Source organism: Microbispora sp. NPDC088329 (assembly GCF_040685655.1).
Taxonomy (GTDB): domain Bacteria; phylum Actinomycetota; class Actinomycetes; order Streptosporangiales; family Streptosporangiaceae; genus Microbispora.
Window position 1 is genome coordinate 57,092 of the sequence record NZ_JBFBIP010000028.1, and the last position, 55,627, is coordinate 112,718.

A 55,627-nucleotide genomic window follows, 5' to 3' on the forward strand; every position below is an offset into this window, starting at 1 on the left:
CAGCACGGCGACGCCCACGGTGACGGCGAACGTCGAGGTCTGGTCGACGTAGGTGGCGCGCAGCATGGCCCGGCAGCCGTGTCTGCGCAGCACGGACGCCACCGGCGCGTCGACCGCCGCCGCGCACGCCGCCTCGGGGGCGATGCCGACCCGGCGGGCGTACTGCTGCGCGCGGCCGAGCGCCGTGTACGGAAGCTCCTCGGGAAAGACCATCCCGGCGGGCCAGGCACGCCACCGTCTGGCGACGTCCTCGGCCACATAGCGGGCGCGCTCGGCGTCGGTGAGCGGCCTGGACCTGTTCTCCTTGATGAACCCGACCGACCCCAGCAGCACGTTGACCGCGGCGACGGCGAGGACGACGCCCATGATCGTCAGGTAGAGCGAGCGGAAGCGGATGCCGCGCTCGAGCTCGGCCCGTTCCCTGGCCGCCTCCGCGGCGGCGGTCCGCCCCTTCGACCCCGTCCAGGTCCGTGCCCGGGTCCGGCGGGCGGACGCGCCGAGTGGCAGTGCCCCCGGAGCCGTCCGGCCGTCTCCCCGCAGGCTGTCCCGCCTGAGCCCGGCCTGCCGGAGCCCGGCCTGCCGGAGCCCGGCCTGCCGGAGGCCGGACGGCGTCCGTGCCGTCGGCGGGATGCGGGGCTGCTCGGGCGGCATACTCCGATGCTACGTCGGCAGCCTCGTCGGCCAAGGAGCCGGCGGCAGCGCGTCGTTCTCCTCCTGCCGTCTGCGCGCCCGCCGCGCGAGCACGAGCAGGACGGCCAGGCCCGCGCCCGAGCCGGAGAAGGCGCCGAGCGCGATGCCGCCGTAGAGGAGGATCGTCCCCGTGTCGCGCCGTACGACCACGATGGGGTCGTGGTCGTTCGCGGACGAACGGACGGGACGCGAGGGGCTCTGCACGCCCGATCCCGACGCCGTCGTGCGATGGCGGGAGAGGGTGGCCGCCACGCTCAGCGCCCGGTACGCGTTGACCACCCCGAACCCGGTGCCGATGTTGTACGGCCCCCGGTGGTCCGGCGACGAGGTGAGCGCCTGCGCGACGAGGGCGGGCGACATGCGGGGGTGGCGCGACTTGATCAGCGCGGCGACGCCGGAGACGAGCGCGGTCGCCTGGGATGTCCCCCGGCCGACCCAGTACTCGTCGCCCGGCCCGGCCCCGAGGACGTCGACGCCAGGGGCGGCCACCATCACCGAGGAGTTGCGGTTGGAGAACGAGGCGCGCCGCAACGTGGACGTGACGGCGGCCACCGAGATCACCCCGGGGATCGCCGCCGGATAGGAGTACGGCGCGGTCCGCTTGCCCGCGCCCTCGTTGCCCGCCGCGGCGACGAGGACGACGCCCTTGGATATCGCGTACGCGATCGCCGAACGCTCGTCCTTCGTCGGCATGTCCTTCGACAGCGACATGTTGATGACCTCGGCGCCGTGGTCCACGGCGTACCGGATGCCCTTGGCGACCACGGCCTCGTAACGGGCGTCCGAGTTGAACGTGCGGAACCCGGGCTCCTCGTCCTCCAGGATCACGCGCACGGACAGCACCCTCGCCTCCGGCGCGACGCCGATGATGCCGTCGGCGCCGTCCGGGCCGTGCCCGTGCCCGGCGATGAGCGAGGCCATGTAGGTGCCGTGCAGGCGCACCGGCTGCACCCCCCGCGGGTTGGCGCCGGCGGTGAAGTCCCTCCCGGTGACGACCGACCCGGCGAGGTCGCGGTGATCGGGGTCGACCCCGGAGTCCAGGACCGCGACGGTGACGCCGGCGCCCTTCGTCAGCCGCCAGGCGTCGTCGACGTCGAGGGTGCGCAGCACGTCCTGCTGGCTGAGCCGTACGTCGTCGGCGCCGGCCGGGACCGGGACGAGAAACGTGCCGCCGGACAGGGCGAGCACCGCGGCGGCCGACGCGGCGAGGGCCCTGCGCCGGAGCGCGGTCAGCACTGCCACTCCTTGGCCGCGCAGTCGGGCGACGCCGGGGCGGTGAGGCTCGCGGCCACCTCCTCGGCCAGGTCCTCGGTGAACGAGAACATCGTCTCCCGTTGCTCCCCGAGCGCACGGGCCGGACGCCCGTCGATCTGCCCCGCCGTCGTCATCACGAGGTACGGCCCGACCGCACGCAGGACCAGCGACTGGCGTCCGCTCGCGGTGAAGCGGTCGGTCACGGTGCCGGGGAACGCGAGGGCGCGCAGCCCGGGGGCGGCCGACCCGTCGCCGGGAAAGATGGGGATGGCCGAGCGCGCCTTGAGCTCGTCGGGGAAGGCCGCCACGCCGATCGTCACCACGATGCCCTGGAGGGCGTCGAGGTAGGTGGCCCGCAGGATCGCCCGGCAGCCGGCGTCCTTCATCTGGCCGGCGATGGCCGAGTCGACCGCGCCGCGGCAGTCCGTACGCGGGGAGATGCCCACCCGCCGCGCCTGTTCACGCCCGCCCTGCTCACTCGTGTAGGGCAGGGTGGCGGGGAAGATCCGGCCGGCCGGCCAGCGCTCCCACCGCAGCGCCACTTCCGCCGCCCGGGCCTCGCGCAGCTCGGCGGCGCTCGGCCCTCGGGTCAGTTCGGCGACGGCGGCGCTGGCCGCGATACCGCCGGCGATCGCGCAGATGACGGTGATCGCGGTGGCCACGGCCACGGCCGGCCAGGTCCGCGTCTCGCCCACTGCGCCTCCGTTCCCGTCACGGCCTCCCTCCTCCAGTGACCTTAACGCGACCTACCACCCGTCATCCCCACAAATGCCTCCGGAAAGTACTTGACGCTACGGAAAGTAGAAAGTACTTTCCTAGATGGAAAGAGCGGCGAGAGGAGCCCCCCATGAACCCCGAGGAAGCGGCACAGAGCCTGGCGACGATCCGGCAGACCCAGGCGAAGGCGTTGCGGTCGGAGCCCTGGTTCCCCCACTGGTACACCACCGGCGTCGGCGTGTTCGTCACCGGCGGCCAGTTCGTCACCGAGCCGGGCACCCCGATCCCGGTCATGATCGGTGGCGGGCTCGTACTACTCGCCGGTCTGGCCATCCTGGCCTTCCTGATGGTGCGCAGGCGCAGGATGGCGGCGCACCGCAGCCTGATGACGGGGTCCGGTTCCGTCGCCTTCGCGGTGTGGCTCGTCGGCTCCATCGCGCTCGACATCGCGTTGACGTTCTGGCTCACCTTCGCGGAGGTGCCCTACGGGCGGACGTACGGCGCCCTCGCCATGACGGTGTTCATGGCCGCGACCGGGCCCTTCGTCGCGCGGTGGATCTCGGACCGGATGGCCCGCCGAGTGGAGAGCGGTCGCTGATGGAGCTCGACCCGGTCATCCACGCCCCCGCCCGCCTGCAGATCGTCTCGCTGCTCGCCGCCGCGCAGGAAGCCGAGTTCGGGTTCGTGCGCGACACCGTCGGCGTCAGCGACTCGGTCCTGTCCAAGCACGGCAGCGCGCTGGAGGCCGCCGGCTACGTCGCCGTGCGCAAGGGTTACGTGGGCAAGCGGCCCAAGACGTGGTTCAAGCTCACCGACAAGGGACGGGCGGCGTTCACCGCGTACGTCGAGAACCTGCAGCGCATCGTCGCACCCAGCGGTCTCAGCGTCACTCCGGACAAACGCGCATAAGGGCGCTCAACGCGGCGACGGCCGCCGCCTCGTGACGAGGCGGCGGCCGTCGCCGTGGTCGTGGTGAATCAGTAGGTCGGCAGGCTGGGGTCGACCGTCTTGATCCAGCTCAGCACGCCGCCGCCCACGTGGACGGCGTCGGAGAAGCCGGCGTTCTTCAGGACCGCGAGCACCTCGGCCGAGCGGGCGCCCGACTTGCAGTGCAGCACGATCTTCTTGTCCTGCGGCAGCCCCTCCAGGGCCGAGCCGTTGAGGAACTCGCCCTTGGGGATCAGCACCGCGCCGGGAATGTTGACGATCTCGTACTCGTTCGGCTCGCGGACATCGATGATCATGATGTCCTCGCCGCGCTCGCGCATCGCCTCGAGCTCGGCCGCGGTGATCGTGCTGCCCGCGGCGGCCTGCTGCGCCTCGTCGGAGATCACGCCGCAGAACGCCTCGTAGTCGATCAGCTCGGTGATCGAGGGGTTCTTGCCGCACAGCGGGCACTCGGGGTCCTTGCGGACCTTGACGTCTCGGTACTTCATCTCGAGGGCGTCGTAGATCATCAGGCGGCCGACGAGCGGCTCGCCGACGCCGGCGATCAGCTTGATGGCCTCGTTCACCTGGATCGAGCCGATCGACGCGCACAGCACGCCGAGCACGCCGCCCTCGGCGCAGCTCGGGACCATGCCCGGCGGCGGGGGCTCGGGGTAGAGGCAGCGGTAGCACGGCCCGTGCTCGGCCCAGAAGACGCTCGCCTGCCCGTCGAAGCGGTAGATGGACCCCCACACGTACGGCTTGCCCAGCAGCACGGCCGCGTCGTTGACCATGTAGCGGGTGGCGAAGTTGTCCGTGCCGTCGACGATGAGGTCGTAGCCGGAGAAGATGTCCATCACGTTGTCGGTCGTGAGCGCGACGTTGTGAATGACGACGTTGACCAGCGGGTTGATCTCGCGCACGCTCGCGGCGGCCGACTCGGCCTTCAGACGGCCCACGTCCGACTGCCCGTGGATCACCTGACGCTGCAGGTTCGACTCGTCCACGACGTCGAAGTCGATGATGCCGAGCGTCCCTACCCCGGCCGCGGCCAGGTACAGCAGCGCGGGAGAGCCCAGCCCGCCCGCGCCCACACACAGCACCTTGGCGTTCTTGAGGCGCTTCTGACCCGCCATGCCGACGTCGGGGATGATCAGGTGGCGCGAGTAGCGGCGCACCTCGTCAACCGTCAGCTCTGCTGCCGGCTCTACCAGCGGTGGCAACGACACAGTTCCACTCCCGTTTTCGTGCCAATGTCGCGCTCGGCTCCATGGGCCCATCACAAGCTCTTCTCACAACTTAACCGGGGTGGCCCCGCATTCCCCAATCACGCTGTTCGGCGCAGGGGCGTCCTCGTGTAGGCCAGCAGACGGCGCGCCTCGCGGGCAACGAGCTCGGGGTACTCCATCTGTGCCACGTGACCGGCGCGCGGAAGTGTGACCAGTCGCACGTCACGGAAGACCCGTCCGGCCCGATGCGCCATGCGGGCGTGGACAAGCCGGTCGCGCAGGCCGTACACGACGAGGGTGGGCGCGGTGACCCGCTCGGCATGGCGCCAGAGGTTGTCCGGGCCCAGGCGGAAGTACTCGCGCACGATCGCGCGGGCACATCCGACCATGGCCGCGCCCGCGTGCGGGAGCCCGTCGCGGCGGCGCAGCTCCTCCACCGCCTCACGCAGCCGCTCCGGGTGGACCCGCCCGGCGTCGGCGTAACACATGCTGAGCGTCGCCTGGACGCGCCGCTCGGGCGGCAGCGCGCTGAGCCAGCGCACGGCCAGCTCTCCCAGGCGCGGAGCGGCCGACATCGCGACCCGCGCCGGCCCATACCTCGGCAGCAGGTCGGGCAGCGCCGGCGAGACCAGCGTCAGCGACCTGACGAGATCGGGCCGCGTGGCCGCGACCCGGACCGAGACCGCGCCGCCCATGGAGTTGCCGAAGAGGTGGACCGGCCCCTCTCCCAGCGCCTCGACGAGCCCGGCCACCGCCCTGGCGTGGGCGGGGACCGAATAGTCGCCGTCCACGGGTTCCGGCGAGTAGCCGGCCCCGGGCAGGTCGACCGCGACCCCGCGCACCTCGTCGGCGAGCTCGCCCATCAGGTCGGTCCAGTTGGTCGCCGAGCCCGCCAGGCCGTGCACGTACACGGCGGTCTCGGGCGGCCCCTCCGGGGTCGTCCGCACATGGATGCGCGCTCCCCCCACGTCGATGAGCCGGCCGGGCCACGACGGAATCGGCTCGTCACCCACACGTCCTCCCCTGTTTCGCCTCGTTCGCCTCGTTCGCGTCGAGTTTCTCGACGATAACCCCGCTCGCACGTCACCTCGGCGGGCACTCCCGCTACCCGGAGGACGTGGGATCGATCATCCGGGTTCACCCCGTTCGACGAGAGCGACATAGAGCCAATATCACCCCTATTCGGACATTTCGAAATGCGGATATGAATGACAATCCGGACTAAAGCACTCCTATCGGTGTCAACGATGCCAATAAAGCGATAAGTGAATGGCAAAAGCCGCCGATCGCCGTTTGTCGCTCGGACGGCGAGGAAAACAAGACAATGCAGGGATGATCCACCAAGGGTCATCAGTAAGGGCATTTTCCGAACGACTTGGAAAACGCCGGAGTGTCGGGGCAACAATCCTTCAAGGAGGACATGAAATGCCCAAGTTCAACAACCTGGTCGGGATCCTCGCGATCAGCGCCGCGCTCACCGGTGGTGCCGTGACCCTGGGTACCGCTGTCGCCGCCACCAGCGCGAACGCCACGACCGTCATGGGCGGCTACGTGGGCGGTGGCGGTGGCTACTACCCCTACGTGAACTACAACCGCAACCGGAACGGGCAGCGGCAGAAGAACAAGGCGCTGAACGGCAACAAGAACAAGAACAAGAACAAGACGAAGCAGTGGCAGCACGAGCGGCAGAACCAGGCCCAGAACCAGTTCCTGCTGCGTGACTTCACGCTCGTCCTCACGCCGTTCCAGAAGACGGACACCGACGCGCGGGCGCTTCCGTACAACTGGCAGTACGGAAACACGCAGTCGTACCCGTACACGCGGACGAACAGCTACAGCGACCAGTTCAACAACCCGCGTCAGGACCAGGACTCCCTGGCCCAGCCGAAGACGAACACGGCCACCGAGGTCAACCCGCGCATCAAGAAGAAGGACATCGACGCGGACATCGACGTGGACGTGGAGAAGGAGAAGAAGATCGAGAAGGAGAAGAAGTACTACGACCCCGACTACCAGCCGGAGATCGTGCGCTGACGGGACCCGCACGAGCGGCTCGGTGAACGTCCCGGCCACGGCGGGCGACGCACCGGCCGATGGCCACCCGCGCTCGTGACCGGCGGCCTCACCTGAGCCGCAGCCGCGAGCGACGGGAGACACGCTCGATCGGCGGAGCGGCGGACACACCCGCCCGCGGAACGGGCGGCGACCGGATGACCGTGAGACACGGCACCGGCGCCACCCGCGTCCGCCGCTCCGTCCGCGGTCGAGCGAGCAGTTGAGAGAGCAGAGCACCGGCGGCGTGTTTCGAGGAGAGGGCCGCCGGTGTCAGGCGAACGCATCGCGCCGCGTCACACACGACGGCGCCGAATCCACTACCACCCGCCCCGATCCCTCAGGGGACCGGGCCGGGGTCGCGATATTCAGAGGAGAAACACCCAGATGTCCGTGTTGAAGAACATCGCCGGGGCTCTCGCCCTCGGCACCGCGCTGAGCGGCGCGGCCATCGTGCTCGGTGGCGTCGCCACCGTCGGCACGGCCGGCGCAGCGACCGTTATGGGCGGATACATTCCTGCTCCGTCCGGTGGTGTCCGTTACGTCCGGCCGAGCTACAACCGCAACTACAACACCAACCGGCAGGCCCAGGGGCAGAAGGGCCGTAACAAGAACAAGAACAAGAACAAGAACAAGAACCACGAGTGGCAGCACGCTCGTCAGTCGGAGAACCAGAGCCAGTTCCTGCTGCGTGACTTCACGCTCGTCCTCACGCCGTTCCAGAAGTCGTCGAACGGCTCCGCCGCGGTTCCGTGGAACTCCCAGTGGTCGCAGAACTCCACACTGCCGTACACCAACACCACCGACTGGAACCAGATGCACAACCAGCCCCGGCAGGACCAGGACTCGCAGGCCGACCCGCGCACGAACACGGCCACCCAGGTCAACCCGGAGGCCAAGACCAAGGATGTCGACATCGACGTCGACGCCGACATCAAGAAGAAGGAAGAGGAGAAGAAGAAGAAGTACGGCTACGAGCACGACGACTACACGCCGTCGTACGACGCCGTCCCCTGATTCGCAACGTCCGTCGCGGCCGCGCTGAACGGTCGCGCCGAGCCTCGGGCCGCCGGCCCGGGTGCCGGATGAATCGCGCCGGATGAATGTGCCCGTGCTCACCTGGGGTGGAGTTCCACGCCACTCGTGAGCACGGGCACTGTTCGTTTCCCCCATTTCGGTCGCTCTGCGCCGCGCCCGCTCCCAGGGCTCGTCATCGAGGCCCATTTCCCTCAGCCGCCGGCCTCCGGAGTCGTGCGACGCCACTTCGCCGCAAGCGGAGCCGCGGTCGCGTCTCCTAAATCCGCCCATGGGCCGCCAACGCCGGGGCCGGCCCGCCCCGCCACGGCGCGCTCCATGTCCCCTCGAAACGTCCCAAGGCCCTCTCACGAGGCCTCTCGCAAGGCCCCTCGAACGCGTCGCTCGAGACCGCGCGCCTCCCGGCTGCTCCCTCTCGCAGGCCTGCCACCGCGCTCGCGCCGTCGCTTCCGCGGATCCGGCACCCCACATTGAAATCGGACATTTTAGGACAAGTCGCCCTTTATTACTCTAAGTCGCACCATAAAGCTTTAATGGGCGATCAAAGGCTACAGGGGTGCGTTTGTCGGGTGATGTCGCCGGACATCAACGTATCGCAGGAACCCGGCCCACGGGGGGCCATAGAGATATTTCTCTCGAATCTCCACCGAGAAATATCGAAGGATGCGGGGACTTCCAATCCTTACCAAGGGGGACAGCAATGCCCAAGTTCAAGAAGGTTCTCGCCGGACTCGCACTCGGCGCCGCGATCGCGGGGGGCGCGATCGCCATGAGCGCCACAGCCGCGAGCGCCGGCTGCGGAGACGGCAGCTTCGGTATGGGCGGCATGCCCTGCAACAACAACAACTTCGTTCCCTTCAACTGTAACAACAACAACAACTGCGAGAACTGGAACAACAACAACTGGTGCAACAACAACCAGAACAACTGCTGGAACAACAACCAGAACTTCTGGAACCAGAGCAATTTCTGCGACAACCTGGACAGCGACTCCAACTTCGCCATCGTCGGCCCGTGCGCCACGATCGCCTTCAGCGACAAGACCAACCGCAACAGCAACTGGTTCAACAACGGCTGGTGGAACAACAACTGCTGGTGGAACAACAACCAGAACAACTGCTGGAACAACAACAACAACAACAACTTCTGCAACTGAGAAGGCGGGGCCGGCGACGGCCCGTGAGACGACCGCGCCGATCGGAATCCTGACAGGTGAAGGGATGACTGAAACGGTCGGCCACACCGTCCTCCACCGCCTTGACAGGAGAACGGCGCCCTGAGGCGCAGTCACGTTCCCGCGGCGTCGAAAGCTCCGTGAGCACTACGCGCTCCGGGAACGGCCGTTCGATCCAGCAGAGACAAGGGCTCCGGCGAGACTCTCGCCGGAGCCCTGACTTTTTTCCCGTACGGCGGGGCGGGGCCCAGGGCCGCCCTCAGGGTGCGCAGCCCCCAGGTGATCAGCCTCAAGACGCACACCGCAGACGCACAGCCGGAAGCGGCAGACTCGCGCACAGGTTCCGGACAGTGCACAGCCCTCCAGAACGCCTTTCCCGGCTTCGCCGGATGGGCCGCGGCCATGCGGCAGCGGAACGCGGGCGGGACGACGCTCACAATGCCCAGGCGCTCGGGCCGCCACCCCCCGTTTTCGTCTCACGGCCGAGCCCTGAACGCGATCACCCCCGCCAGAAATCGGTCAATCGAGACATTTCTCTTCTAATGCCTCTAAGTCAGTTCATAAGAGTCTAACTAGTGATCAAAAGGCTTAGATGACCGTTTGTCACGCCAGCCAGCTGGAAATCATGACAGCACAGGAAGTTGGGGCTCAATCAAGAGCCCGAAGGACATTTCTCTCAGAAATGCCCTAAACAAATTCAGGGATACTGAATCCTGTCAAGGGGGACACGCATGTCCAAGCTCCACAAGATCATCGCTGGTCTCGCGCTGAGCACCGCCGCTGTCGGCGGCACGCTCGCCCTGGGCGCCGGTGCCGCCAGTGCCGACGGCAGGCACAGCGACATCGACCGTCCCATCGTCAAGGACGGCCTGGCCAACGGCGTCGACGACAGCACGGGCGGCATCGCCCAGGACAACCGGGGCATCGGCGAGCGCGGTGATCGGGAGAACGTCTTCCCTGTCTCCTTCAGCCCGAACAACAACAACTTCGATAGGAACGACCGCAACCACAACTTCAACCAGAACGACGACAACTGCTGGTGGAACAACCAGAACTTCTGGAACCAGGGGGCGTTCTCCGACAAGCGGGACGACTTCTCCGGCTTCGGGCTTGTCGCCAAGGACGTCGCGATCGGCTTCCAGGACAAGACGAACAAGGACAACACCTGGTTCAATAACAACTGGTGGAACAACAACAACTGGTGGAACAACAACGACAACAACTGGTGGAACCGCAACGACAACGACCGAGTGAACTAAGAGGGCAGGTCCAGCGGCTCCTGCGAGACGATCGCGCCGTTCCGAGAAGGTGACGGATCCGGAAGACCTCCCATGAGGTCTCCGACTCCGGCTCACGGACTGGCGCCGTTGAGTGCAGAGACACGTTCCCCGACGGACCGGCCGCTCGCTCACCGAGCGACGGCAGCCTGAATGGGAACGGCCGTCAATCCTCCTACAGTCACAATCAAGGGCCCCGGCGGGAAGCTTCCGCCGGGGCCCTGCTCTTTCCCCTGACCGCGGTCATCGCCGCCACCGGCTTCTCTCCACGCCTCTCCCCGCCCGCGATCCCGGCCGCCCACAGATTCCCAGGCCAGCCCCGCCGCATCGTGATGCGGGTATGCCGACACCTCCGCTCGCCGAGCGTCGCGGCCACACCCAGAGGGGCAAATCGTACCTATCACTACATAAGGCGCATTATCCATCGAATCAAGCCTATACGCAGCTAATCATTAACTAAAAGCAGCAGACGTCAGTTTGTCGGGCCGCCTGGCAGGAAATCACAACTAGCGTCGGGAGCAAGGCTCAATGAGAGCCAGGAAGAAATCCCGCCCACAGTACGCGGACGGGAAATGCCGATAAACGCAGGGCAATTCGAAATCGAATCCTGTCAGGGAGGAACCATAATGCCCAACCTCAAGAAGTTTTTCGCCGGGCTCGCGCTCAGCACCGCGGTCGTCGGCGGGGCCGTCGCCATGGGCGCCACGGCCGCCAGCGCCGACGACAACCCCTTCAAGAAGAACGACTTCTTCTTCAACAAGAACGAGGACCGCCCCATCGTCAAGGACGGCGCGGCCAACGGCGTCGACGACAGCACGGGCGGCATCGCCCAGGACAACAAGAAGGAGAACTTCCCGCACGCGTTCTTCCCGAACAACGACCGGGAGCGCAACGACCGCGACCACAACATCAACGACCGCAACCAGAACAACTGGTGGGACACCAACAACTGGTGGGGCCAGAACCTCTACAAGGACGACAAGGCTGAGCACGACGCCTTCGGCCTCGTCGCCAAGGACGTCGCCTTCGGCTTCCAGGAGAAGGACGACAAGGACTTCAACTGGCTCAACAACAACTGGTGGGCCGACCAGAACTGGTGGGACCACAACAACAACGACTGGTGGAACCGCAACGACCGCGATCACCGCAACAAGGACAACAACAACCACAACAACGACGTCTGATCCGCGAGGCCTGACGCCTCGCGCGACACCGCGCCGTCCGGTCGGGTGACGGAAGCCGGTGGGCGGGACCGCTCACGCGTTCCTCTCCGCCAACGACCGGGGACGACGGCGCCGGTGAGTGCAGCCGGGTGTTTCCAGCGCATCCGCGCGCTGAGCGACAGGATGCCTGGAAACACCCTCCATCGGATGGCATGAGACAAGGGCTCCGGCGAGATCCTCGCCGGAGCCCTGACCGTTGCGCGCCCGATCCCGGCCCGCCACCTCACGGCCCACCACCTCACGACGCGGTGGACCTCGCGCCGTCTCCCCCTCCCACGGCCCGCCGCCGCTCTCCCCCGGACACTGCCCGGACACTGCCGAGAAAGGTACGAAGCGCACGAGAACCGGGGATTGGCAACACCGCGCCGCGGACCAGGAGCCCGCCCTACCCCGGATCCCGCCCGAACGCGTCAGGCATGAACGTCGATCAGGTCAGCCGTCGCCTAACGCGGGGCGCCACAGCACAACGCCGGCCCAAATCCCCTCCCGCCGAGTTTGCCGGCAGGCCGCATCGGCAATTAAGACGCCACGGGCGATAGTCGGACATACAGGACATCTCCCGGGCATTTCCGGCAGTCCCTGGAAATGTCGCACTCGGGCACTCCATCCTTCGAGGAGGACCTCAATGCCCAAATTCCGGAACGTCATCACCAGCCTGGCGGTCGGGACGGTAATGACGGGCGGCGCGCTCGCCCTGAGCACCACCGCCGCTCACGCGGCCACCCCTAGCACCCCGACCATCTCCAGCAACTCCGGCCACGGCTGGGGTCATCACTGCGGACGTCGCGGCCGCGGCTGCCGTAACACGGCCGTCAACCGCAACGACTTCCGCTTCTTCAAGTTCAAGAAGGAGAAGAAGGTCCACCGCAGCAACGCGGCCTTCGCATCCGGTGACGCCGTCGTCGAGATCGACGGCGACGACGACGACTGACACAGACGGGTGACGCCCACCCGTACGGGGCCGTCAGCGTGAAGCCGCGTGTCCGGGCCCGCCCTGATCACGCCTTCGCCGCCACCTCCGTGTCGATCGGGCGGGCGGGTGAATCGGGCGGCCGGGCGAACGGACGGCCGAGAGTTGCGGCCCTGTACGGATCGCCCACTTCCGTACCGTGAAGTAAGCCCCGGCGGAATCGCCCGCCGGGGCTCCTCAGAACAGACCCGCAGGGTGCTCGGGCAGGATTCAGGCCGAGCGGCGCGTCTTCCGCTTCTTGGGCGCCTTCTCCTCCTCGTCCGCGCCGTTCGACGCGGCCTTCTTTGCGGCGGTGCCGGAGGCGGCGGTCTTGGCCTTGGCGGCCCCGCCGGGCGACTTCGACTCGGCGGCGCCCTGACGCTCCCGCTTGGCCGCCTCGACGCTGGCCCGCAGCGCGGCCATGAGATCGACGGCCGGCCCGGCCTCGGCCGGGACCTCGGGGGCGACGACCTCCTTGCCGGCCACTTTCGCCTCGATGACCTCCTGCAGCGCCTCCCGGTAGGCGTCCTTGTACTCGGTGGGGTCGAAGTCCGCCACCATGGTCTCGATCAGGGACTCGGCCATCTTCAGCTCCTGGGGCCGTACGTCGACGTCCTCCTCGAGGAACCCGAAGTCGGCCTCGCGGATCTCGTCCGGCCAGAGCATGGTCTCCAGCACGAAGACGCCGTCCCGGACGCGGAGCGCGGCCAGCGACTCGCGCTGCCGTAGGGCGATCTTCACGACCGCCACCTGCCCCGAGCGCTCCAGCGCGTCCCTGAGCAGCACGTACGGCTTCGCGCCCTGCCCGTCCGGCTCCAGGTAGTACGACTTGGCGAAGTAGATGGGATCGATCTGTTCCGCGGGGGTGAACTGCAGCACGTCGATCCTGCGGGAGCTGGTCAGCGGCAGGTCGGCGAAGTCCTCGTCGGTCAGCACGACCATCTCGCCGGTGGCGAGCTCGTACCCCTTGGCGATGTCGGAGTACGGCACCTCTTCCCCGTCGATCGAGCAGACCCGCTTGTACTTGACCCGCCCGCCGTCCTCCCGATGCACCTGGTGGAACGCCACGTCCTTCTGTTCGGTCGCCGAATAGAGCTTCACCGGGATGGTGACCAGACCGAACGAGATCGCGCCTTTCCAGATGCTGCGCATAGCCACATTCTCGTCTCTGTGTTCGAACAACGCCATGGTGGGATTCAAGGGAGTTACCTCATGGGCAGGTACCCACTATGGCGGTGCCGTATCCGACCGCACCGATGCTCGCCATTCCCGGACAAGTCCCCTCCGGGCGGATTCGCCGGCGATGTCCGGCGACCTCCTCCGCCTGATTGAGCCGCCCGAGATCGGGCAGAGCCCCTTCTCTGACCGGCTGCCGAGGCGGATCCCCGGGAACGCCCGATGCATCCGGCCGAGGTGTGCGTGGCGACGAGATCGCCGCGGAGGTGCGGCGGGAGGGGCAGGGATGACGGAGAAGGTGCGGGTGAAGGTCGACGGTCGCCTGCTGGTCCTGACCAATCTGGACAAGGTGCTCTATCCCGACGCCGCGTTCACCAAGGCCGAGGTGATCGACTACTACACCCGGATCGCGCCGGTCCTGCTCCCGCACCTGAAGGGGCGTCCGCTCACGGTCAAGCGGTATCCGAACGGCGTCGACGGCCAGTTCTTCTTCGAGAAGAACGTGCCCGAGCACACCCCCCGGTGGGTCCGTACGGTGACCCTGCCCGCGCCGGGCAGCACCAAGAACCGCGAGGAGATCGACTTCGCGCTCGTGGACGACCTGCCCACGCTCGTGTACTACGCCAACCTGGCCGCCCTGGAGATCCACGTGCCCATGTGGCGGGTGGCCAAGGACGGGGAACCGCAGCCGCCCGACACCCTGGTCTTCGACCTCGACCCCGGCGCCCCCGCCACGATCGCCGACTGCTGCCGCGTCGCCGTCCTGCTGCGGCGGGCCCTGGCCGACGACGGCCTGCAAAGCCACCCCAAGACCAGCGGCCAGAAGGGCATGCAGGTCTACGTCCCCTGGGACCGCGGACCCGGCACATCCGGCTATGCCAAGGCGCTCGCCCGGCGGATGCAGGCGGAGCATCCATTCGTGACCAGCGTGATGGCGAAGAAGGAGCGGCCGGGCAAGGTCTTCATCGACTGGAGCCAGAACAATCCCGCCAAGACGACGGTCGCGCCGTACTCGCTGCGCGCCGCGCGCAGACCGACCGCGTCCACCCCCCTGCTGTGGGAGGAGGTCGAGGCGTGCGAGAGCCCGGACCAGTTGGTGTTCACGGCACCTGACGTGCTGGAGCGCGTGGCGGAACACGGAGACCTGTTGGGACCCCTCACCGCTTAGCCCGGCGGCCGCCCTGGCCGTAGTGTTGAACCTGTCGCAGCCGACCTTCGAACGGAAGGACAAGCAGATGGCCGAGATGGACCCCCTCGACGAGGTGGTCGGGGAGATCTCGATCGAGGCGCCGGAGGCCGACGCGGTCGAGCAGCACCAGCTCGTCAACGTGCCCGACGACCGGCGCTGGCCCGAGCACGTCCCGTTCGACGCCGACCCGGCCGACGTGACCGAACAGGAGCGCACGGTCGACCTCGACGACGAGGACTATCGCTGATCCGAGTTACCGACACGTAGGATGAGGCCCCGGGGCGGGAGCCCCCGATGCGCCTTGCAAGGAGACTGCCGTGACCGCTACCCCGGACGCCAAGCCCCGGGGCACCCGGCTACCCCGGATGGCCCGCCGCCGCCAGCTGCTGAGCGCGGCACAGGAAGTGTTCGTGGAGAACGGCTACCACGCGGCGGCGATGGACGAGATCGCCGAGCGGGCCGGTGTGAGCAAGCCGGTGCTCTACCAGCACTTCCCGGGCAAGCTGGAGCTGTATCTCGCGCTGCTGGACCTGCACGTCGACGACATGGTGACCCGGTGCCGGCAGGCGCTCGAGTCCACCACCGACAACAAGCAGCGGGTGCAGGCCGCCATCGGCGCCTTCTTCGACTTCGTCTCCAGCCAGGGCGAGGCCTTCCGGCTCGTCTTCGAATCCGACCTGCGCAACGTCGCGCCCGTACGGCAGCGCATGGAGCGTTCGTTGTACGAAAGCGCCGAGGCGATCAGCCGGGTGATCCAGGAGGACACCGGCTGCTCCAGCGACGAGGCGCACCTGCTCGGCGTCGGCCTGGTCGGCATGGCCGAGGTGAGCGCGCGTTACTGGCTGAGCAGCCACGGCTCGATTCCCAAGGAGGCGGCGACGCAGCTGATGGCGCGCCTGGCCTGGCGCGGCATCAGCGGTTTCCCCCGCACCGGCTGACCGGAATCCTGTTCGCTCCACGCGATCAAAGGGCTCGCCGTTCTCCGCGGGCGACGACGATGGGTAGGGACCCAGCCCTCGCGAAAGGGGAGCCCGATGGAAATAAAGATCGGCGTGCAGTCGGTGCACCGTGAGCTCGTCGTGGAGACCGACCTGTCGGCCGAGGATATCGAGGAGGAACTCCGCAAGGCGCTCGCCTCCGACCGGGGGGTCTTCTCGCTCACCGACACCAAGGGCCGCCGAGTGGTCGTCCCCGTCGCCTCGCTCGGATTCGTCGAGATCGGCGAGGACGAGACGCGCCCCGTCGGCTTCGGCGGGACGCTCTAGCGTTTCCCGGCCGAGGCAGGCCCGCCGGCGGCGCACCGATCAGGCGCGCCGCCGGGGTGGCTGGTCCTGTTGAATCCCTGCGCCGGGTGCCTCATCGATCGGCCGTCCGGATCGCGGCGGGCTCAGGTGCGCCCGTACCCGCATCCGCGGGGGCGGCGGGTGAGGTCCGCGCGATGGGGATCCCGCCTCCCGCTGATCGTCGGGCAGCCCGCGCTTTCTCTCCGCAACACCGCACGCGGAGTCCAGTTGTTCGGCCCACATCTCGTCAAGGAAGTGCCGTAGCGGCGCGAGGCCCTCATGCTCGCACCGTACATCCGTTTGGCGGGTGCGCGACCCACGAACGCCGGACCGGCCGGTGCGCGAACCGGACTCCCGGCCCCACCGGTCCCCGCCGTCACGGAAGACGGGCCAGGTCAGCGAAGCCGAGTGCGCCGGGCACCCGTGTCGCGGACGACCTCGACACGGTGAAGACCGCGGAGGAAGCCGTGCAGGCCGGCTAGGGCCCGGGCGTGAGGCCGAGGGCCGCCATCCGCTTGCCGTGCGCCTCGGTCAGCCTGGCGAACATCCGCCCGACCTCCGCCAGGTCCTCGCCCTCCTCGCCCACCAGCAGGGCGGCGAGTTGCGGCCGGGCGGCGGCGAGCCTCTGCCCCTGGCTCAGCGCCTCGCCGACCATGCGGCGTGCCCACAGCGCGAGGCGGCCGCACAGCCGGGGGTCGGCGTCCAGCGCGGCGCGCACCCGCTCCACCGCGAACTCCCCGCGGCTCTCGTCGGCCAGCACATCGTCCGCCAGGGCGCTGATCGAGGGAGTGGTGTGACGCGCCGCCTCACGGTAGAAGTCGCCCGCGATCCCCACGCCGACGTACGCCTTGATCAGCGCCTCGTACCAGTCCCTGGGCTTGGTCTGAGCGTGCCAGGCGTCGATCGCCTCCGTGAAGGGGGCCATCGCCTCCTCCGGTTCGACGCCGAGCGAGGCCAGCCGATCCCGCAGCGCCCGGAAGTGGCCGTACTCGGTCGCGGCCACGTCCCCGAGGGCTGCCCTGTCGTTGAGCGTCGGCGCCAGCAGGGCGGCGTCCTCGGCCAGCCTGAGGAAGGCGGTGAGCTCGGCGTAAGCGAGAACGCCGAGCAGGTCCACAACCCCTGGAGAGGAATCACTCATGGGTGCAGCGTACGGCTCCCCGGCTCCCCCTCCGGTGCCGCGATCGTCACCGGGCTCCCCTCGGCTCGCCGGGCGACACAGCAAGAGCTTTTAGCGAGAAGACGCAGAAATCGGTTCCGTGTTGTGGTATCGAGTAGACTGCTTCGTGGAAGTGCGACCGCACTGCGTGGATCAGTACGGTGTCGATCACCGTATCGATCCCTGTGTCGATCCGGGGCCACCCCCGGACCCCCAGGAACCACTGGATGCCGCGGTCGCTGATCACGATGAAGGCGCGACTGTCCGCGAGGACCCGGACCGGGGAGGATCTGCCGGCCGGATGTCCCGGAAGGCCGCCTTCGCATTGATTGAGGCAGGCCACGCTGACAACGACGTTCCGAGACCTGGGAGTCATCCCGGAGATCGCCGATGCGCTCGAGACCGAGGGCATCACTTCACCGTTCCCAATTCAGGAGATGGCGCTCCCGCTGGCGCTGGCCGGCCAGGACGTCATCGGACAGGCGCGCACCGGCACGGGCAAGACCTATGCCTTCGGTGTCGCCATGCTCCAGCTCGTCGGCAAGCCGAGGAAGAACCGCAAGAAGCCACGCGGACTCGTCCTCGTCCCCACCCGCGAGCTGGCCCTTCAAGTGACCGAGGACCTGGTCCTCGCCGCCGGCAAGCTGGGCTCGCGCATTCTCACCGTGTACGGCGGGCGCGCGTACGAGCCGCAGATCGAGGCGCTCAAGGCCGGCGTCGACGTGATCGTCGGCACGCCGGGGCGGCTGCTCGACCTGGTCAAGCAGAAGCACCTCGACCTCGGCCAGATCACCATGCTCGTCCTCGACGAGGCCGACCGCATGCTGGATCTCGGCTTCCTCCCGGACATCGAGCGGATCATCAAGCTCGTGCCCGAGGAGCGGCAGACCATGCTGTTCTCGGCGACCATGCCCGGCGAGATCGTCAACCTGTCCCGCCGCTACCTCACCCAGCCGACCCGGGTCCGGGCGGAGAGCAGCACGGCCGAGGCCGAGACGACCACGCTGACGACGCAGCACGTCTACCGCACGCACCGCATGGACAAGATCGAGATCGTGGCCCGTCTGCTGCAGAGCAGGGGCGCCGGGCTCACGATGGTGTTCTGTGAGACCAAGCGGGCCTGCGACATGGTCGCCGAGCAGCTCAAGGACAAGGGCTTCGCGGTGGCGGCCGTCCACGGCGACCTCGGCCAGGGCCAGCGCGAGCAGGCGCTGCGGGCGTTCCGCAGCGGCAAGATCAACGTGCTGGTGGCGACCGACGTCGCGGCGCGCGGCATCGACATCGACGACGTCACCCACGTCGTCAACTACGACTGCCCGCAGGACGAGAAGGCCTACGTCCACCGGATCGGCCGTACCGGCCGGGCGGGCCGCACCGGCGTCGCGGTGACCTTCGTCGAGTGGACCGAGCTGACCCGCTGGAAGGTCATCAACAACGCCCTCTCGCTGGACTTCTCCGATCCCGTCGAGACCTATTCGAGCTCCCCGCACCTGTACGCCGACCTCGACATCCCCGAGGGGACCAAGGGCGTGCTGCCGCGCGCCCAGCGCTCCCGGGCGGGGCTGGAGGCCGAGGAGCTGGAGGACCTCGGCGAGACCGGGCGCTCCCGCTCCCGCGGCAAGTCCCGTCGCGGCGACGCCCGCGACAACACCGAGGAGCGCCGTGAGCGCCCCGCCCGCACCCGCGAGCGGCGACGGACCCGTGGGGGACGCCTTCACGACGCCGACGGGCTCTCCTCCGGGGAGACCGAGGCGCCGGCTCCGGTGGAAACCTCCCTGGAAGGCCCTGTGGAGAGCCCTCTGGAGAGCCCCGTGGAGGCCCCGGCCGCCGAGGCCTCGCCGACGCGCCGTGGGCGCAGGGGCGCCAACACGGCGGCCCTGAGCGGCGCGCTGGCCGACGCCGAGGCCGTACGGCCCCGGCAGGACGGCACGGAGGGCGGCGTGGAGGACCACGCCGAGGCTCCGGTGAGCGGGGAGGCCACGCGGCCCGGTGACGGGCCGGAGCCGGAGGCGGCACCCGCCCGCAGGACCACCCGCCGCGGAACGCGCGCCGCGGACACCGCCGGGCGGGCGCTCCCGGAGGAGCCGGCGGAGGATCGCCCGGCCCGCCGCCGCAGGACCCGCGCCGCGGACACCGCCGACCAGGCGCTCGTGGCGCGGGAGCCGGCCGTGGAGGCGCTCGCGAGCGAGGTCGCCGACGACGAACCGGTCGAACGGCCGGCCGCGAAGGCGGAGCCGGAACCGGAGCGGATCATCCCGGCCAGCCCGTTTATGATCATTTTCAAGTCTCCCGACCTCGCGACCGATGACGACGATCCCGCGCCGTCCGCCGCGAGCGAGCGCGCCCAGCAGCGGCGCCGCCCGCCCCGGCCGCGGCCTCGCCGTACGGGGTGACGGGCCGGCACGGGCCCGCTCGTCGATGAGCACGACCGCAAGGGCAGGGAGGGCACCGGGCGACCGGCGCTCTCCCTGCGCCGTGTTTGGGGGCCGCCTCGCCCCGCAGTGGGTATGACCTGGACAGGAGGCATGCGCAATGACCGTCCGAAACCGGCGTAGTCACTTCGACAGTGTCACCGGGATCTTCCCTGGGTATCGTGATGCCACGTGAGTGAGCGAGCCTTCAGCAGACGGTCCAGGACGTGGGGCCGGTCAGGCCCATCGATTCCCGGGATCCGGGGTGAGGTGGAGGAGGCCTCGTGAGCACGCCACGGTTCCTGACCCTTCCCCCGGGTGTCAGCAGTGAGCAGATCGAGACGCCGCTGGGATCGTTCGCGGCCCTCGAAGCGCTTCCGGTCAGCGGTGTCCCCGAGCGCTGGCCCGCCCTTCTCGTCCCCGGTCTCACCGGGTCGAAGGAGGACTTCATCGCCGTGCTGCAGACGCTGGCGCAGGCCGGCCGCAAGGTGATCGCGGTGGACATGCGCGGGCAGTACGAGACGCCGGGCCCGGACGATCCGGCGGCGTACACCTGCGGGGCCCTCGGCGCGGACATCGAGGCGATCGCGGCGGAGGTGGGCCAGGGTGAGCCCGTCCACCTGCTGGGGCACTCCTTCGGCGGGCTGGTCGCCCGGGAGGCGGCGCTGAACGACGCCGCCAAGCTCGCCTCGCTGACGCTCATGAGCTCGGGGCCGGCGGGCATCGTCGGGCCGCGGGAGCGAATGGGCCGGGTCCTGCTGGCCGAGCTTCCGGAGTACGGCCTCGAGTACATGTGGTCGAACAGGATGGAGCCCGACGCGCTGGCCGCGGGCATCCCCGATGACATCGTCGCGTTCCTGCGCAAGCGGCTGCTCGCCAATCATCCGGCCGGTCTCCTCGCCATGGCGGAGGAGGTCCTGGACGCCCCCGACCGCTGTGCGGAGCTGGCCCGGTGCGGGCTCGACCTCCTCGTCCTGTACGGCGAGCACGACGACGGCTGGCCGCCGCCGCTGCAGGCCGAGATGGCCCGCCGGCTCGACGCGGAGTGCGTCGTGGTCCCGGGGGCGCTCCATTCGCCGGCCGTCGAGGCCCCCGAGACCACCGCGGCGGCCCTGACCCGCTTCTGGAACGCGGCCGAGAGCCGGCTGCTCCAGCACCAGCATGGATGACCCGGTCGCCATGCCCGGCAACGGCGGCCCGACCGTCCAGCCTCCCGAGTCCGTGACATGGCTGGTCCACGTCGACCGGACCATGTGGGTGGCCGGCGTACGCGGCCTGATGCTGCAGGCCCTGCATCCGCTGGCGATGCGGGGCGTGTGGCAGAACTCCAACTTCCGGGAGGACCCCTTCGGGCGGCTGCGCCGTACCGCCGACTTCGTGGGCCGCGTGACGTACGGCAGTCCGGAGGAGGCCGAGGCGATCGGCAGGCGGGTGCGTGCGATCCACCGGGCCCTGCGCATCCGCGACCCCGACACGGGCAGGACGCACCGGGTGGACGACCCCGAGCTGCTGCTGTGGGTCCACTGCGCGGAGGTCATGTCCTACCTGGAGGTCGTCCGCCGCGCGGGCGCCCCGATCACCGACCGGCAGGCCGACGAGTACCTCGCGGAGCAGCGGCGCAGCGCCATGTACGTCGGGCTCCACGCGGACGACGTGCCCGGCTCCGTCGGCGAGATGGACGACTACTTCGCCCGGATGCGGCCGGTCCTGCGGGTCATCCCCGAGTCGGCCGCCGCCGTGCGGTTCCTGCTCTGGCCGCGCCTGCCGGAGAGCATGCGCTTCCTGTCCCCGGCCAAGCCGGTCTACTTCCCGTTCGGCGCGCTGTGCTACTACACGCTGCCCGACTGGGCCCGCCGCCTGTACGGCGCGCTTCCCGAGGTGCCCCAGATCGCGGTCACGGCGGCGTTGCGGGCCTTCCGGCTGACCATGAACACGATCCCCGACTTCGTGCACCAGCAGGTGCTGGACGAGGGCACCAGAGCGATGCTGCGGGCCTCGCGCGAACGCCTGGGCGCCGCCGGATACGACGTCGACAAGGGCCTCAGGGCGCTGGTCGATCCTCGCCGCCATCCCGGCCCTGCGCCGGGCTGAGGCCGGAAGAGCCGGGCGTGTCGGCCAGGCCGTCCCAGGGGAGCCGGTCGGGCGATGCGGCCCGCCCCTCGGGGCAGTGGCGGCGGAAGTCGCACCAGGAGCAGATGGGGCCCGGTTCCGGCGGGAACAGCCGGTCGATCTCGGGCGGCACCGCGAGCGCCCCCGCGCCGTCATCCCGTCTCGGCGCCGGAACGGCGCGCTTGGCGGGCCCGGCCCATTCGCGGTAGGCGTCGTCGGCGTCGGCCGCCTCCGTCGCGATGTCCTCGGCCCTGCGCAGGTGGCGGGCGAGAGACTCGTCGGTGTGCTCCCACTCCGCGACCGTCCCGGTGGGCAGGTGGTGCAACTCCACCCGGTGGCAGGCCCGGCGCATCATGCGGGACGAGGCGATCGCGTAGACGGCCAGCGCGATCGACGAACGGGCGTCGTCGGAGGTCGACGGGCGGCGGCCGGTCTTGTAGTCGACCACGACCAGTTCGTCCCCGCGCCGGTCGAGCCGGTCCACGCGGCCCGAGACGGCGATGACCGACGTACGCGTGGCGACCGTGCGCTCGACGCCCACCGGCTCGTCACCGGGGTCGAGCGTGGCGACGTAGGAGGAGACCATCTCGCGGGCCCGGTCCCGCCACGCGGCCGACTGCTCCTCGTCCCTGAACCCCTCGCGGATCCAGCCGTTGGTGAGCAGCACGGCGGCCATCACCGGCGTACGCCGGTCGTACGGCTCCCGCCACCACGCGGCCAGCGCGTTGTGAACGGAGGCCCCCACGCTGTTGTGCGCCCACGGGGGCCCCTTCTGGGGCGCGGGCCGGTCGAGATAGGTGAAGCGGTAGCGACGCCGGCAGTCGAGCCAGGTGTTCAGGCGCGACGGAGTGCATGTGTAGAGCCGCCTCGGCATGCCGTCGAGGCCGAGCTGCTCTGGCTGCCCCACACCCCGGCCCTACTCGTCGAGGTTCAGCGTGATGCCGGACGCCGCGGTGCCGTCCACGAGCGGCATCGCCGGGTCGGCCTCCTGGGCGCCGGTCAGCGACCCCGACAGCCAGCGGTCGAACTCGGGCTCCAGGTCGCCGATCTTGCCCTCCTCGCCGTGCGCGGGCAGCACCCTCGTCTCGTGCGGCAGCGTGAACAGCCGCTCGCCGATCGAGGTGAGCTGGTCGGCGAGCGCGGGGTACTCCCCGCCGAGCTTGCCGGGGCCGTCCATGAGCAGGGTCTTGCCGGTGAAGACCGCGCCGAGGCCCTCGCAGTAGAGCGAGACCCCGCCCGGCGTGACACCCGGCGTGGAGAGCACCTCCAGCTCGACGTCGGCCACGGAGAACAGTCCCTCGTCCTCCATGTCGATGTCGGGCCAGGTCTCCTCCCACGTCTGCCGCCACAGGCGCTTGTCCTTGGGGTGCACCGCGATCACGGCCTCGTCCCTGGCCGCCACCTCGATCGCGGCGCCCACGTGGTCGGGCAGGCCGTGGGTGCAGATGACGGCGAGGACCTCGCGGTCGCCGACCTTCTCAAGGATCTTGTCGGCGTCCCGCGCCGGATCGATGACGATCACCTCGTCGTCGTCGCCCACGATCCAGGTGTTGTTCTCGACCTTGTGCTCGTCGCCCTCGATGTCCACCAGGCCCGAGCTCACCACTCGTTCGATACGCGCTGTCACGGCTCAGAACCTTACTATCCCTCTCCGTCCAAACGCGGCGAGAAGGCGCCGAAGGGCAGGTCGAGCGCCTGGTCCTGGTCCCGCAGGTCGCGCAGCGACAGGTTGGCCAGCGCGATGAAGCAGCCGGCCTCGACCGGCCAGGCGACCGTCCACAGCCAGTTGCCGAGGGCCTCGCCCACGTAGACGGCCCGGTCCCCCGGCACTCCCCGCCCCGCGCACCACAGCGCCGTCGGATGGCCACGCGCATCGATCTTGGCGTGCGGCGGCCCGGCGTCGAAGCCCGCGCCGGGGTCCGGGCCCGGCAGCCCGGCGTACGCGGCGCCGAGACCGATGCCGGGTTCTTCCGCGATGAGGAGCATGTCGGCGGGACCGTGGGTGACCGACGGGCCGGCGAGCGCGACGACGCTCGCCCTGACACCGGTGCGCTCGTCACCCACCTCGGCGAAGCCGGTCACCAGCCATCCGGAAGGGAGCGGCCACGGGAGCCAGACGGGCACCCTGGCCGCCTCGCACAGGGCCTCCAGAGCGGCCTGCGAGGGCCGCCGGGGCGGCTGGAGGGGCAGGACGTCCCCGTGGGCGTCACAACGCCAGGAACTCGACCAGACGTTAGGTTCGTGCAGCGGCCCGAAGCACCGCGGACAAGTTGGCGCGGTTCTCACAAATATTCACGGTGCTTCCGTGATGTCCATACGTCAAGAGTCTGCCCGTTATCTAGTCGTAATCTTGGTGATGTGCGGTGCATCAGATGTGTGGGGGCGATCGTCGCCGACGCCGAAGGGCGTCTCCTGCTGGTGCGGCGGGGCCGCCCTCCCGGCGAGGGGCTGTGGTCGCTGCCGGGCGGCAGGGTCGAGCCCGGCGAGACCGATGAGCAGGCGCTGCGCCGCGAGCTGCGCGAGGAGACCGGCCTCGACGTCACCGTCGTGCGGCTCGCGGGAACCGTGCTGCGGCCCGCTCCCGGCGGCGCGACCTACGAGATCCACGACTACGTCGCGACGGCCTCGGGCGTGCCGGTCGCCGGGGACGACGCCGCCGACGCCGGCTGGTGGGCGCCGTCCGATCTGGCACGGCTCCCGTTGACCGACGGCCTCGCGGACGCCCTCACCGCATGGGGGATCATCGCCGTGTGACCGTGCTGCGCCAGATCGTCAAGTGATCATCGGCGGACCCGGCCGATCCGCCGACGGCCACGACCCGGTCACCGGAGACCGCCACCGCCCCCAGCCACTGCGACCCCTGACCGCCGAGGCCGTCCTGGGTGAGCGCCTGGCGCGACCAGTCGACCCCGTTCTCGGAGACCCAGGCCGCGCTGTCGCCCTCACCGTCCTCCGCCGACGACCGGTGTGATCCGACGGCGACCAGTCCCCGCCCGGTCGCGGTGACGTCGAGCACCGAGGCGGCGGCGTCGGCGGGCAGCGTGCCGTACTCCCAGCTCGCGCCGTCGTCGGTGGACAGCGCGGAGAACGGGCGGGGGCCGTCCTCGGTCATCGCGGTGCCGACGACCACCACGCCGGCCTCGGTCACGGCCACGTGGCGCAGCCCGGCCGAGGTCGCGTCCGGCGGCAGGATCCGGCCGCGCGCGTTCCAGTTGAGGCCGTCGGAGGAGACCCAGGCCACTCCCGTCTCGCGGTCGGCGGTGCCGGACCCGCCGACCGCCATGAACCCGTGGGGCGTCGCCGTGACGTCGTGCAGGCGCACGCCCGCCCCTCCGGCCGGCATGCTCCCCGGCGCGGAACGGGTGAACCGCTTGAGGTCGGGGCTGAACCACAGGGCGGGCAGCGTCCCGGTCGCGGACCGGTCCTCCCCCGCAAGGACGTAGCCCTTCGGCCCGGCGGCCACCACGCCCGGCGCGAGCAGGAAGTGACCCGCGGGCACCTCGATCGCGGGACCGGGCCGCCAGCTCTTCCCGTCGGCCGAGGTGACCAGCAGCGGCCGGGTCACCGCCGGGTCGGTCGTCGTGCTGCCGACGGCCAGCCATCCCCTGGGTCCGTGCGCCACGCCGCCGAGCGCCTGGCGTCCAGGCCCGCCCAGCAGGTCGGGGAACGCCGCGTCCTTCCAGTTGGCTCCGTTGTTGCCGCTCGTCCAGATCGCGGCGTCGCCGTTGGCCGAGCCCACGGCGACGAACGCGCCTCCGGCGGCGGCGACGTCCGCGATGTCCCTGGCCGTCCGGTTGAGTCCGGCGATCTCCTTGAGCGGCACGGCGCGGGCCGCCTCGCCCTTCCCCGCGGTTATCAGCACGGGCAGGTTCTCGACGTCGCCCGGCCCGCGCTTGTCGCCGCCCGCCACGAGGACCCCGGCGTCGGTGACGGCCAGCCCGCGCAGCGTCCCGGGGATGGCGCCGAGGTCGGCGCTCCTGGTCCACTTGTGCCCGTCCTGGCTGGTGTAGACGGCGTACCGTTCCCAGGCCGACTCGGCGACCGCCGCGACACCCGCCGCCGACGCGGCCAGGCCGCGCACGCCCGTCCCCTCCGCGCCGAGCGGCCCGATCGTGCCGCACTGGGTCCATTCGGCGCCCTCCGGGGAGCAGTAGACCCGGACCTCGCCGCCGTCCGACTTCTGCCGGGTCGGCACGAGCACGAAGCCCTTGCCGGTGGCGGCCAGCGCGCCGGGCTCCGGCCGTACGCCCGCCAGGGCCGCGGCCGTACGCAACCAGGTGCGGCCGCCGTCGTCGGAGCGAAGGACGATCGAGGTCGAGTCGCCGGAGCCCTGGTTGTCGGAGCCCTGGTTGCCGGAGCCCGCGTCGGCCAGTGCCACCACCCGGTCGCCCCGGGCGGCCACCGCCCGCATGGTGCGGACCTTGTCGGGGGTGCCGATCTGGTCGGTGTCCACCCTCGTCCAGCCGATGCCGTCGCGTGACGTCCAGGCGACCGGGCCCGCCGTGCCGTCGCGCAGGGTCGTGGCGCCCACGGCCAGGAAACCGGTCGCGGTCCGCGCCACGTCGGTGATCCTGTCCTGGCTCCAGAACGCGGTCAGCCTGGCGGGGTCCACCGCCGTCCAGGACCGGCCGTCGGAGGAGACCCACATGCCGCGCGAGGCCGGGCCCACGGAGCCGGGCGCGTCGGTTCCGACGGCGAGCCAGCGGCCGTCGCCGCCCGCGACCCTGCCGACCGCACCGGGCGCGGACTCGTACCCCGGGGCGTCGGCCACCCGGCCCGTCTGCCAGTGCTCACCGCCGTCGGCGGACACGAGGAACAGCGGCCGGGCGAGAGGACTCGTCGTGTCGCTGCCCGCCGCCACCACCGTCGCGCCCGCCGCCGCGAACGCGTTGAGCACCTGGCTGGAGCCGTTGCCCGGCAGGCCGGGCGCGGAGAACGCCGCGTCGCCCGACTGGCCGTCACCTGCGGCGAGGCGCAGCCCGGCCGTGGACGGGCCGCCGGTCCACCACCTGACGACGGCCACGCCCAGCGCGGCGGCCGCGACGAGGACCACGGCGACCACCGCCGCGGGAACCAGCCGGGGAAGCCGTACGGGTAACCGGGGGGAGAACCGCCGGACCGGCAGCACCCGCCTGTGGCGGCGTCCGCCGCCCGGCCGGGGCGGGCCGACGGCCACGAGCACGTCGCGCCGGGCCGGACGGCCCCCGGGCGGGCGCCCGATGCGCTCGACCGGCTCATCCTGGCGGCTCCCCGGCCCCTCGTGCTCGGGCCCGTGCTCGTGCTCGGGCTCGGGCTCGACCGGGATCTCGGGGCTCATGCGGATGCCGCCGGACTCCCCGGCCTCACGCGGCTCCGCGGGCTCGTACGGCCACCCGAAGCCGTGACGCGAGGCGGGCTCGGGCGGCGTGTGCGCCCAGACGTGCTCCCCCCGCTCGTCGCGACCCTGATCGTCGCGATCCTGATCGCCGGGGGCCTGCTCGCGCAGCGGCCTCGACGGGGGAGTGTCGATCTCGGGGGCGCCCGGCCCGTCCGGGTTCTCCCGCGGAATCTGGGCACGCCTCGACCGGGGCGGGCCGGAGGCGACCAGCTTGTCCGGCCGGTTCACGATCCGGCGGGGCCGGCCCTCCTCCTGCGACGGGGGCGCCGCCTCCCCCGCCGACCTGGCACCCTCGCCGTGCCAGGTCGTGGAGGTGGGCGCGGGGCCGGGCGGCCCCGCGTCGCCCGGCTCACCGGGATCTCCGGGACTTCGTGGGGTGGAGCGGCTGTGGCGCGGTTCCTGCGTCCCCTGCTCCCCTGTTCCGTGCTCCCCTGGCCCGTGCTCCCCTGTTCCGTAGGGCGCCGCGTACGGCCTGCGCCCGGCCCGGGGACCGCGGTCGCGTGGGTCGTCCGCCGTGGGGCGCGGCGCCCAGGCGTCCGGCGTGGCGGACGGGTCCGCGGGCCGATCCCGGCCGCCGCCCGGCTGACCGCCGCGTAAGTCCGGGCCGTGTAAGTCCGGGCCGCGTAAGTCCGGGTCGTGTAAGTCCGGGTCGCCCGCGTCCTCGGGTATGGCGTCCTCAGGTATGGGGGCGGCGAATGGAGGCAGCGCCCACGGTGACGGGGCGGGCGGCCGGTGGTGCAGCTCCGGCGGGGGCAGGGAGGCGGACGGGGGCGTGGGAGGGGTCGCCGCAGGGCGTCGCGACTCCCGCGCACCCGGCGCGTCCTGCTCGTCGGCGGCGCGCCGGCGGTCGCGCTCGTGGGGGCCCGAGGCCACGGTCAGTACCTCCTCCCCAGAGGGGTCGATCCGGACCGTTCCACCTGTGGTACGGCAAAGCGATCACAGTGATACCCCATCACGGATACAGAGCAACACGGGAAGAGCCTGCGGACCATACCTCTCTAGTGAGATTTATCGGGAGAGGGTCTGAATTGCCCACTTTCGGGCGATTATCAGCACGCCGATGCCGAAAACCGCGAACTGGACGGCCGATCCGATCAGCGCCTCCCACGGCACCTCGCCCTGTTCCATCGCGCTGCCCATGTCCCCGGAGGCCGCGACGACTCCGAACGCCACGATGTTGTTGGTCGCGTGCAGGGCGATCGGCGCCTCCAGCCCGCCGGTCCGGACCGCCAGCCACCCCATGAGCATGCCGAACGCGAAGACGTAGACGATTCCCCAGCCCGTGTACCCGTGTGAGGCGGCGAAGGCCGCCGCTCCCACCACGATCGCCGGCCACGGGTTACGCAGGTACGCCCCGAAGCCCTGGATGATCCACCCGCGGTAGGCGTACTCCTCGGCCGCCGACTGGAACGGCACCAGCAGCAGGATCAGGATGATGGCCGGGAGGAACCGCTCCCAGCCCGCCCAGCGGAATCCGGGATCCACCCCGGCGGACATCAGCGTCACCGCCTCGACCGCCTGACCGAGCACGACCGCCACCAGCGCGACCAGCAGGCAGGCCCCCAGCCACCGCCACCGCAGCCGCAGGGCCACCGACGACAGCGACCCCGGCGGTCTTCGCTGGAACAGCCACGCCGCGCCGAGCACCAGCGGCAGCAGCAGCGCGATGACCCCCAGCTGGAATCCGAGGTCGAGGACGGGGTCGGCGAACAGCCGGGTCCCCGTCCGCACCATGGGCACGCCCGTGACCAGCGAGACCAGGAAGGCCACCAGCCCGACGACGATCGAGAGCGCCAGGAAGGCCACGATGATCGCCGCGGTCCCGGCGATCGGCCGCCACCAGCGGTGCAACGGCGTACGGGCCAGGCGGTCGTAACGGGTGCCGGGCGGGGGCGGGACGTCCCAGCGGGTACGCGGAGGCGGCCCCCACGGATAGGGCCCCGGATACTGCCCGGGATAAGGCCCCTGGTACGCGCCCGGCGGCCGTCCGCCGGGCTGTTGCTGCTGTCCCGGTGACCAGGGCTGGGGCCCGATCGCCGGGTGCGGCAGCGGCTGCGGCGGACCGGCAGGCCAGGCCGTCCCTCCCGCGTACGGCCCGGGCGCCAGGTAGGGACCGGGCATCTGGGTCCCTCCGCCGGCCTGATCCGGGCCCGGCGCCTGGTGCCGGCCCGGCGGCGTGGCCGGCGGGGAGGGGACGGCCGGATCCGGCTGTGGTTCGTTCATGTGTCCATTCTTCGCGTCCCCCGCCCGCCCTCGCGCGACGCCCCCGGCCCTGTGCCCTGCCGCGGGCGATCAGCCGGGCGGGCTGAAGGCGCTGGAGCGGGAAAGGCCGGCGGCACGGCCCTTCGCGGCCACCACCAGGGCCATCTTCCGCGACGCCTCGTCGATCATCTCGTCCCCCAGCATGACCGCGCCCCGCTTCTCGACCGTCGTGTGGTACTCGTACGCGTCGAGGATGAGCTCGGCGTGGTCGTAGTCCTTCTGCGACGGAGAGAAGACCTCGTTGGCCGCCTCCACCTGCGACGGGTGGAGCACCCACTTGCCGTCGAACCCCAGCGCGGCCGAGCGCATCGCCACCCGGCGGAAGCCGTCCAGGTCGCGGATCTGCAGGTATGGCCCGTCGATCGCCTGGAGGCCGTGCGCGCGGGCGGCCATCAGGATGCGCATGAGGATGTAGTGGTAGGCGTCCCCTTCGCCGTAGCCGGGGGGCTGCTCGCCCACGGTCAGCGTGCGCATGCCGATCGAGGCCATGAAGTCGGCGGGGCCGAAGACCAGCGTCTCCAGCCGGGGCGAGGATGCCGCGATGTCGTCCACGTTGACCAGGCCCCGGGCGTCCTCGATCTGCGCCTCGATGCCGATGCCGCCCTCGGGCAGGCCGGTGGCCCGCTCGATCTGGCCGAGGAGGGTGTCGAGCCAGGCCACGTGGGAGGCGTCGGAGACCTTCGGCAGCATGAGGCAGTCGAGCCGGTCGCCCGCGCCCTCGACGACCTCGATGACGTCCCGGTAGGTCCACCGGGTGGTGAGGTCGTTGACCCGGACGACGACCGTCCTCCCCGTCCAGTCGCCCTCCCTGAGCGCGGCGACGACGTTGCGGCGCGCCGCGTCCTTGGCGCCGGGGGCGACGGAGTCCTCCAGGTCGAGGAAGATCTCGTCGGCGGCGAGGCCCTGGGCCTTCTCCAGGAAACGCGGGTTGCTGCCGGGCACCGCCAGGCACGAACGTCGAGCGCGCATGGGCCAACGGTAGCGCGGTGCATAGGCTGTCCCTCATGACCCTGTCGGTGATCGAAGAGGGCGCGAAGAAGTCCAATGTGCTGTGGCTCGGCCTGCCGTCCGGACCGCGGCTGGCCTGGCATGTCTGGCACGACGGCGCGGTCTACGTGGTGACCGGCGGCGAGGAGCAGTCCCTGCCCGGCCTGTCCGAGGTCGCGGCCGGGCGGGGTGAGATCGAGGTCGTGCTGCGCAGCAAGGACAACGGCGCCGAACTCGTCCGTTTCCCGGCCGTCGCCGAGGTGGTGGACCAGGCGGCCGCCCCCGAGGCCGTGGCCGCGCTGGCCAAGGAGCGTCTCAACGCCCGCGACGCCGCCGGCCTGACCGCCCGCTGGGCCGAGCGGTCCACCGTCGTACGGCTCGTCCCCCGCATCTGAACACTCAGACGCGTACGGTCTCGGCCACCTCGGCGGCGTGGTGCTCCGGACCGAGCCGTACGGTCGCGGTCTGGGCCAGCAGGGCCCCGGCGAGGACGATCACGCCTCCGGCGATCTGGGCGGCTCCCAGGCGCTCGCCGAGCAGCACCCAGGCGATCACCGCTCCCGCGATGACCTCCACCGACGCGACCGTCGCGCCGACCGCGGCCGACAGCCGCCGCACGGCGGTCACCCCGGTCGTGTACGCGATCACGGTGGCCACCACGACCAGCACCACGCCGGCCGCGGCGACGGGGACCGTGTGCCCGGAGACCTCGACGGCGCGGGTGAAGGCGGGCCAGTCGATGTTCCAGGGCCTGGAGACGGGCAGCAGGACCACCGCCGAGCCGAGCATGCCCCAGCCGATCAGGCCAAGGCTGTCCACGTCGTCCCCGAATGAGTCGCTCATCAGGAAGTATCCGGCGCAGCAGGCGGCGGCGATCAGAGCGAGCAGCAGCCCGAGCGCGTCGAGGCGCAGCCCCTCCCAGACCTGCACGACGATCGCCAGGCCGACGATCGCGATCAGCGCCCCCAGGTAGGCCGAGCGCGGCAGTCGTACGCGCCGGACGAACCGCACCCACAGGACCACCATCACCGGCGAGGTGTACTCGATCAGCAGCGCGACGCCGACCGGCAGCCGGGTGATGGCCACGAAATACAGGGCCTGCACGGCGGCCACGGCGACCACGGCGTACGCCGCGAAGAACAGCAGGCGGTCGCGGGGAATGCGCAGCGCGCGCGGCCTGACGGCGGCCAGGACCGCCAGCAGGAGCACCCCGGCCCCCGCCATGCGGATCCACACGGCCTCCAGCGGCGTGAGCCCCGCCATGCCCATGATCTTCGCCATCGGTCCGGAGAACCCGAAGCAGAAGGCCGAGACGCCCGCGATCGCCAGGCTGACAGCCCTCATCGTCACCTGCCCATGTAATTACCAATAAACGGCTTTGATCCTGTCATAACACCGAGCGGTACGCATCCTTGCGTAACCTGACAGGGTGGATCGGATCTTCGTCGCCCGCCTGGCGGGGCTGGCGGTCTTCGACCCGGCCGGCGACCAGATCGGCCGGATCCGGGACGTCGTCGTCTCGCTGCGCGGGCCGTTGCTCCCCCGGGTCCACGGCTTCGTCGTCGAGGTCCAGCCACGCCGCCGGGTCTTCCTGCCGATCACGAGGGTCACCGGCATCGAGGCCCGCGCCGTCATCTTCACCGGCAAGCTCAACATGCGCAGGTTCGAGTGCCGGGACGCCGAGACGCTGGCCATCGGGGAGATGCTCGACCGCGTCGTCGAGTACAAGGGCGAGCGGGTGACCGTGCAGGACCTGGCCATGGAGCAGCCGCGGCCGTCCGACTGGCTGATCACCAAGGTCGCGGTACGCCGCGGGAAGCGGCGCAGGGGCGAGACGCTGATCGTGGACTGGGACGAGGTCACGGGCTTCGCCGGGATCCAGAAGGACCAGGGCGCGGCCAACCTGCTCGCCGTCTTCGAGGCGCTGCGCCCGGCCGACCTCGCGAACATGCTGCACGAGCTGCCCAGCAAGCGGATGGCCGAGGTCGCCGCGGCGCTGGACGACGACCGGCTCGCCGACGTGCTGGAGGAGCTGCCCGAGCGCGACCAGGTGCTCGTGCTGAGCAGGCTGCACCGGGAGCGCGCCGCCGACGTGCTGGAGGAGATGAGCCCGGACGACGCCGCCGACCTGCTGCAGGAGCTGCCCGCCGAGCAGGCCGAGGGGCTGCTGCGGCTCATGGTGCCCGAAGAGGCCGCGCCGGTGCGACGGCTGCTGACCTACGGGGAGTACACCGCCGGCGGCATGATGACGACCGAGCCGGTCGTCCTCCCGCCGACCTCGACCGTGGCCGAGGCCCTCGCGCACATCCGCCAGCAGGAGCAGACCCCCGCCATCGCCGCCCAGGTGTACGTCACCCGCCCGCCGAGCGAGACGCCGACCGGGCGCTTCCTGGGGGTGGCGCATTTCCAGCGCCTGCTGCGGGAGCCGCCGTCGACGCTGCTCGGCAGCGTGATAGACATCACCGTGGACCCGATCAGGCCCGAACTCACCGTGCACGAGGTGGCGGCCTACCTCGCCACCTACAACCTGGTCGCGGTCCCCGTCGTGGACGAGCTGTGCCGGCTGCTCGGCGCGGTGACCGTCGACGACGTGCTGGACCACATGCTGCCGGAGGACTGGCGGGAACGCCCATGACAGAACGCCTCGATCAGCCGCGCGAGCTGACCCCCCGGCTGCGGATCTACTACGATCCCGAGGCGTTCGGCGAGTTCTCGGAACGGTTCGCGCGCTTCCTCGGCACGGCACGGTTCATCGTCTACATGACCGTGTTCGTCGGGGTGTGGTTGCTGTGGAACGTGTTCGCGCCGTACAAGTTCGACCCCTATCCGTTCATCTTCCTGACCCTGATGCTCTCGCTCCAGGCGTCGTACGCCGCGCCGCTGATCCTGCTGGCGCAGAACCGGCAGGCCGACCGCGACCGCGTCCAGTACGAGCAGGACAGGACGACGGCCGAGCGCAACCAGGCCGAGATCGAGTACCTCACCCGGGAGATCGCCGGCCTGCGCATGGCGCTCGGCGAGGTCGCCACGCGCGACTACATCCGCTCCGAGCTCCAGCGTCTGCAGGACGAGCTGAGCGCCGATACGCCTAGATCGCGTGGGCCGGGTTCTGAGGATTCCCGCTGAGTCCATAGCATGGATTCATGGCACCATCCCCTGAACTGGTCATGGCCGCGCTGGCGACGGTGAACGATCCGGAGATCCGCCGGCCGATCACCGAGCTCGGCATGGTCAAGAACGTCGACATCTCCCCCGACGGGGTGGTGCGCGTTGGCGTGCTCCTGACCGTCGCCGGCTGTCCGCTGAAGGACACCATCACCCGCGACGTCACCGGAGCCGTGTCCCGGATCGACGGCGTGTCCCGTGTGCACGTGGACATGGACGTCATGAGCGCGGAGCAGCGCAAGGAACTGCAGACGAAGCTGCGCGGCGACCGCGGGCCGGAGAAGGAGATCCCCTTCGCCAAGCCCGGCTCGCTGACCCGCGTGTTCGCGGTCGCGAGCGGCAAGGGCGGCGTCGGCAAGTCGTCGGTCACGGTGAACCTCGCCGCCGCGATGGCCGCCCAGGGCCTGAAGGTCGGCGTCGTGGACGCCGACATCTACGGTCACTCGGTGCCGCGCATGCTCGGCGTGAGCGAGCGGCCCACCAAGGTCGAGGACATGATCATGCCGCCGGTGGCGCATGACATCAAGGTCATCTCGGTCGGCATGTTCAAGCCCGAGGGCAACACGCCGGTGGTGTGGCGCGGCCCGATGCTCGACCGTGCGCTCTACCAGTTCCTCACCGACGTCTACTGGGGCGACCTCGACGTCCTGCTGATGGACCTGCCCCCGGGCACCGGCGACATCGCGATCTCGGTCGCCCAGCGGATGCCCACGGCCGAGATCCTGGTCGTGACGACCCCTCAGCAGGCCGCCGCCGAGGTGGCCGAGCGCGCCGGGTCGATCGCCGCCCAGACTCACCAGCAGATCGCGGGCGTCATCGAGAACATGGCGTGGCTGCCCTGCCCGCACTGCGACGAGCGCATCTCGGTGTTCGGCGAGGGCGGCGGCCAGACCGTGGCCGACGCGCTCACCCGCACGCTGGGCGCGCGCGTGCCGCTGCTCGGTCAGGTGCCGATCGACATGCGGCTGCGTGAGGGCGGCGACGAGGGCAAGCCGCTCGTGCTGACCGACCCCGACGCCCCGGCGGCCGCGGAGCTGCGCCGGATCGCGTCCGGCCTCGGCAGGAAGCCGACCAGCCTCAAGGGCCTGAAGCTCGACATCTCGCCGGTCAAGCACTGACCCGGATCAGGTCGCCTCGTTGTCGTACGGCGGGATCTCCCCCACGCCCAGCTCCGGCGTGGGGGCCGCCGCCGGCTCCGTCTCCAGTCCCGGCGTGGCGTTCCAGTCCTTCTCGATGTCGTCGAGCAGGTGTTTGCGCACGAAGTTCTTCGGATTGAGGTCGGCCGGGTCGAAGTTGGCGAACTCGGGCCCCATGTTGGCCTGCAGGTCCGCCTTCGCGTTGTTGGCCATCTGCCGGAGCTGCCGAAGCGTGCGGCCCGCCTGCGAGGCGGCCTGAGGCAGCTTCTCCGGCCCGAAGACGAGCAGGGCGATCACCACCAGTGCCAGGGCCTCCCCCCAGCCGAGTCCGAACATGGCGATCTCCTCCTGCACGTGCGACGCTGAAATCAGACTAATGCCCGCGCCCCAAGCTGTGGACAGGGGACGCCCTGCTTCATGGGCCCTGCTTCATGGGCCCTGCTTCATGAAGGCCGCGCGCTGGGCGCCGGCGCCGCGCCGACCGTGACCGTGGCCGTCCGCATCTCGCCGTCGTGCCGGAATTTGATTCGCACCTGGTCGCCGGGGGCCTTGCTGCGGATGGTCACGATCAGCTCCCGGCTGTCGCTCACGGGCTGGCCGTCGACCTCCAAGATGACGTCCCCCGCGCGCAGGCCCGCCTTCGCGGCCGGGCCGCCCGGCGTGACCGGCGCGGCCCCGGCCTCCGCCCGGGTCGCGATCCGCACCCCCTGGCCCTGGTAGCCCTGGTCGATCGTGATCCCGATCCTGGAGGTGCGGGCCGTTCCCGTGGTGATGAGCTCCTGGGCGATCCTGCGCACCTGGTTCACCGGGATCGCGAAGCCGAGGCCGATGCTGCCGGACTGCTCGCCCAGCAGGGAGCCGCCGACCGTGGCGATCGCCGAGTTCACCCCGATCACCTCACCCGCGGTGTTGACCAGGGGGCCGCCCGAGTTGCCGGGGTTGATGGCGGCGTCGGTCTGGATCGCGTTGATGAGCGCGTAGTCGGACCCCGTGCTGCCGCCCGCCTCGACGGGCCGGTTGAGCGAGCTGATGATGCCGGTGGTGACCGTGCCGCTCAGGCCGAGGGGCGAGCCGACCGCGATGACCGGGTCGCCCACGACCGCGCCGTCGGAGTTGCCGAGGGGCAGCTCCGGCGCCTTGGCGGGCGCGTCGGGCTTCACGACCGCGATGTCGGAGTTCGGGTCGCGGCCGACGACACGCGCCCCCGAGGATGTGCGGTCGTTGTAGCGGATGCGGATCTCCCCGGCCTGTCCCGCGACGGCCACGACATGGTTGTTCGTGACGATGTAGCCGCCCCTGATGACGAAGCCCGATCCGGTGCCGGACTCGCTGTTGCCCTTGACCTCCAGCGACACCACGCTGGGCAGGACCTTGGCGGCCACCCCGGCCACCGACTCCGGCGGCCGGGCCGTGGGCTGCTTCGACGGAGTGCTCAGCGCGTATCCGGGGTCGATGCCGGGGGCCGGACGCGTCATCAGGAACGTCCCCCAGCTCGCCACCCCCGCCGCCACGAGCGCGATGACCACGGCCAGGGCGGCGTACAGCGCGATGTTGGGGCCGCGCGACTCGCGCGGCGGCGCGACGGGATACAGCGGCGGCGGAGCCCAGCCGGGGCCCATGCCGTACGCGCCGGTGGGAGGCGGAGGGCCGGCCTGTGCCCCCTCCCGTGCCCCCTCCTGCGGTCTCTCCCCGGGGGCGCCCCACGAGCCCGCAGACGGCTCCTGAGAGGGCCCCTGCGGGGGCTCCTCGCCCGCGGGAAGGAACTCGGGCCGGTCCGACGCGCCGAAGGGTCGCGTGTTGTCGGTCATCGCGGCAGTCACTCCTCGCGCACGGCGTCATCCGCTGGCAGCCGGGCGGCCATGCCGGCGACCATGAGGAAAGCGGCACACGACGGCTGTGGTGTCCGATCGTATGCCGATTCCTCCGATCAGCGCGAAAGCCCCCTGGTGACACTGGGTGACGGGGTGGGCGACACGCTCACCACGGGTGCCCTGTTCTGGCCGGGGTGCTGTACGAACATCTGCCCGGGCGTCGGGTTGGGGGTGGCTGTGGATCCGCCGGCCATGAGCATGGTGCCGAGGGCGACGGCGGCGCCGGCCATTCCCACGGCGACGTACCCCGCGCGTCTGATCCTGCCGGGCCGCCCCGGGCCCGATCGTCCGTCGTCCCGTCCCCGGGGCCGGTTGTCCATCGGCCCGGCGGCGTGCATTCCGGGCAGCCGCCCCGCGCCGAAGGCCGGATGGTCGGGAAAGGGCCGCATCCGCGGCGGCAACGGCCCTCCCGGCTCCGCCATGCGCAGCAGCGACATGGTGAGGTCCGCCGGCATGGCGGGCGGATCCATGGACCGCAGGCGTGTCTTCAGCGCCCGCATCGCGTCGACCTCCGCACGGCAGTCCGCGCAGAAGGTCAGGTGCGCGAGGGCGCGTTCCCGCTCGTTGTGACTGAGTTCGCCGTCGATGAGCGCGGAGACGCGCTCGCCAAGATGACTCACAGTCCCTCCCTGCTGAATGAAGGGGGGGTTTGATCGCCGTTCCGGTTCGCGGAGGGCGCCCGGTGGTCGAGTGCCTCCCGCAGTTGGGCGCGGCCGCGGTGAATGCGGCTGCGCACCGTGCCGAGTTTCACGCCGAGTGTCGCGGCGATCTCCTCGTAGGACAGTCCCTCGATGTCGCACAGCACCACGGCCGCGCGGAACTCCGGCGCCAGGGCGTCGAGCGCGGCCTGGATGTCGGGCTCCAGGTGCGCGTCGTCGTACGCCTGCGCCGGGGACGGCTCGCGGCCGCGCAGCCGCTCGGCGGCGTCGTCCGCGAGCCCCTCGAAGCGGATGCGCTGCTTGCGCCGCGCCATGTCGAGGAAGAGGTTCGTCGTGATCCGGTGCAGCCACCCCTCGAACGTGCCCGGGGTGTAGCTGGAAAGGGACCGGAAGACCCGGACGAAGACCTCCTGAGTGAGGTCCTCGGCGTCGTGGACGTTGCCCGTCAGCCGATAGGCCAGCCGGTAGACCCGGGCGGAATGAGTTCGGACGACCTCCTCCCATGTGGGAGGCGTCCAGTCGGACACCGAAGTCTCCGCCTGGTGGTCGTGCTCGTCCACCGGCATTCCTCTCTGCAGGATCGTCGCTACAGCCATAGTGCCTGGTTTCGCCCCTTCCTGCGCACCGCGGGCTGAGCGGTCTCGAACAAAGACCGTTCAAAGCGTGCAACGTCCCCGTTGTGGCGTGAGTTCCCGTTCCGGTCCGACTCCCCTAGGCTGCGACCAAGATGAAGCAGGGGAGGGAGAGGCCGATGGCGACACCGGCCAGCCTGGAGTACGCGGAGGAGTTCGTCCCGGAGGACGACATCCTGCGGACCGCGCGCCGGCGTGGCATCGAGGTCGGAGCGCGCCCGATGCTGCCCGGGTGCGGAGCGGCGCTCTGCTTCCTCGCCACCGTCGTGAACGCGCGCTCGGTGGTGGAGGTCGGCACCGGGTGCGGAGTCTCCGGCCTGTGGCTGCTGCGCGGGATGCGCCCGGACGGCACGCTCACGAGCGTGGACGTGGAGCCGGAGCACCAGCGCATGGCTCGCCAGACGTTCGCGGAGGCGGGATTCTCCGGCAGCCGGATCCGCCTCATCGGCGGCCGCGCGCTCGACGTCCTCCCCCGCCTCGCCGACGGCGGCTACGACATGGTCTTCTGCGACGCGGCCAAGCAGGAGTACATCGACTACCTCACCGAGTCCGTACGGCTCCTGCGCCGGGGCGGGGTCGTCGTCTTCGGCGACGCCTTCTGCGACGACCAGGTGGCCGACCCCACGCAGCGCGACCCCGACACGGTCGCCATCCGCGAACTGGGCAAGCTCGTCAGGAACGACGAGCGGCTGCGCCCGCTGATGCTGCCGCTCGGCTCCGGCCTGCTGGCCGCCGTGAAACTTTCCTGAGCGGCGTCAGCCGGTCAGATAGCGCAGCAGCAGGCGGACGCCGAAGCCCGTGCCGCCCTTGGTGATCTCCGCCTCGTCCGAGCCGGCCCGCGCGGGCCCCGCGATGTCCAGGTGAGCCCAGGGCCGGCCGCCGGTGAACTCGCGCAGGAACAGCGCCGCGGTGATCGACCCCGCCGCGCCCGACTTCATCCTGTCGATGTTGGACAGGTCGGCCACGTCCGAGTCGAGCATCGCGCGGTAGTCCTCGACCAGCGGCATCCGCCACAGCCGCTCCCCGCTGGCCTCCCCCGCGCCGGTCAGCGCGGCGGCCAGCGACTCGTCGGTCGCGTAGACGGCCGCGACCGACTGCCCGAGCGCGACCTTGGCCGCGCCGGTCAACGTCGCGATGTCGATGACGACGTCCGGGTCCAGCTCGGCGTCCGCGTACGCCAGCGCGTCGGCCAGCACGAGACGGCCCTCGGCGTCGGTGTTCAGCACCTCGACCGTGCGCCCGCCGTACTGGGTGATGACGTCTCCGGGCCGCTGCGCCGATCCGGAGATGGAGTTCTCGGCGCATGCCACGAGGCCGGTGACGCGCACCGGCACCTCGAAGGCCGCCAGCGCGCTCATCGCGGCGATGACGGCGGCTCCGCCCGCCATGTCCGTCTTCATCGCCTTCATGCCCTCGGTGGGCTTCAGGGACAGGCCGCCGGTGTCGAAGGTGATGCCCTTGCCTGCGAGCACCACGTGGGTCGTGGCGCCCTCGGGGGCGTAGGAGAGCATGACCAGCCGGGGCGGGCTCACCGACCCCTGCCCCACCGCACGAATGCCGCCGAACTCGCCGAGCTCGGCCTCCTCCCACACGCGCACGCCGAGCCCGGACTCGGCCGCGACCGCCACGGCCTGCTCGGCGAGCCAGGCGGGCGTCTTCACCGACGACGGGGTGTTGACGAGGTCGCGGGCGAGCGCCGTGGCCCGCGCGACCGCCTCGCCGCGCTTCAGGTCGCGCTCGTCCCCGCCGACGAAGACGATCTCGCCCACCGGCTTCGTGCGGCCGTTGCCGATGGTGAAGGTGTATGCCGCGAGCAGCGCGCCCTCGACCAGGGCGGCGGCGTCCCCCTCGGAAGGGACGACGACCGACAGCGACGCCCGGCCCTTCGCCCGCCTCGCGACGGCCGCTCCGGCCTTGCGCAGCGCGGCGGCCGAGCCGTCGCCGGTGCCGTACAGCAGAACACGCCGCACCCCGCCGTCCCGGACGGTGGGCATCTCCACGACCTCGCCGGGCTCCCCCTTGGCCTCGTAGTGCGCCAGCAGCGCGTCCACCGGCACGGGCGACTCCAGCCAGGGCGCCGGGGCGAGGGCCAGATCAGGGCCGAAGGGCACGGCCACCAGCTCGGCGTCCGGCGCGGGGCCGGCGCCGTGGGAACCGTTGACACCGCGGGAACCGGCGAGGACCGGCGTGGTCTCGATGGGCACGTCCACCTCCAACAGGGCGGCCCCGGCGCGGGAGCACCCGCCGCCAGGGCCGTGAATCTAACAGGTCGGCTGACGAATCAGCCGACCACCTTCTTGAGCGCATCACCGAGGGCGCTGGCCTCGTCCGCGGACAGCTCCACGACGAGTCGGCCGCCACCTTCGAGAGGGACCCGCATGACGATGCCCCGTCCTTCCTTGGTGACCTCCAGCGGACCGTCACCGGTCCGCGGCTTCATCGCCGCCATGCGTGTATCCCTTCCCGCGTTGTCGGCCGCCCCGGAGGGTAACCGGCGTATTCACGTTTCTGTGATGTTCTATTATCCCGCCTCCGAGCTCAAAAAGGTAACGGCCCGGCTCCGGTCAGTGGATCAATGCGACGCGGCACGCGTTGTGGGCGGACCGGACGTGACCCCACACTGGGTGGGGTGAACGCCCGAGCCGCGCTTTTCGATCTCTATGGGGACCACCTTCGCACCCGTGGCGGCCGTGCCTCCGTGGCCGCGCTCGTAAGGTTGCTCGCACCGCTCGACATCGCGGCGCCGGCCGTACGGACCGCGATATCCCGCATGGTCAGGCAGGGCTGGCTCGATCCCGTACGGTTGCCGCAGGGACCGGGATACGCGGTCACGCCGAAGTGCGAACGCAGGCTCGACGAGACGGTCGCCCGCGTCTACAGCGGGGGCGACACGCCGTGGACCGGCCGCTGGCACGTTCTGGTGCTCGAACCGGTCAGGGACCGGGCGCGCCGTGAGCGGCTGCGCGCCGATCTCGCCTTCCTCGGGTACGCCCCGCTGTCGGAGACGACCTGGATCGGACCCCGGCCCTCGCCGGAACTCGACGCGCTGCGGGTGCCGGGCCACCGGTTCGACGCCGCGTACGAGGGCGACCCGCGGGACCTGCTCGCCCGCGCGTGGGACCTGGACGCCATCGGCAGCGCGTACGAGGATTGGCTGGCCAGCGCGGCGGACCTGGTCGGCTCGCTGCCGGACGACGCCGCGGACGACCGGGTCTTCGCCGTCCGCAGCAGACTCGTGCACGGGTGGCGCAACTTCCTGTTCCGCGACCCGGGGCTGCCCGCCGACCTGCTGCCGCCGGGCTGGCCGGGCGACAAGGCCCGCGCCTTCTTCGATCAGGAGGCCGCCCGGCTGCTGCCCGCCGCCGCCGCGTTCGTGGACCGCACACTGAATGGAGCCGCCTGAGATGACCGTGACGTATGACGTCGACGAAGCCGTCGCCACGATCACGCTGAACCGCCCCGACGCGATGAACTCGCTGACCGTCGCGATGAAGACCGACCTGCTCGCGGCCGTCCGGCGCGCGGCGGACGACGCGTCCGTGCGTGCCGTGCTCCTCACCGGCGCGGGCCGGGCCTTCTGCGCGGGGCAGGACCTGCGCGAGCACGCCGACAACCTCGACCGGGGCCTCGGGCTGGCCGGCACCGTGCGCGAGCACTACAACCCGATCGTGCTGGCCGTCACCACGATGGGCAAGCCGGTCGTGGCCGCCGTCAACGGGGTCGCCGCGGGGGCGGGCGCCTCACTCGCGTTCGCCTGCGACTTCCGGGTGGCGGCGGAGGGCGCCAGGTTCTCGATGGCGTTCACCGGGATCGGGCTCGCGCCGGACTCGGGGGCGTCCTGGACGCTCCAGCGGCTCGTCGGCCCCGCGCGCGCCCGGGAGATGCTGCTGCTCGGCGACGTCGTGGACGCCGCCAGGGCGCTGCAGCTCGGCCTGGTGGGCGAGGTGGTCCCGGCCGACCGGCTGGCGTCGGCCGCCCGCGACCTCGCCGTACGGCTCGCGCAGGGGCCCACCCGGGCGTACGCCGCGACCAAGGCGGCGCTGGACCACGCGGCGTCCTGCTCCCTCGCCGAGGCGCTGGAGCGGGAGGCGGTGCTTCAGGACGAGTGCGCGGCCACCGCCGACCACGCGGCGGCCACCAAGGCGTTCCTCAGCAAGGAGAGGCCGACCTTTGAAGGCCGATAGGCGCTTCAAAGCAGACGACACAGCGAAGGCCGATAGGCGCTTCAAAGCAGACGACACAGCGAAGGCCGATAGGCGCTTCAAAGCAGACGACACAGCGAAGGCCGACAGGCGCTTCGAAGCAATCAGACACGGCGAAGGGCGCTGACGGCCTCGCGGACGTGGCAGTCGGCCACATGGTCGTTGACCAGGCCGATGGCCTGCATCAGGGCGTACGCGGTCGTGGGGCCGACGAAGCGGAAGCCGTGCTTCTTGAGCTCCTTGGCCAGCGCCGTGGAGCCCGCGGTGCGGGCCGGGACGTCGGTGAGGGTGCCGGGCGCCCGCCCGGGTTCCTCGGCGTACTTCCACACCAGCGCCGACAGCCCGCCCGGCACCTCCAGGGCGGCGCGGGCGTTGGCGACGGCCGCCTCGATCTTGGCGCGGTTGCGCACGATGCCCGTGTCGGCGAGCAGGCGCTCCACGTCGCCCTCGTCGAAGGCCGCCACCGCCGGGATCGAGAAGCCCGCGAACGCCTTACGGAAGTTGTCTCGCTTCCGCAGAATCGTCAGCCACGACAGGCCGGACTGGAACGCCTCCAGGGTGACCCGCTCGAAGACGAGGTCGTCTCCGCGGACCGGACGGCCCCACTCCTCGTCGTGATAGGCGACGTAGTCGGGTGTCGTGCCCGCCCATCCGCAGCGGACCAGCCCGTCATGCGCCGTCACCACGCCTCCTCCGCCTCCGCGCGGTCACGCTCGGCCCGGCTCTCGTCGGCGTCGCCGTCCTGCTCCGCTTCGGCCCGCTCCGCTTCCACCTGTAGCGTCTCCTGACGCGCCTGCGGCCGCGCGTACGATAACTCGGCCACGCGCTGCTCGAGCACCGCGATGCGCGTGTCGCGCTCGCCGAGCGCGACCGAGACCCGGTGCAGGGTCTCGTCGACCGCCTGGGTGCTGTAGCCCACGAGACCGATCGGAAGCCGGAGCGCGACCAGGTCGGCGGGAGTCACCTGGCCGGCCGCGGGCAGGTCGAGCGGTGGCACGTCGGGAGGGAACTCCGCCATCTCGCCGCCGTGTCCCAGCGAGACCATGACCACGCAGGCGATCACGGCGAGTCCGGCGATGACGAGTACGACCAGCACATACGAATCGTGCCACAACTCTCCGGCATGCGAGCATGGAAGCATGACGCGCGTGATCGGCCCCGACGACGAGACCGAGCCCGGCTGGGTCGAGGCCGCCTCGCTGCCGGAGGTGTCCACCCTGGCCCGGGCGGGGCACACCGTCGTCGTGACGCTCCCCGGCGACGAGACCGAGGCGCTCGCGGCCGCCGCCGCCTACGTCTGGGCGGGCGCGAGCGTCTTCAGGACGTCCCATGACGTACGGCAGGCCCTCGACATGACCGAGGCCCTGCTGGGCCGCCGGCCTCCCGTCCTGACCCGCCGCGGCCTGGCCTGATCAGGACTCGCCCAGCTCCTCCCCCGTGGGGCTGAGGTGGGGTGTGGGCCGCTCCAGCAGGTCGAGCGCCTCCTCGACCGTGGTGGCCCAGGAGATCGCGTCGAACACGTTCGGCCGGGTGAAGCCCTGCTCGTACATGCCGTCGACCAGGTCGCGCAGCGGCCTGTACAGGCCCCAGGGGTCGAGGACGACCAGGGGCCGCTCGTGCAGGCCGAGCACCCGGGAGGTCCAGATCTCGAACAGCTCCTCCAGGGTGCCGATGCCGCCGGGGAGCACGAGGAACGCGTCGGACCTGGCGTCCATGATCCCCTTGCGTTCCCGCATGTCGGTGGTGACGATCAGCTCGTCGGAGTCGGTATCGGAGATCTCGATGTCGACCAGGGCCTGGGGAATCACCCCGATCGTGTGGCCGCCGCCGGCGCGGGTGGCCCGGGCGACCTCGCCCATGCAGGAGACGATGGCGCCCCCGCTGACGAGGCCGTGGCCGCGGCGGGCCAGTTCCGTTCCCACCTCCGCGGCGAGGTCGAGGTACTTGCGGTCGATCTTCTGACTGGAGGAGCAGTACACGCAGACGAACACGTCGCAACCCTACTGAGTGGCGGAGCGGCGGTCGGCCTCGACGATGAGGCGCACGGCCTCGTCGGGGTCGTCGGTGACCGAGACCAGTTCGACGTCCTGCGGCGAGATCTTGCCCGTCGCCAGCAGCGTGTCGCGGATCCAGTCGATCAGCGGCGACCAGAACGCGACACCCATCATGATCACCGGGAACGAGGTGACCTTCCGCGTCTGCACCAGGGTCAGCGCCTCGAAGAGCTCGTCGAGCGTCCCGAAGCCGCCGGGCAGGGACACGAACCCGCTGGCGTACTTGACGAACATCGTCTTGCGCACGAAGAAGTAGCGGAACTCGATGCCGAGGTCCACGTAGTCGTTGAGGCGCTGCTCGTGCGGCAGTTCGATGCCGAGGCCGACCGAGACGCCACCGGCTTCGAGAGCGCCCCTGTTGGCCGCCTCCATCACCCCGGGCCCGCCGCCGGTGATCACCGCGTAGCCCGCCTTGGCGAGCGCCGAGCCGACCTTCACCCCGAGTTCGTACTCGGGGCTGTCGGGGCCGGTGCGGGCCGAGCCGAAGACGGTCACCGCCGGAGGAAGGTCGGCGAGGGCGCCGAAGCCCTCGACGAACTCGGACTGGATGCGCAGGACGCGCCACGGATCCTCGTGCAGCCAGCCGGTGGGTCCCCGGCGGTCGAGCAGGCGCTGGTCGTGGGTGGATTCGGGGACGAGGCCGCCGCGGACCAGCGACGGACCCTGCCGGCGTTCGGGTCGGGTGTGGTTCATGACGGTCACGCTAACGGTCGGGACGGGGAACGGTGCAAGACGCACGCACTGCCCGGGCACCCCGCGCCCCAAACGCGCGGCACCGACCGCGGGGGTTCGTGGTAGGGCCTTCCCCACCTTCGGCTGGGGTGAGTGCGGGCGTGATCAAGGACGCCCGCCTGGCGGAGACTCTTCGCGTATCGCTCATCACTCGCTATATCGAAGAGGTCGTCATGTCCGCGCAGCTCCTGGTCGGCTCGCCTTCCGTTCCCGCTCCCGTCAAGACCGCGTCGTCCCTCTGGTTCACCGCCGTGGGCGCCGGCGTGTTCGAGTCCGCCTTGGCGGTGGCCGGCATGCTCGCCGACGGATCGGCCTCCTTGACCGGCCTGGCGGGCGGCCTCGGTTTCCGGCTGACGGTCTTCGCCGCGGCGATCTTCATGGCGGTGCGCCTGCGTGCTCTCATGTTCAGCCCCACGGCCAACGCCTACTTCCGCAGCGTCCGCCGCACTGCCCGACCGGCACCCCCGCCTGGGGCGCCGCTCCGGAAGAATCTTGAAAAAGATCCTCGGAAGGACGGAACCGGTCGTCGCCGAGGCTCCGTCTAAGAAACGAGGGTGCTGCTCGGGACGAAAGTGGCTTTCCCCGCCAAATGGCCGGCGAGGAAAGCCACTTTCTTCTATCTATGGCCAGTATCTATGGCCAGCTACGGCCGATCAGGCTCACTCGCTGAGCCAGGCCGTCATGCGGCGCTCGCTCTCGGCGATCTCGGCCAGGCTCACGCTCTCTCCCGCCGTGTGGGCGACGTTCGGGTTGCCCGGGCCGCAGTTGACGGCGGGCATGCCGAGGGCCGAGAACCGCGCGACGTCGGTCCAGCCGAGCTTGGCCCTGGGGGTGCCGCCGATCGCGGCGGCGAACGCCGCGGCGACGGGATGGGTCAGCCCCGGGCGCGCGCCCGGGGCTCCGTCCGTGAGCCGCACGTCGAAGCCGTCGAAGACCTCCTGGACGTGGGCGAACGCCTCCTCCACCGTGCGGTCGGGGGCGAAACGGTAGTTCACCGTCACCACGCACTCGTCCGGGATCACGTTTCCGGCCACCCCGCCGCGCACGCCAACCGCGTTGAGCCCCTCGTGGAACTGGAGGCCGTCCACCACCGGCCGCCGCGCCTCGTACCGGGAGAGGGTCTCCAGGACCGGCGCGACGCCGTGGATGGCGTTGACGCCCTCCCACGACCTGGCGCTGTGGGCGCGCACGCCCTTCACCGTGATCTCGGCACGCAGCGTGCCCTGGCAGCCGCCCTCGATGAGCCCGTCGGTCGGCTCCATCACGACCGCGAAGTCACCCGTGACCCACTCGGGGTGGGTGCGGGTGAGCCGCAGCAGGCCGCTCCGCTCGGCCTCGATCTCCTCGCAGTCGTAGAAGACGAAGGTCAGGTCGCGGTTCGGCTCCGCCAGCAGGCAGAGCTTGAGCTGCACCGCCACCCCGCTCTTCATGTCGGAGGTGCCGCAGCCGTAGAGCACGCCGTCCTCGGCTCTGCTGGGCAGATTGCCCGCCACCGGAACCGTGTCGATGTGCCCGGCGATCACCACGCGCTCGGACCGGCCGAGGTCGGTGCGCGCCACCACGGCGTCGCCGTCCCGCAGCACCGTGAGATGGGGCAGTGGCCGGAGCGCCTCCTCGATGGCGTCGGCCAGCGCCTTCTCCGCGCCGCTCACCGATTCGATGTCCACCAGTCGCGCCGTCAGCGCGCCCACGTCCTGGGCAAGGTCGAGCCGCATGTCACCCGACCCTAACCCACGGGCTCACGCGATCTGCACGGTGGCGACGGGCTTGGTGTCCTTGCGCCAGCCGTCGTGACCGGCGGCGGCCGTCCAGGTGACGCCCTCGAAGCGCACCTGGCGCAGGCTGTACTTCTGGGCGTGGACGACGTACCAGGCGGCGACCAGCCAGCCGCGCTTGGGCGCGGAGTCGGCGCCGAGCGCGCGTACGAGCTGCTTGCGCGCGGCCTCCGTCTGCGGTGGCGCGGGCTTGTCGGCCGGGGGGTACCAGCAGTGGACGGCCTGGGGCACGCGCCCGGCGAACGCCGCCGAGAGGATCTTGGCGTCGTACTCGTGCTCCGCGTAAGCCGAGCCGTCGGCGGAGCGCTGCACGGCCTGGGCCGCCTCGTGCAGCGGCAGGGTCCGGTAGTGCTTGACCTTCTCCAGCGCGGCGAAGAACTTCCGCGCCGAGTAGACGGGGTCCTGCAACTGCCGGGCCGTCCCCCAGCCCTGCGAGGGCCGCTGCTGGAAGACCCCCACCGAGTCGCGGTCGCCATAAGGCAGGTTGCTCAGCTTCGACTCCTGGATCGCGGTGACGTAGGCGATCTGGAGGGCGCGCTCGGGCAGTTTGCGCCGCACCGCGACGGCGGCGATGGTGGCGGCGACCTGAGCCTGCTCGATGTCGAGGTCGAGCGTGCCGTCGGAGGTCTTGATCATGCAGTGTTCGCCCAGTGCGAAGGGCTGGGTCCGCTTCAGCAGGTGATAGGCGCCGTAGAAGATGGCCGCGCCCAGCAGGACGACGATGACGACCACGGTCAGGACAGGTTTGGTGAGGCGCCGTTCCACGAAGCAGAACCTACCCCGGTGATCAGGGCATCCGATCCACTCGAACGGACCCCGGGGTGAGCGGCCGGGCGTAGGCCGCCTCCCACTGGCCGCCCTGCACACGCTGGAACGACAGCAGGCGGCCGTCTCCCGCCCGATAGTCGGCGAAGTCGAGCAGGCCTCGCTCGGGCAGCCCGGTGTTCCCCTCGGAACGGAAGGCGGCCGTGCCGCGCTCGATAGGAGCGAACTCCACGCCGTCGACGATCAGCATGTGCTTGGCCGGCACCATGCCCTGGGTCGGCACGTCGGTCCACAGCAGGACCTCCAGGTGGAGGGACTCGCCCTGCGTGCCCGGCCGCTCCTCGATCGACAGCCAGTTGTGGCGCCGGGCGCCCTCGTCGAGCAGGTACTCCGTCCACTTCTCGCCCTGCATGGTGCAGTGCAGGGCGCCCAGGGCCCGATAGCGGGCCGCATCCACGTAGACCGTGTCCCCGACCCTGATCGTCCGGGGGTCGAAGAAGCCGGCGTCGGCCACGGGGGCACTCAGCGGCAGTCGCCCCGGGGCGGCGGGCGGGGTGCGGACAGGCTCGCGCCTACGCGTGCGCCGGGCCGCGGCGCTCCGCACGATCGCGCCCAGCACGACGACGACCGTGGCAAGGCCCAGCACGATCACGATCGCTGTCGTCATGGCGCGCGATCCTACTGGAGGCGGCTCACCGCCGCATCGACGCGCTCGTCGGTGGCGGTGACGGCGATGCGGACATGACCGCGTCCGGCGTCGCCGTAGAACTCGCCCGGCGCGACGAGGATGCCCCTTTCCGCCAGGGCGCGCACCTGGTCCCAGCAGCCGGTGCCGTTCGTGGCCCACAGGTAGAGCCCGGCGGCCGAGTGCTCGACCCGCCAGCCGGCCCGCTCGAGCGCGGGCCGCAGCACCGACCTGCGCCGGGCGTACCGCTCCCGCTGCTCGTCGGCGTGCGCGTCATCGTCGAGCACGGCCGCCGTCGCGGCCTGCACCGGGGCGGGCATCATCATGCCGGCGTGCTTACGCACCTCCAGCAGCCGCCGTACGAGCCGGGGATCGCCGGCGACGAAGCCGGCGCGGTATCCGGCGAAGTTCGACCGCTTCGACAGCGAGTGGACCGCGAGCAGGTTCTCGTGGGAGCCCTCGCACACGTCCGGGTGGAGGACGGAGACCGGGTGCTCCTCCCAGCCCAGCTCGATGTAGCACTCGTCGGACGCCACGACCGCGCCCCGTTCGCGCGCCCACGCGACGACCTTGCGCAGGTGCTCGGCGGGCAGGACCCGTCCGGTGGGGTTGGACGGCGAGTTCACCCAGACGAGCGGCACCCGCTCCGGGCCCAGAGCGAGGAGCCCGTCGGTCGCGTAGGGCTCCGCCCCGACCAGCCGCGCGCCCACGTCGTACGTGGGATAGGCCAGCTCGGGGAAGACCACGCGCTCGCCAGGACGCACGCCGAGCAGCGTGGGCAGCCAGGCCACCAGTTCCTTGGAGCCGATGGTCGGCAGCACGTCGGCGGGGTCGACCGTGACGCCGTGACGCCGCCGCAGCCAGCCCGCGGCCGCTTCACGCAACCGCGGGGTGCCGTACGTCAGGGGATAGCCGGGGCTGTCCGCGGCGGCGGCGAGCGCTTCACGTGCGACCGGGGGCACCGGGTCGACCGGCGTGCCGACCGACAGGTCGACGATCCCGCCGGGATGCGCCCGCGCCAGGTCCTGGTAGGGCACGAGCCGATCCCATGGGAAGTCCGGCAACGCAAGCAAAGAAAATCCCCCAGTCGTCACGGACCACGCCGGTCAGGCGTCGGTCAGTGGTCCTCACCCTGCGGCGGAAGCGCCGCGATCACCGGGTGGTCCTTGTTGATCTTGCCGACCTTCGATGCGCCGCCGGGCGACCCCAGCTCCTCGAAGAAATCGACGTTGGCCTTGTAGAAGTCCTTCCACTGCTCGGGAAGGTCGTCTTCGTAGAAAATCGCCTCTACGGGGCACACCGGCTCGCACGCACCGCAGTCCACGCACTCGTCGGGGTGGATGTAGAGCATGCGTTCGCCCTCGTAGATGCAATCGACGGGGCACTCCTCGATGCACGCCTTGTCCAGGACGTCCACGCAAGGCTGCGCGATGACGTACGTCACCTCAGGCTCCTTCTGGGTTGCACGGCTCGACCGCGGGTTGCTAGCCCTAGTATTGCGGTGCCTGCCGACTAGCCGGAACAGGAGGGGGGCAATCGTCGTGGCCCCTCGGCTCGGAGCCCGTCTCGTGATCGCCATCACCCCCGCCGACGTGGGCAAACGGGTGACGACGCGGCGCAGGGTGCCCGGCGGGCACCGGGACGCCGTCGGTGTGTTGGAATCCTGGCACGACGGGGTGCTCATCGTGCGCAAACGGGACGGAAGCCTCGTCGAGATCGCCGAGGACACCCTGGCCGCCGCCAAAGTCGTGCCGCCCGCGCCGCCCGCCCGGTAATCCCCTCGCCTCGTGCGGACGCCGACTCGGTAATCCTCCAGCGCGCCGCCGCGAACGTCCGCCGCGGCGCGGGGAGTATACGCGGCGTGACCATACGTGCCTGCGTCGTGACGATCACCTCGGCGGCGATCCTCCTGTCCACGGCCTCGGCGTGCTCGAAGTCGTCGTCGCCGGACAAGCCGCTGCCCCCGTTGAACCCGCGGGCCGACAGCCTGGCGTCCGGGTTCGGCACGATGGACAGGCTCGTCGAGGCGGCCAAGAACGAGGGCGCACTCACCGTCGTGGGCCTGCCGGGCGGCTGGGTCGGTTACAAGGAGATCATCGCGCGCTTCTCCGGCAAGTACGGCATCAAGGTGACCTCGATCGCGCCGGAGGCGAGCAGCAAACAGGAGATCGACACCGCGGCCCGCCTGCGGGGGACGAAGCAGGCGCCGGACGTCTTCGACCTCACCATGGAGGTCGCGGCCGCCAACACCAAGCTCTTCGCGCCGTACCGGGTGACGGGGTGGGCGGACATCCCCGACGAGGCCAAGGAGCAGCGGGGCCGCTGGTACGCCGCCTACGGCGGATACATGTCGGTCGGCTACGACCCGAAGAAGGTCCCCGCCCCCGCGTCGTACGGCGCGCTGGTCAGGCCGGGGACGATCGTGGCGCTGCCCGGCGACCCCCGCCGGGTGGCCTCGGCGTTCAGCGCCGTGATGGCCGCCTCACTCGGCAAGGGACTGCCGGACGCCGCACGGGGCGTGGACCTGTTCGCACGACTGAAGAAGGGCGGCATGCTCGGCCGCCCCGACCAGGCCGGCGCGGTGGTCGACTGGGACTTCATGAACACGGCGCGGGCCGCCTCCGGCCGCGGCGCGGCGGCCTGGCGGGTGACGGTTCCGAAGAACGAGGTGCTCGCCTCCTACTACATGCAGGCGATCAGCGCCGACGCGCCGCATCCGGCCGCCGCCCGGCTGTGGGAGGAGTTCCTGCTGTCCGACGAGGGCCAGAACCTCTTCCTGAAGGCCTACGCCCGGCCCGCCCGCATGGAGGCGATGGAGATGCGCGACACGCTGGACGGGGACGCCGCCGCCAGGCTGCCGGAGGCGTCCGGCGACCCGGTGATCCTGAGCATCCCCGAACAGGACAAGGCCAAGTCGTACGTCAACGCGCACTGGGCCCAGATGGTCGGTTGAGCAGCCTGATCTCGCAGGGGCGACGGAAGCCGTAAAGTGTGTCGTTATCCCAGCAGTCTCACAAGTCGGCATGAGATTGCGGCAATCCCGACACCGGGCACCACGTGTCAGAATGCGAGCCGATCTTGCGGTACGAAACTCCCAGTCCCACTCGATGGAACGCTCGCGCCTACGACAGCTCCTTCGGCTACGTCTCGGCTCAGGGCGCGCCGCTGGTGGAACTGCTCGACCCGCGCCCCGGTGAGCGCGTGCTCGACCTCGGCTGCGGCACGGGCGTGCTCACCGCCGACATCGCCAGGCGCGGCGCCCACGTGCTGGGCATCGACGGCTCCCACTCGATGATCGAACAGGCCATCGCGCACCACCCCGGACTCGACTTCACCGTGGGCGACGGCTATGACTTCACCGTCGCCCAGCCGTACGACGCGGTCTTCTCGAACGCGGCGCTGCACTGGATGAGCCGCGACCCCGGCGCGGTGATCGACTGCGTGCGGGAGGCGCTGCGGCCCGGTGGCCGGTTCGTCGCCGAGATGGGCGGCGCGGGCAACTGCGCGGCCCTGACCGCCGCCGTGTTCACCGCCTGGCGTGAGTACGGCCTGCCCGAGCCCGAGCTGCCGTGGTATTTCCCGAGCCCCGCCGAGTACGCCCTCCGCCTCGAGAAGGGCGGGTTCACGGTCCGGCTGCTGGAGTATTTCGACCGGCCCACCCCGCTCGACGAGTGCCCGAACGGCGCGGCCGACTGGGTCAGGATGTTCGCGGGGTCGCTGCTCGACCGGGTGCCCCCGGCGGCCGTGGAGCCGCTGCTGCGCCGGGTCAACGAACTGGCCGCCCCCGCCCTGCGCCGCGAGACCGGCTGGATGGCCGACTACGTCCGCCTCCGCTTCGCCGCCGAACGCCGTTGAGTCGGTGGACCACGAATCTCCACCGCTGCGGGGGCGATTTGCCAGACTATGGACTGGTCTTTGTGAGTGATGGGGACAGCATGAACTTCTGCCTGAGTGACCTCGTGCCACCGCTGCGCTGGAGTGACGCTGCCCGCATCACGACGCTGGCCGACCGGCCCGGCCTGCCGGACGCCTGGTGGCGGACGCTGCCCCTGCACCGGGTGCTCGCCGTCCTGGACGCCGAGGCGCTCGGCGACCTGCTCACCGAGCTCGCGCTCGTCCACTGGCCGGCGGCGGCCGTCGGTGACGTGCTGCCCGCGCTGCACGTGCTGGACCCCGACGAGGCCGACGACCCCCAGGTCGCCATCGCGCTCGACCGGGCGGGGTCGTGGCACGGCCTGCTCGCGCTGTCCGGCCGGGAACTGGCCGACCAGCCGTTCGTCAAGGCTCGTCCCGTGCTGACCGCCCTGTTCACCGCCGTGTTCTTACGGATGTTCCCCGAGGAGGTCGTTCCCGGCGCCGAACGGGACATCGAACAGGACGTCGAGCAGGACCCCGAGCAGGACATCGAGCAGGCCGAGGCGCCGGAGGAACGGCCGGACGAGGATCTTCCCGCGCTGATCGACGCGGCGTTCGGCGACCTGGACGACCAGACCTGGATGGTGGCGCAGAACCGGGTCTTCGCCGACGAGCCGTCCGCCCCCGAGCAGCTCGCCAAGCTGCTGGCCGTCCCTCCCGCCGTGATCCACGATCTCGAAGCGGCCCTGCGTGACCGCTTGACCCGCTGGCTCGCGCTGCCGGAGGCCGCGCCGTACGCGGAGCACCTGGCCCGGCTCACCGACACGCTCGGGGCCGCGGTTCCGAAGGCGCGGCTTGTCACTGCGGCCGAGTGGCACGGGCGCGAACTGCGCTCGCTGGAGGTGCCCGCCTGGCGGTTCGTGCTCGCCACGCTTCCCGGCCACCGGCTCTACGGCGACTGGCTCGTGGCCGGCGACATCGAGGACCTGCGGAGCAGGACCCGGAATCTGATCGCCTCGGCCGAGCGGCCGCCGACCGTCCCCCAGGCGCTGGAGATGATCGGTTCTCTCGGCATCCGTCCCGACGTGGCCAGGCAGTGGCTGGAGAGCGTGCCGCAGCTGCGCGCGCAGAAGGCGTCGGAGATCAACCCAGGGATCAACCCAGAGATCAGCCCGGGGACCAACGCGGACATCGACCCGGACATCGGCCCGGAGATCGACGCGGAGATCGACGCGGAGATCGACGCGGAGCAACCGCCCGACCGGCAACAGGACGGGCAACAGGACGGGCAGCGGGGCGGGCTCAAGGACGTGGCGCTGACCCGGCGGTGCTTCCGGCAGCCGGACGGCAGGTGGTGGCTCAGAGTGGACGTCTCCGGCGACCACCTCGACGGCGGCGAGGTGCCGCTGCCGAGCGGGTTCGCCGCGTACGTCGGTCTCGCCCCGGGCGAGGAGCGCATGGTGCGCAGCGCGGCCGGGGAGGTCGGCCTCTCCTGGCACGCGCGGCCGGCTCTGGGCTCCCTCAAGCGGATTCTCAGCGAGGTCTCGGCCGAGGAGGGCAGCCACATCTTCCTGACCCTGTCCGAGGAGGGCATGCTCCGCGTACGGCACCTGCCCGCGGCGAACGGCGGCGACCAGACGAGCCGTGCGCTGCGCCTGGTGGGCTACACCGCGCCGGGCGGCACGCCGGAGCAGGCCGCGCGGGTGATCGCGACGCGCGTCGGCCTCTCCGGACCCGCCGACCGCCCCGAGCTCCTCGCGCGGCTGCGAGAACGCGGGGACCGCGACCTGCTGACCCTGCTGGGATAGCCCATGCCCCGGCTCGCGATCTCCCCGGAGTTCCTGCGCGGGCTCGGCGCGCTCACCCGGCCCGTCCGACGGGACGTCGCCCTCGCGGTACGCCGGTTCCTGCTGAACGCCTCCGGCGCGCCGCATCCCGAGAGGGTGCGCAACTCCCGCGACCCCCGCGTCGCCACCCTGCGGCTCGCCGACCGCCACCGGGGGGTGGTGGTGCGGCAGGAGGACGTCTACTGGCTCCTCACCGTGCTGCCGGACGCCGAGGCGTGGTCGTACGCCCAGCGGCACAGGTTCGGCGTCAACACGGCGGTCGGGATCGTCGAGACATGGGACGCCGAGGCCCTGGAGCGGGTCGAGCCCGCTCTGCGTCGTGCGTCGGACACCGGCGGACGGCCGCTGTTCGAGAACTGGTGCGACACCGATCTGCAGAGCGTCGGCGTCGACGCCCGCCTGCTGCCGCTGCTGCGGCTCATGACGTCGGAGTCGCATCTCGCGGCCCTTGAGCCGCTGCTTCCGCAGAGCCAGTACGCGCCGCTCGCCGCACTCGCCCGCGGCGACTCGCTCGCGGCGGCCTGGCGCGAACTGGACGCCTGCCGCTCCCGGGGCGTCGACGACATCGACCCCGAGGACCTCCTCGCGGCGCTGCGGCGCAGCCCCGACCGGGCGGCGTTCGCGGCCGGCGCCGCGGAACTCGAACGCATCCTGACACTGCCCGACTGGTGCACGTTCCTGTACCCGCCGCAGCACACGTACGCCAACTGGCCGGCGTACGAGCAGCCGGTGTTGATCACCGGGGGCGCGGGGACCGGCAAGACGGTGATCGCGCTGCACCGGGCGGCCCTGCTGGCCCGCGCGGCCACCGGCCCGGTGCTGCTGGTCACGTTCTCACAGGGCCTCGCGACCGAGCTGTCCGCACGACTCGACAAGATCATCAATGACGAGGTCGTCCGCAAGCGCGTCGAGGTGGGCAACGTCGACAGGATCGCCCACCGCATCGTCGCCGAGGCGGAGGGCCGCTCCCCCGCGCTCGTCTCCTCCGATGACCTGGCCGACCTGTGGCAGGAGGCGGCCGTCGGACGCTTCGGCAGCGCGTTCCTGCTGCGTGAGTGGGAGCAGGTGATCCTCGCGCAGGACCTCCGGACGCTGGAGGAGTATCAGGCCGCCGCCCGGCCCGGCCGCGGCGTCCGGCTCGACGCCGAGGCCAGGACGATGGTGTGGGAGGCCGTCCAGCAGGTCATACGACGGCTGCGCGAGTCCGGCCGGCGCACCCTGCTCCAGCTCGCCTCGGAGGCGGCGGGCCTGCTCGGACGCGCCGTCGGCGACCTGCTGGGCGACGAGGCGCCGGGGCGGGAGCCGTACCGGCACATCGTGGTCGACGAGGCGCAGGACCTGCACCCGGCGCAGTGGCGGCTGTTGCGGGCGGCGGTGCCCACCGCCCCGAACGACCTGTTCATCGTCGGGGACCCGCACCAGCGCATGTTCGACACGCGGGTCGCGCTCGCGGACGTCGGCGTTCCCGCCCGCACGTTCCACCTGAGGATCTCCCACCGGCTGTCCGCCGAGACCCTGTCGTGGGGGGTGCGCCTGCGCGGCGGCGGCCCCGCAGACGGCCTGGTCGCGGGCAACGCCGAGATGTACGGCTATCGCGCGCTCGACCACGGCGCGCGTCCGATGGTCCGCGGATACGTGAACGCGGAGGCGGAGATCGCCGGGCTCGTCTCCACTGTGGCCGAATGGCTGGAGGAGGGGGTGCCGACCGCCCAGATCGCGGTGGCCGCACGCACCGCGAACCTCGTGCGCACCGCCCGCACCGCACTACGCGA

At 71.0% G+C, this 55,627-nt stretch carries 59 protein-coding genes (2 of these 59 cut by a window edge); 30 read left to right on the forward strand and 29 right to left on the reverse strand.

The window, feature by feature from the left end; translation table 11 throughout:
• The 3 genes in view from AB0O28_RS35305 to AB0O28_RS35315 are tightly spaced (at most 9 nt apart) and all read right to left on the reverse strand, a layout consistent with a single transcriptional unit that may run on beyond the window.
• Positions 1-651 carry the 5' portion of a hypothetical protein gene (locus tag AB0O28_RS35305; protein WP_363646928.1) on the reverse strand. It extends 324 nt beyond the left edge of the window, so 651 of the gene's 975 nt are visible here — the first part of the coding sequence; the start codon lies at positions 649-651; its stop codon lies off the left edge, out of view.
• A 9-nt stretch (positions 652-660) separates the two neighbouring features.
• Positions 661-1,926: a S8 family serine peptidase gene (locus tag AB0O28_RS35310; protein WP_363646929.1), complete on the reverse strand. Its 1,266-nt coding sequence runs from the start codon at positions 1,924-1,926 to the stop codon at positions 661-663.
• Positions 1,920-2,639 carry a hypothetical protein gene (locus AB0O28_RS35315; RefSeq protein ID WP_363646930.1) on the reverse strand — a complete coding sequence of 240 codons (720 nt, stop codon included), beginning with the start codon at positions 2,637-2,639 and terminating at the stop codon, positions 1,920-1,922. The genes AB0O28_RS35310 and AB0O28_RS35315 overlap by 7 nt, the downstream gene beginning before the upstream one ends.
• Positions 2,640-2,791: 152 nt before the next feature.
• On the opposite strand from AB0O28_RS35315, the gene AB0O28_RS35320 reads away from it, so the two are divergent.
• Positions 2,792-3,259, forward strand: a complete 468-nt coding sequence (locus tag AB0O28_RS35320; RefSeq protein WP_363646931.1) for a hypothetical protein — start codon at positions 2,792-2,794, stop codon at positions 3,257-3,259.
• Positions 3,259-3,570: a transcriptional regulator gene (locus AB0O28_RS35325; RefSeq protein ID WP_363646932.1), complete on the forward strand. Its 312-nt coding sequence runs from the start codon at positions 3,259-3,261 to the stop codon at positions 3,568-3,570. The genes AB0O28_RS35320 and AB0O28_RS35325 overlap by 1 nt, the downstream gene beginning before the upstream one ends.
• Before the next feature lie 68 nt (positions 3,571-3,638).
• Here AB0O28_RS35325 and moeZ read toward each other — a convergent pair whose 3' ends face one another.
• Together moeZ and AB0O28_RS35335 are read right to left on the reverse strand one after the other, a co-directional pair.
• Positions 3,639-4,817 carry an adenylyltransferase/sulfurtransferase MoeZ gene (gene moeZ, locus AB0O28_RS35330; protein WP_363646933.1) on the reverse strand — a complete coding sequence of 393 codons (1,179 nt, stop codon included), beginning with the start codon at positions 4,815-4,817 and terminating at the stop codon, positions 3,639-3,641.
• A gap of 98 nt (positions 4,818-4,915) precedes the next feature.
• Positions 4,916-5,830, reverse strand: a complete 915-nt coding sequence (locus AB0O28_RS35335) for an alpha/beta fold hydrolase (protein ID WP_363646934.1) — start codon at positions 5,828-5,830, stop codon at positions 4,916-4,918.
• A 412-nt stretch (positions 5,831-6,242) separates the two neighbouring features.
• Between AB0O28_RS35335 and AB0O28_RS35340 the strand changes: the two genes are divergently transcribed.
• The 6 genes from AB0O28_RS35340 (at position 6,243) to AB0O28_RS35365 (ending at position 12,509) form a co-directional block, all read left to right on the forward strand.
• Entirely contained in the window at positions 6,243-6,851 is a 609-nt protein-coding gene (locus tag AB0O28_RS35340; RefSeq protein ID WP_363646935.1) for a hypothetical protein, read from the forward strand.
• 405 nt (positions 6,852-7,256) lie between these two features.
• Positions 7,257-7,886, forward strand: coding sequence for a hypothetical protein (locus tag AB0O28_RS35345; protein WP_363646936.1), 630 nt, complete (start codon positions 7,257-7,259; stop codon positions 7,884-7,886).
• Between the two features lie 718 nt (positions 7,887-8,604).
• On the forward strand, positions 8,605-9,060 hold the full coding sequence (locus AB0O28_RS35350; RefSeq protein WP_363646937.1) for a hypothetical protein: 456 nt from the start codon (positions 8,605-8,607) through the stop codon (positions 9,058-9,060).
• Positions 9,061-9,809: 749 nt separating this feature from the next.
• Positions 9,810-10,337 carry a hypothetical protein gene (locus AB0O28_RS35355; protein ID WP_363646938.1) on the forward strand — a complete coding sequence of 176 codons (528 nt, stop codon included), beginning with the start codon at positions 9,810-9,812 and terminating at the stop codon, positions 10,335-10,337.
• A 644-nt stretch (positions 10,338-10,981) separates the two neighbouring features.
• Positions 10,982-11,539, forward strand: a complete 558-nt coding sequence (locus tag AB0O28_RS35360; RefSeq protein WP_363646939.1) for a hypothetical protein — start codon at positions 10,982-10,984, stop codon at positions 11,537-11,539.
• A 664-nt stretch (positions 11,540-12,203) separates the two neighbouring features.
• On the forward strand, positions 12,204-12,509 hold the full coding sequence (locus tag AB0O28_RS35365) for a hypothetical protein (protein WP_363646940.1): 306 nt from the start codon (positions 12,204-12,206) through the stop codon (positions 12,507-12,509).
• Between the two features lie 249 nt (positions 12,510-12,758).
• Here the strand turns inward: AB0O28_RS35365 and AB0O28_RS35370 are convergent, their stop codons facing one another.
• A complete protein-coding gene (locus tag AB0O28_RS35370) occupies positions 12,759-13,679 on the reverse strand; it encodes a Ku protein (RefSeq protein ID WP_363646941.1) in 921 nt (306 codons plus the stop codon).
• Positions 13,680-13,989: 310 nt separating this feature from the next.
• Here AB0O28_RS35370 and ligD point away from each other — a divergent pair, with 310 nt between their 5' ends.
• The 4 genes from ligD (at position 13,990) to AB0O28_RS35390 (ending at position 16,157) form a co-directional block, all read left to right on the forward strand.
• Positions 13,990-14,871: a non-homologous end-joining DNA ligase gene (gene ligD / locus AB0O28_RS35375; protein ID WP_363646942.1), complete on the forward strand. Its 882-nt coding sequence runs from the start codon at positions 13,990-13,992 to the stop codon at positions 14,869-14,871.
• A 67-nt stretch (positions 14,872-14,938) separates the two neighbouring features.
• Positions 14,939-15,139, forward strand: a complete 201-nt coding sequence (locus tag AB0O28_RS35380) for a hypothetical protein (protein WP_363646943.1) — start codon at positions 14,939-14,941, stop codon at positions 15,137-15,139.
• A gap of 70 nt (positions 15,140-15,209) precedes the next feature.
• A complete protein-coding gene (locus AB0O28_RS35385; RefSeq protein ID WP_363646944.1) occupies positions 15,210-15,830 on the forward strand; it encodes a TetR/AcrR family transcriptional regulator in 621 nt (206 codons plus the stop codon).
• 96 nt (positions 15,831-15,926) lie between these two features.
• Entirely contained in the window at positions 15,927-16,157 is a 231-nt protein-coding gene (locus AB0O28_RS35390; protein WP_363646946.1) for a DUF3107 domain-containing protein, read from the forward strand.
• 496 nt (positions 16,158-16,653) lie between these two features.
• On the opposite strand, the gene AB0O28_RS35395 is transcribed toward AB0O28_RS35390, so the two are convergent.
• Positions 16,654-17,313, reverse strand: a complete 660-nt coding sequence (locus AB0O28_RS35395) for a ferritin-like fold-containing protein (RefSeq protein ID WP_363646947.1) — start codon at positions 17,311-17,313, stop codon at positions 16,654-16,656.
• Between the two features lie 455 nt (positions 17,314-17,768).
• Between AB0O28_RS35395 and AB0O28_RS35400 the strand changes: the two genes are divergently transcribed.
• From AB0O28_RS35400 to AB0O28_RS35410, 3 genes are all read left to right on the forward strand, one after another.
• Positions 17,769-19,724: a DEAD/DEAH box helicase gene (locus AB0O28_RS35400; protein ID WP_363646948.1), complete on the forward strand. Its 1,956-nt coding sequence runs from the start codon at positions 17,769-17,771 to the stop codon at positions 19,722-19,724.
• 302 nt (positions 19,725-20,026) lie between these two features.
• Entirely contained in the window at positions 20,027-20,911 is an 885-nt protein-coding gene (locus tag AB0O28_RS35405) for an alpha/beta hydrolase (protein ID WP_363646949.1), read from the forward strand.
• Positions 20,904-21,833, forward strand: coding sequence for an oxygenase MpaB family protein (locus AB0O28_RS35410; RefSeq protein WP_363646950.1), 930 nt, complete (start codon positions 20,904-20,906; stop codon positions 21,831-21,833). Before AB0O28_RS35405 ends, AB0O28_RS35410 begins: the two co-directional genes overlap by 8 nt.
• Here AB0O28_RS35410 and AB0O28_RS35415 read toward each other — a convergent pair.
• Genes AB0O28_RS35415 through AB0O28_RS35425 form a run of 3 tightly spaced genes read right to left on the reverse strand, consistent with a single transcriptional unit; the run spans position 21,784 to position 24,137 of the window.
• Positions 21,784-22,758 (reverse strand): PD-(D/E)XK nuclease family protein, encoded by a 975-nt coding sequence (locus AB0O28_RS35415; RefSeq protein WP_363646951.1) that lies wholly within the window; start codon positions 22,756-22,758, stop codon positions 21,784-21,786. The genes AB0O28_RS35410 and AB0O28_RS35415 overlap by 50 nt on opposite strands.
• A 9-nt stretch (positions 22,759-22,767) precedes the next feature.
• A complete protein-coding gene (locus AB0O28_RS35420; protein WP_363646952.1) occupies positions 22,768-23,478 on the reverse strand; it encodes an MBL fold metallo-hydrolase in 711 nt (236 codons plus the stop codon).
• 14 nt (positions 23,479-23,492) lie between these two features.
• Positions 23,493-24,137, reverse strand: coding sequence for a DUF6758 family protein (locus AB0O28_RS35425; protein WP_363646953.1), 645 nt, complete (start codon positions 24,135-24,137; stop codon positions 23,493-23,495).
• A gap of 72 nt (positions 24,138-24,209) precedes the next feature.
• Between AB0O28_RS35425 and AB0O28_RS35430 the strand changes: the two genes are divergently transcribed.
• Positions 24,210-24,605 carry an NUDIX domain-containing protein gene (locus AB0O28_RS35430; protein ID WP_363646954.1) on the forward strand — a complete coding sequence of 132 codons (396 nt, stop codon included), beginning with the start codon at positions 24,210-24,212 and terminating at the stop codon, positions 24,603-24,605.
• Here AB0O28_RS35430 and AB0O28_RS35435 read toward each other — a convergent pair.
• The 3 genes from AB0O28_RS35435 to AB0O28_RS35445 form a co-directional block, all read right to left on the reverse strand.
• The gene (locus AB0O28_RS35435; RefSeq protein WP_363646955.1) at positions 24,592-28,101 is read right to left on the reverse strand and encodes a hypothetical protein; all 3,510 of its coding nucleotides are present in this window, start codon (positions 28,099-28,101) and stop codon (positions 24,592-24,594) included. The two genes, AB0O28_RS35430 and AB0O28_RS35435, sit on opposite strands and share 14 nt — an antisense overlap.
• A gap of 135 nt (positions 28,102-28,236) precedes the next feature.
• Positions 28,237-29,451: a CPBP family glutamic-type intramembrane protease gene (locus AB0O28_RS35440; protein WP_363646956.1), complete on the reverse strand. Its 1,215-nt coding sequence runs from the start codon at positions 29,449-29,451 to the stop codon at positions 28,237-28,239.
• A gap of 69 nt (positions 29,452-29,520) precedes the next feature.
• Positions 29,521-30,459, reverse strand: a complete 939-nt coding sequence (locus AB0O28_RS35445) for a CoA ester lyase (RefSeq protein WP_363646957.1) — start codon at positions 30,457-30,459, stop codon at positions 29,521-29,523.
• A gap of 35 nt (positions 30,460-30,494) precedes the next feature.
• On the opposite strand from AB0O28_RS35445, the gene AB0O28_RS35450 reads away from it, so the two are divergent.
• Positions 30,495-30,872: a hypothetical protein gene (locus tag AB0O28_RS35450; RefSeq protein ID WP_363646958.1), complete on the forward strand. Its 378-nt coding sequence runs from the start codon at positions 30,495-30,497 to the stop codon at positions 30,870-30,872.
• Positions 30,873-30,876: 4 nt separating this feature from the next.
• On the opposite strand, the gene AB0O28_RS35455 is transcribed toward AB0O28_RS35450, so the two are convergent.
• Complete coding sequence (locus AB0O28_RS35455) at positions 30,877-31,821, reverse strand: DMT family transporter (protein ID WP_363646988.1); 945 nt, start codon at positions 31,819-31,821, stop codon at positions 30,877-30,879.
• An 85-nt stretch (positions 31,822-31,906) separates the two neighbouring features.
• Here AB0O28_RS35455 and AB0O28_RS35460 point away from each other — a divergent pair, with 85 nt between their 5' ends.
• Genes AB0O28_RS35460 through AB0O28_RS35470 form a run of 3 tightly spaced genes read left to right on the forward strand, consistent with a single transcriptional unit; the run spans position 31,907 to position 34,760 of the window.
• The gene (locus AB0O28_RS35460) at positions 31,907-33,112 is read left to right on the forward strand and encodes a CBS domain-containing protein (protein WP_363646959.1); all 1,206 of its coding nucleotides are present in this window, start codon (positions 31,907-31,909) and stop codon (positions 33,110-33,112) included.
• Complete coding sequence (locus tag AB0O28_RS35465) at positions 33,109-33,603, forward strand: DUF1003 domain-containing protein (protein ID WP_363646960.1); 495 nt, start codon at positions 33,109-33,111, stop codon at positions 33,601-33,603. The genes AB0O28_RS35460 and AB0O28_RS35465 overlap by 4 nt, the downstream gene beginning before the upstream one ends.
• A gap of 17 nt (positions 33,604-33,620) precedes the next feature.
• Positions 33,621-34,760 carry a P-loop NTPase gene (locus AB0O28_RS35470; RefSeq protein ID WP_363646961.1) on the forward strand — a complete coding sequence of 380 codons (1,140 nt, stop codon included), beginning with the start codon at positions 33,621-33,623 and terminating at the stop codon, positions 34,758-34,760.
• Positions 34,761-34,766: 6 nt separating this feature from the next.
• Here the strand turns inward: AB0O28_RS35470 and AB0O28_RS35475 are convergent, their stop codons facing one another.
• The 4 genes from AB0O28_RS35475 to sigE form a co-directional block, all read right to left on the reverse strand.
• Positions 34,767-35,114, reverse strand: a complete 348-nt coding sequence (locus AB0O28_RS35475) for a sec-independent translocase (protein WP_363646962.1) — start codon at positions 35,112-35,114, stop codon at positions 34,767-34,769.
• 107 nt (positions 35,115-35,221) lie between these two features.
• The gene (locus AB0O28_RS35480) at positions 35,222-36,586 is read right to left on the reverse strand and encodes a trypsin-like peptidase domain-containing protein (protein ID WP_363646963.1); all 1,365 of its coding nucleotides are present in this window, start codon (positions 36,584-36,586) and stop codon (positions 35,222-35,224) included.
• Between the two features lie 119 nt (positions 36,587-36,705).
• Entirely contained in the window at positions 36,706-37,269 is a 564-nt protein-coding gene (locus AB0O28_RS35485; protein WP_363646964.1) for a zf-HC2 domain-containing protein, read from the reverse strand.
• A complete protein-coding gene (sigE, locus tag AB0O28_RS35490; protein ID WP_363462211.1) occupies positions 37,266-37,874 on the reverse strand; it encodes an RNA polymerase sigma factor SigE in 609 nt (202 codons plus the stop codon). The genes AB0O28_RS35485 and sigE overlap by 4 nt, the downstream gene beginning before the upstream one ends.
• A 185-nt stretch (positions 37,875-38,059) precedes the next feature.
• Here sigE and AB0O28_RS35495 point away from each other — a divergent pair, with 185 nt between their 5' ends.
• Entirely contained in the window at positions 38,060-38,689 is a 630-nt protein-coding gene (locus AB0O28_RS35495; RefSeq protein WP_363646965.1) for an O-methyltransferase, read from the forward strand.
• Between the two features lie 6 nt (positions 38,690-38,695).
• On the opposite strand, the gene AB0O28_RS35500 is transcribed toward AB0O28_RS35495, so the two are convergent.
• Positions 38,696-40,138, reverse strand: coding sequence for a leucyl aminopeptidase (locus AB0O28_RS35500; protein ID WP_363646989.1), 1,443 nt, complete (start codon positions 40,136-40,138; stop codon positions 38,696-38,698).
• A gap of 83 nt (positions 40,139-40,221) precedes the next feature.
• A complete protein-coding gene (locus tag AB0O28_RS35505; protein WP_076433904.1) occupies positions 40,222-40,389 on the reverse strand; it encodes a DUF3117 domain-containing protein in 168 nt (55 codons plus the stop codon).
• Between the two features lie 126 nt (positions 40,390-40,515).
• Here AB0O28_RS35505 and AB0O28_RS35510 point away from each other — a divergent pair, with 126 nt between their 5' ends.
• A complete protein-coding gene (locus tag AB0O28_RS35510) occupies positions 40,516-41,343 on the forward strand; it encodes a PaaX family transcriptional regulator C-terminal domain-containing protein (protein ID WP_363646966.1) in 828 nt (275 codons plus the stop codon).
• Complete coding sequence (locus AB0O28_RS35515) at positions 41,330-42,124, forward strand: enoyl-CoA hydratase-related protein (protein WP_363646967.1); 795 nt, start codon at positions 41,330-41,332, stop codon at positions 42,122-42,124. Before AB0O28_RS35510 ends, AB0O28_RS35515 begins: the two co-directional genes overlap by 14 nt.
• Before the next feature lie 122 nt (positions 42,125-42,246).
• On the opposite strand, the gene AB0O28_RS35520 is transcribed toward AB0O28_RS35515, so the two are convergent.
• Entirely contained in the window at positions 42,247-42,825 is a 579-nt protein-coding gene (locus AB0O28_RS35520; protein ID WP_363646968.1) for a DNA-3-methyladenine glycosylase I, read from the reverse strand.
• Positions 42,822-43,238 carry a hypothetical protein gene (locus tag AB0O28_RS35525; protein ID WP_363646969.1) on the reverse strand — a complete coding sequence of 139 codons (417 nt, stop codon included), beginning with the start codon at positions 43,236-43,238 and terminating at the stop codon, positions 42,822-42,824. The genes AB0O28_RS35520 and AB0O28_RS35525 overlap by 4 nt, the downstream gene beginning before the upstream one ends.
• A gap of 43 nt (positions 43,239-43,281) precedes the next feature.
• Here AB0O28_RS35525 and AB0O28_RS35530 point away from each other — a divergent pair, with 43 nt between their 5' ends.
• Positions 43,282-43,554, forward strand: a complete 273-nt coding sequence (locus tag AB0O28_RS35530; RefSeq protein ID WP_363646970.1) for a hypothetical protein — start codon at positions 43,282-43,284, stop codon at positions 43,552-43,554.
• Here the strand turns inward: AB0O28_RS35530 and AB0O28_RS35535 are convergent, their stop codons facing one another.
• Both AB0O28_RS35535 and AB0O28_RS35540 read right to left on the reverse strand, forming a co-directional pair.
• Entirely contained in the window at positions 43,555-44,133 is a 579-nt protein-coding gene (locus tag AB0O28_RS35535; protein WP_363646971.1) for a TIGR00730 family Rossman fold protein, read from the reverse strand. It abuts the gene before it with no gap.
• Between the two features lie 9 nt (positions 44,134-44,142).
• Positions 44,143-44,889, reverse strand: coding sequence for a TIGR00730 family Rossman fold protein (locus tag AB0O28_RS35540; RefSeq protein ID WP_363646972.1), 747 nt, complete (start codon positions 44,887-44,889; stop codon positions 44,143-44,145).
• Between the two features lie 140 nt (positions 44,890-45,029).
• Between AB0O28_RS35540 and AB0O28_RS35545 the strand changes: the two genes are divergently transcribed.
• Positions 45,030-45,473 (forward strand): hypothetical protein, encoded by a 444-nt coding sequence (locus AB0O28_RS35545; RefSeq protein ID WP_363646973.1) that lies wholly within the window; start codon positions 45,030-45,032, stop codon positions 45,471-45,473.
• A gap of 114 nt (positions 45,474-45,587) precedes the next feature.
• On the opposite strand, the gene dapE is transcribed toward AB0O28_RS35545, so the two are convergent.
• From dapE to fdxA, 5 genes are read right to left on the reverse strand one after another with little or no spacing between them, the layout of a single operon-like run.
• On the reverse strand, positions 45,588-46,643 hold the full coding sequence (gene dapE / locus AB0O28_RS35550; protein WP_363646974.1) for a succinyl-diaminopimelate desuccinylase: 1,056 nt from the start codon (positions 46,641-46,643) through the stop codon (positions 45,588-45,590).
• 24 nt (positions 46,644-46,667) lie between these two features.
• Complete coding sequence (locus AB0O28_RS35555; protein ID WP_363646975.1) at positions 46,668-47,468, reverse strand: hypothetical protein; 801 nt, start codon at positions 47,466-47,468, stop codon at positions 46,668-46,670.
• A gap of 22 nt (positions 47,469-47,490) precedes the next feature.
• Complete coding sequence (locus AB0O28_RS35560; protein ID WP_363646976.1) at positions 47,491-48,135, reverse strand: DUF4178 domain-containing protein; 645 nt, start codon at positions 48,133-48,135, stop codon at positions 47,491-47,493.
• 11 nt (positions 48,136-48,146) lie between these two features.
• A complete protein-coding gene (dapC, locus tag AB0O28_RS35565; protein ID WP_363646977.1) occupies positions 48,147-49,226 on the reverse strand; it encodes a succinyldiaminopimelate transaminase in 1,080 nt (359 codons plus the stop codon).
• Positions 49,227-49,270: 44 nt separating this feature from the next.
• Positions 49,271-49,597 (reverse strand): ferredoxin, encoded by a 327-nt coding sequence (gene fdxA / locus AB0O28_RS35570; protein ID WP_363646978.1) that lies wholly within the window; start codon positions 49,595-49,597, stop codon positions 49,271-49,273.
• Positions 49,598-49,694: 97 nt separating this feature from the next.
• Between fdxA and AB0O28_RS35575 the strand changes: the two genes are divergently transcribed.
• The 5 genes from AB0O28_RS35575 to AB0O28_RS35595 all read left to right on the forward strand — a co-directional run.
• The gene (locus tag AB0O28_RS35575; RefSeq protein ID WP_363646979.1) at positions 49,695-49,928 is read left to right on the forward strand and encodes a hypothetical protein; all 234 of its coding nucleotides are present in this window, start codon (positions 49,695-49,697) and stop codon (positions 49,926-49,928) included.
• 86 nt (positions 49,929-50,014) lie between these two features.
• Positions 50,015-51,106 carry an ABC transporter substrate-binding protein gene (locus AB0O28_RS35580; RefSeq protein ID WP_363646980.1) on the forward strand — a complete coding sequence of 364 codons (1,092 nt, stop codon included), beginning with the start codon at positions 50,015-50,017 and terminating at the stop codon, positions 51,104-51,106.
• 125 nt (positions 51,107-51,231) lie between these two features.
• On the forward strand, positions 51,232-52,008 hold the full coding sequence (locus tag AB0O28_RS35585) for a methyltransferase domain-containing protein (protein ID WP_363646981.1): 777 nt from the start codon (positions 51,232-51,234) through the stop codon (positions 52,006-52,008).
• Positions 52,009-52,070: 62 nt separating this feature from the next.
• Entirely contained in the window at positions 52,071-53,816 is a 1,746-nt protein-coding gene (locus AB0O28_RS35590) for a hypothetical protein (protein ID WP_363646982.1), read from the forward strand.
• A gap of 3 nt (positions 53,817-53,819) precedes the next feature.
• Positions 53,820-55,627, forward strand: partial view of a UvrD-helicase domain-containing protein gene (locus tag AB0O28_RS35595; protein WP_363646983.1) — the 5' portion only. The gene runs 253 nt beyond the window's last position; the window shows 1,808 of its 2,061 coding nt (coding positions 1-1,808); its start codon is at positions 53,820-53,822; the stop codon falls past the right edge of the window.

Coding starts and splice junctions, on each gene's coding strand:
- AB0O28_RS35560 (WP_363646976.1), bottom strand. CDS start 48,135: ATGACGACAGCGATCGTGATCGTGCTGGGCCTTGCCACGGTCGTCGTC.
- AB0O28_RS35355 (WP_363646938.1), top strand. CDS start 9,810: ATGTCCAAGCTCCACAAGATCATCGCTGGTCTCGCGCTGAGCACCGCC.
- AB0O28_RS35515 (WP_363646967.1), top strand. CDS start 41,330: ATGGAGCCGCCTGAGATGACCGTGACGTATGACGTCGACGAAGCCGTC.
- AB0O28_RS35455 (WP_363646988.1), bottom strand. CDS start 31,821: ATGAGGGCTGTCAGCCTGGCGATCGCGGGCGTCTCGGCCTTCTGCTTC.
- AB0O28_RS35475 (WP_363646962.1), bottom strand. CDS start 35,114: ATGTTCGGACTCGGCTGGGGGGAGGCCCTGGCACTGGTGGTGATCGCC.
- AB0O28_RS35395 (WP_363646947.1), bottom strand. CDS start 17,313: ATGAGTGATTCCTCTCCAGGGGTTGTGGACCTGCTCGGCGTTCTCGCT.
- AB0O28_RS35530 (WP_363646970.1), top strand. CDS start 43,282: ATGACGCGCGTGATCGGCCCCGACGACGAGACCGAGCCCGGCTGGGTC.
- AB0O28_RS35365 (WP_363646940.1), top strand. CDS start 12,204: ATGCCCAAATTCCGGAACGTCATCACCAGCCTGGCGGTCGGGACGGTA.
- AB0O28_RS35410 (WP_363646950.1), top strand. CDS start 20,904: ATGGATGACCCGGTCGCCATGCCCGGCAACGGCGGCCCGACCGTCCAG.
- AB0O28_RS35465 (WP_363646960.1), top strand. CDS start 33,109: ATGACAGAACGCCTCGATCAGCCGCGCGAGCTGACCCCCCGGCTGCGG.
- AB0O28_RS35440 (WP_363646956.1), bottom strand. CDS start 29,451: ATGAACGAACCACAGCCGGATCCGGCCGTCCCCTCCCCGCCGGCCACG.
- AB0O28_RS35400 (WP_363646948.1), top strand. CDS start 17,769: ATGGCGCTCCCGCTGGCGCTGGCCGGCCAGGACGTCATCGGACAGGCG.
- AB0O28_RS35495 (WP_363646965.1), top strand. CDS start 38,060: ATGGCGACACCGGCCAGCCTGGAGTACGCGGAGGAGTTCGTCCCGGAG.
- AB0O28_RS35345 (WP_363646936.1), top strand. CDS start 7,257: ATGTCCGTGTTGAAGAACATCGCCGGGGCTCTCGCCCTCGGCACCGCG.
- AB0O28_RS35450 (WP_363646958.1), top strand. CDS start 30,495: ATGACCCTGTCGGTGATCGAAGAGGGCGCGAAGAAGTCCAATGTGCTG.
- AB0O28_RS35505 (WP_076433904.1), bottom strand. CDS start 40,389: ATGGCGGCGATGAAGCCGCGGACCGGTGACGGTCCGCTGGAGGTCACC.
- AB0O28_RS35370 (WP_363646941.1), bottom strand. CDS start 13,679: ATGCGCAGCATCTGGAAAGGCGCGATCTCGTTCGGTCTGGTCACCATC.
- ligD (WP_363646942.1), top strand. CDS start 13,990: ATGACGGAGAAGGTGCGGGTGAAGGTCGACGGTCGCCTGCTGGTCCTG.
- AB0O28_RS35320 (WP_363646931.1), top strand. CDS start 2,792: ATGAACCCCGAGGAAGCGGCACAGAGCCTGGCGACGATCCGGCAGACC.
- AB0O28_RS35445 (WP_363646957.1), bottom strand. CDS start 30,459: ATGCGCGCTCGACGTTCGTGCCTGGCGGTGCCCGGCAGCAACCCGCGT.
- AB0O28_RS35325 (WP_363646932.1), top strand. CDS start 3,259: ATGGAGCTCGACCCGGTCATCCACGCCCCCGCCCGCCTGCAGATCGTC.
- AB0O28_RS35540 (WP_363646972.1), bottom strand. CDS start 44,889: ATGAACCACACCCGACCCGAACGCCGGCAGGGTCCGTCGCTGGTCCGC.
- AB0O28_RS35470 (WP_363646961.1), top strand. CDS start 33,621: ATGGCACCATCCCCTGAACTGGTCATGGCCGCGCTGGCGACGGTGAAC.
- sigE (WP_363462211.1), bottom strand. CDS start 37,874: ATGCCGGTGGACGAGCACGACCACCAGGCGGAGACTTCGGTGTCCGAC.
- AB0O28_RS35390 (WP_363646946.1), top strand. CDS start 15,927: ATGGAAATAAAGATCGGCGTGCAGTCGGTGCACCGTGAGCTCGTCGTG.
- AB0O28_RS35380 (WP_363646943.1), top strand. CDS start 14,939: ATGGCCGAGATGGACCCCCTCGACGAGGTGGTCGGGGAGATCTCGATC.
- AB0O28_RS35340 (WP_363646935.1), top strand. CDS start 6,243: ATGCCCAAGTTCAACAACCTGGTCGGGATCCTCGCGATCAGCGCCGCG.
- AB0O28_RS35480 (WP_363646963.1), bottom strand. CDS start 36,586: ATGACCGACAACACGCGACCCTTCGGCGCGTCGGACCGGCCCGAGTTC.
- AB0O28_RS35350 (WP_363646937.1), top strand. CDS start 8,605: ATGCCCAAGTTCAAGAAGGTTCTCGCCGGACTCGCACTCGGCGCCGCG.
- AB0O28_RS35360 (WP_363646939.1), top strand. CDS start 10,982: ATGCCCAACCTCAAGAAGTTTTTCGCCGGGCTCGCGCTCAGCACCGCG.
- dapE (WP_363646974.1), bottom strand. CDS start 46,643: ATGCGGCTCGACCTTGCCCAGGACGTGGGCGCGCTGACGGCGCGACTG.
- AB0O28_RS35510 (WP_363646966.1), top strand. CDS start 40,516: ATGCGACGCGGCACGCGTTGTGGGCGGACCGGACGTGACCCCACACTG.